At 65.5% G+C, this 41716-nt stretch carries 48 protein-coding genes; 23 read left to right on the plus strand and 25 right to left on the minus strand.

Annotated features, from left to right (window positions below; translation table 11 throughout):
- Nucleotides 1-6: 6 nt before the first annotated feature.
- Together RJT48_RS15060 and sufU are read left to right on the plus strand one after the other, a co-directional pair.
- Nucleotides 7-516: a hypothetical protein gene (locus RJT48_RS15060; RefSeq protein WP_311173165.1), complete on the plus strand. Its 510-nt coding sequence runs from the start codon at nt 7-9 to the stop codon at nt 514-516.
- A 95-nt stretch (nt 517-611) separates the two neighbouring features.
- Nucleotides 612-1034, plus strand: a complete 423-nt coding sequence (gene sufU, locus RJT48_RS15065) for a Fe-S cluster assembly sulfur transfer protein SufU (protein ID WP_311173166.1) — start codon at nt 612-614, stop codon at nt 1032-1034.
- Between the two features lie 22 nt (nt 1035-1056).
- On the opposite strand, the gene RJT48_RS15070 is transcribed toward sufU, so the two are convergent.
- The 3 genes from RJT48_RS15070 to RJT48_RS15080 all read right to left on the minus strand — a co-directional run bounded on the left by RJT48_RS15070 (nt 1057) and on the right by RJT48_RS15080 (nt 3334).
- On the minus strand, nt 1057-1302 hold the full coding sequence (locus RJT48_RS15070) for a hypothetical protein (RefSeq protein WP_311173167.1): 246 nt from the start codon (nt 1300-1302) through the stop codon (nt 1057-1059).
- A 345-nt stretch (nt 1303-1647) separates the two neighbouring features.
- Nucleotides 1648-2844 (minus strand): RNA 3'-terminal phosphate cyclase, encoded by a 1197-nt coding sequence (gene rtcA / locus RJT48_RS15075; protein WP_311173168.1) that lies wholly within the window; start codon nt 2842-2844, stop codon nt 1648-1650.
- A gap of 37 nt (nt 2845-2881) precedes the next feature.
- The gene (locus tag RJT48_RS15080) at nt 2882-3334 is read right to left on the minus strand and encodes a universal stress protein (protein ID WP_311173169.1); all 453 of its coding nucleotides are present in this window, start codon (nt 3332-3334) and stop codon (nt 2882-2884) included.
- Between the two features lie 124 nt (nt 3335-3458).
- Here RJT48_RS15080 and RJT48_RS15085 point away from each other — a divergent pair, with 124 nt between their 5' ends.
- On the plus strand, nt 3459-3698 hold the full coding sequence (locus tag RJT48_RS15085) for a PQQ-binding-like beta-propeller repeat protein (protein ID WP_311173170.1): 240 nt from the start codon (nt 3459-3461) through the stop codon (nt 3696-3698).
- Between the two features lie 56 nt (nt 3699-3754).
- Here the strand turns inward: RJT48_RS15085 and RJT48_RS15090 are convergent, their stop codons facing one another.
- Nucleotides 3755-4276, minus strand: a complete 522-nt coding sequence (locus tag RJT48_RS15090) for an archaemetzincin family Zn-dependent metalloprotease (protein ID WP_311173171.1) — start codon at nt 4274-4276, stop codon at nt 3755-3757.
- A gap of 39 nt (nt 4277-4315) precedes the next feature.
- Between RJT48_RS15090 and RJT48_RS15095 the strand changes: the two genes are divergently transcribed.
- Nucleotides 4316-4744 carry a UPF0146 family protein gene (locus RJT48_RS15095; protein ID WP_311173172.1) on the plus strand — a complete coding sequence of 143 codons (429 nt, stop codon included), beginning with the start codon at nt 4316-4318 and terminating at the stop codon, nt 4742-4744.
- 150 nt (nt 4745-4894) lie between these two features.
- Here the strand turns inward: RJT48_RS15095 and RJT48_RS15100 are convergent, their stop codons facing one another.
- From RJT48_RS15100 to RJT48_RS15115, 4 genes are all read right to left on the minus strand, one after another.
- Nucleotides 4895-5431, minus strand: a complete 537-nt coding sequence (locus tag RJT48_RS15100) for an Hsp20/alpha crystallin family protein (protein WP_311173173.1) — start codon at nt 5429-5431, stop codon at nt 4895-4897.
- Between the two features lie 110 nt (nt 5432-5541).
- Complete coding sequence (gene pheA, locus RJT48_RS15105; protein WP_311173174.1) at nt 5542-6348, minus strand: prephenate dehydratase; 807 nt, start codon at nt 6346-6348, stop codon at nt 5542-5544.
- A gap of 68 nt (nt 6349-6416) precedes the next feature.
- Nucleotides 6417-6983: a metal-dependent hydrolase gene (locus RJT48_RS15110; protein WP_311173175.1), complete on the minus strand. Its 567-nt coding sequence runs from the start codon at nt 6981-6983 to the stop codon at nt 6417-6419.
- Between the two features lie 73 nt (nt 6984-7056).
- Complete coding sequence (locus tag RJT48_RS15115) at nt 7057-7575, minus strand: CinA family protein (protein WP_311173176.1); 519 nt, start codon at nt 7573-7575, stop codon at nt 7057-7059.
- 209 nt (nt 7576-7784) lie between these two features.
- Here RJT48_RS15115 and RJT48_RS15120 point away from each other — a divergent pair, with 209 nt between their 5' ends.
- Both RJT48_RS15120 and RJT48_RS15125 read left to right on the plus strand, forming a co-directional pair.
- A complete protein-coding gene (locus tag RJT48_RS15120) occupies nt 7785-8948 on the plus strand; it encodes a pyridoxal phosphate-dependent aminotransferase (protein ID WP_311173177.1) in 1164 nt (387 codons plus the stop codon).
- 81 nt (nt 8949-9029) lie between these two features.
- The gene (locus RJT48_RS15125; protein ID WP_311173178.1) at nt 9030-10343 is read left to right on the plus strand and encodes an ArsA family ATPase; all 1314 of its coding nucleotides are present in this window, start codon (nt 9030-9032) and stop codon (nt 10341-10343) included.
- A 44-nt stretch (nt 10344-10387) separates the two neighbouring features.
- Here RJT48_RS15125 and RJT48_RS15130 read toward each other — a convergent pair whose 3' ends face one another.
- Nucleotides 10388-11287: an SDR family oxidoreductase gene (locus RJT48_RS15130; protein ID WP_311173179.1), complete on the minus strand. Its 900-nt coding sequence runs from the start codon at nt 11285-11287 to the stop codon at nt 10388-10390.
- A 155-nt stretch (nt 11288-11442) separates the two neighbouring features.
- Between RJT48_RS15130 and malQ the strand changes: the two genes are divergently transcribed.
- The 4 genes from malQ to RJT48_RS15150 all read left to right on the plus strand — a co-directional run bounded on the left by malQ (nt 11443) and on the right by RJT48_RS15150 (nt 15133).
- Entirely contained in the window at nt 11443-12957 is a 1515-nt protein-coding gene (malQ, locus tag RJT48_RS15135) for a 4-alpha-glucanotransferase (protein ID WP_311173180.1), read from the plus strand.
- Between the two features lie 100 nt (nt 12958-13057).
- Nucleotides 13058-14008, plus strand: coding sequence for a DNA-3-methyladenine glycosylase family protein (locus RJT48_RS15140; RefSeq protein WP_311173181.1), 951 nt, complete (start codon nt 13058-13060; stop codon nt 14006-14008).
- A 108-nt stretch (nt 14009-14116) separates the two neighbouring features.
- Nucleotides 14117-14611 (plus strand): DUF555 domain-containing protein, encoded by a 495-nt coding sequence (locus RJT48_RS15145; RefSeq protein WP_311173182.1) that lies wholly within the window; start codon nt 14117-14119, stop codon nt 14609-14611.
- A gap of 150 nt (nt 14612-14761) precedes the next feature.
- Entirely contained in the window at nt 14762-15133 is a 372-nt protein-coding gene (locus tag RJT48_RS15150) for a truncated hemoglobin (protein ID WP_311173183.1), read from the plus strand.
- A 232-nt stretch (nt 15134-15365) separates the two neighbouring features.
- Here RJT48_RS15150 and RJT48_RS15155 read toward each other — a convergent pair whose 3' ends face one another.
- Nucleotides 15366-15602, minus strand: coding sequence for a UPF0058 family protein (locus RJT48_RS15155; protein WP_311173184.1), 237 nt, complete (start codon nt 15600-15602; stop codon nt 15366-15368).
- Nucleotides 15603-15859: 257 nt separating this feature from the next.
- On the opposite strand from RJT48_RS15155, the gene RJT48_RS15160 reads away from it, so the two are divergent.
- Nucleotides 15860-16267, plus strand: coding sequence for a translation initiation factor IF-2 subunit beta (locus tag RJT48_RS15160; protein ID WP_311173185.1), 408 nt, complete (start codon nt 15860-15862; stop codon nt 16265-16267).
- Nucleotides 16268-16366: 99 nt separating this feature from the next.
- On the opposite strand, the gene RJT48_RS15165 is transcribed toward RJT48_RS15160, so the two are convergent.
- The 12 genes from RJT48_RS15165 to RJT48_RS15220 all read right to left on the minus strand — a co-directional run bounded on the left by RJT48_RS15165 (nt 16367) and on the right by RJT48_RS15220 (nt 25299).
- Nucleotides 16367-16546, minus strand: coding sequence for a DUF7836 family putative zinc-binding protein (locus RJT48_RS15165; protein WP_311173186.1), 180 nt, complete (start codon nt 16544-16546; stop codon nt 16367-16369).
- An 82-nt stretch (nt 16547-16628) separates the two neighbouring features.
- Nucleotides 16629-17633 carry a transcription initiation factor IIB gene (locus tag RJT48_RS15170; RefSeq protein WP_311173187.1) on the minus strand — a complete coding sequence of 335 codons (1005 nt, stop codon included), beginning with the start codon at nt 17631-17633 and terminating at the stop codon, nt 16629-16631.
- Nucleotides 17634-17870: 237 nt separating this feature from the next.
- On the minus strand, nt 17871-18869 hold the full coding sequence (gene corA / locus RJT48_RS15175; protein ID WP_425604721.1) for a magnesium/cobalt transporter CorA: 999 nt from the start codon (nt 18867-18869) through the stop codon (nt 17871-17873).
- On the minus strand, nt 18866-19030 hold the full coding sequence (locus RJT48_RS15180; RefSeq protein WP_311173188.1) for a hypothetical protein: 165 nt from the start codon (nt 19028-19030) through the stop codon (nt 18866-18868). Before RJT48_RS15180 ends, corA begins: the two co-directional genes overlap by 4 nt.
- A gap of 184 nt (nt 19031-19214) precedes the next feature.
- On the minus strand, nt 19215-19862 hold the full coding sequence (locus RJT48_RS15185; protein ID WP_311173189.1) for a DUF6517 family protein: 648 nt from the start codon (nt 19860-19862) through the stop codon (nt 19215-19217).
- Between the two features lie 193 nt (nt 19863-20055).
- Entirely contained in the window at nt 20056-20640 is a 585-nt protein-coding gene (locus tag RJT48_RS15190) for a DUF8009 family protein (RefSeq protein ID WP_311173190.1), read from the minus strand.
- Nucleotide 20641: 1 nt separating this feature from the next.
- Nucleotides 20642-20794 (minus strand): hypothetical protein, encoded by a 153-nt coding sequence (locus RJT48_RS15195; protein ID WP_311173192.1) that lies wholly within the window; start codon nt 20792-20794, stop codon nt 20642-20644.
- A gap of 91 nt (nt 20795-20885) precedes the next feature.
- A complete protein-coding gene (locus RJT48_RS15200) occupies nt 20886-22625 on the minus strand; it encodes a methyl-accepting chemotaxis protein (RefSeq protein ID WP_311173193.1) in 1740 nt (579 codons plus the stop codon).
- Nucleotides 22626-22772: 147 nt separating this feature from the next.
- On the minus strand, nt 22773-23531 hold the full coding sequence (locus RJT48_RS15205) for a DICT sensory domain-containing protein (RefSeq protein ID WP_311173194.1): 759 nt from the start codon (nt 23529-23531) through the stop codon (nt 22773-22775).
- Nucleotides 23532-23601: 70 nt separating this feature from the next.
- On the minus strand, nt 23602-23889 hold the full coding sequence (locus RJT48_RS15210; RefSeq protein ID WP_311173195.1) for a DUF8152 family protein: 288 nt from the start codon (nt 23887-23889) through the stop codon (nt 23602-23604).
- Between the two features lie 108 nt (nt 23890-23997).
- Entirely contained in the window at nt 23998-24603 is a 606-nt protein-coding gene (locus tag RJT48_RS15215) for a class I SAM-dependent methyltransferase (protein ID WP_311173196.1), read from the minus strand.
- 42 nt (nt 24604-24645) lie between these two features.
- On the minus strand, nt 24646-25299 hold the full coding sequence (locus RJT48_RS15220) for a potassium channel family protein (RefSeq protein ID WP_311173197.1): 654 nt from the start codon (nt 25297-25299) through the stop codon (nt 24646-24648).
- Between the two features lie 201 nt (nt 25300-25500).
- On the opposite strand from RJT48_RS15220, the gene RJT48_RS15225 reads away from it, so the two are divergent.
- Entirely contained in the window at nt 25501-26955 is a 1455-nt protein-coding gene (locus RJT48_RS15225; RefSeq protein ID WP_311173198.1) for an APC family permease, read from the plus strand.
- Between the two features lie 4 nt (nt 26956-26959).
- Entirely contained in the window at nt 26960-27613 is a 654-nt protein-coding gene (locus tag RJT48_RS15230) for an NAD-binding protein (RefSeq protein ID WP_311173199.1), read from the plus strand.
- 84 nt (nt 27614-27697) lie between these two features.
- On the opposite strand, the gene RJT48_RS15235 is transcribed toward RJT48_RS15230, so the two are convergent.
- Complete coding sequence (locus RJT48_RS15235; protein WP_311173200.1) at nt 27698-29938, minus strand: amino acid permease; 2241 nt, start codon at nt 29936-29938, stop codon at nt 27698-27700.
- A 61-nt stretch (nt 29939-29999) separates the two neighbouring features.
- On the minus strand, nt 30000-30440 hold the full coding sequence (locus tag RJT48_RS15240; protein WP_311173201.1) for a universal stress protein: 441 nt from the start codon (nt 30438-30440) through the stop codon (nt 30000-30002).
- A gap of 482 nt (nt 30441-30922) precedes the next feature.
- Between RJT48_RS15240 and RJT48_RS15245 the strand changes: the two genes are divergently transcribed.
- From RJT48_RS15245 to RJT48_RS15270, 6 genes are all read left to right on the plus strand, one after another.
- Nucleotides 30923-32608, plus strand: a complete 1686-nt coding sequence (locus tag RJT48_RS15245) for an NAD-binding protein (RefSeq protein WP_425604722.1) — start codon at nt 30923-30925, stop codon at nt 32606-32608.
- Between the two features lie 291 nt (nt 32609-32899).
- Entirely contained in the window at nt 32900-33769 is an 870-nt protein-coding gene (locus RJT48_RS15250) for an NOP5/NOP56 family protein (RefSeq protein WP_311173203.1), read from the plus strand.
- Nucleotides 33766-34428 (plus strand): fibrillarin-like rRNA/tRNA 2'-O-methyltransferase, encoded by a 663-nt coding sequence (locus RJT48_RS15255; protein ID WP_311173204.1) that lies wholly within the window; start codon nt 33766-33768, stop codon nt 34426-34428. The genes RJT48_RS15250 and RJT48_RS15255 overlap by 4 nt, the downstream gene beginning before the upstream one ends.
- Before the next feature lie 94 nt (nt 34429-34522).
- Nucleotides 34523-35599: a glutamate--cysteine ligase gene (locus RJT48_RS15260; RefSeq protein WP_311173205.1), complete on the plus strand. Its 1077-nt coding sequence runs from the start codon at nt 34523-34525 to the stop codon at nt 35597-35599.
- A gap of 53 nt (nt 35600-35652) precedes the next feature.
- Complete coding sequence (locus tag RJT48_RS15265; RefSeq protein ID WP_311173206.1) at nt 35653-36330, plus strand: winged helix-turn-helix transcriptional regulator; 678 nt, start codon at nt 35653-35655, stop codon at nt 36328-36330.
- A 150-nt stretch (nt 36331-36480) separates the two neighbouring features.
- Complete coding sequence (locus RJT48_RS15270; protein WP_311173207.1) at nt 36481-37203, plus strand: phosphoglycerol geranylgeranyltransferase; 723 nt, start codon at nt 36481-36483, stop codon at nt 37201-37203.
- A gap of 88 nt (nt 37204-37291) precedes the next feature.
- Here the strand turns inward: RJT48_RS15270 and RJT48_RS15275 are convergent, their stop codons facing one another.
- Nucleotides 37292-38263, minus strand: coding sequence for a DUF4013 domain-containing protein (locus RJT48_RS15275; protein ID WP_311173208.1), 972 nt, complete (start codon nt 38261-38263; stop codon nt 37292-37294).
- A 127-nt stretch (nt 38264-38390) separates the two neighbouring features.
- Between RJT48_RS15275 and aspS the strand changes: the two genes are divergently transcribed.
- From aspS to RJT48_RS15295, 4 genes are all read left to right on the plus strand, one after another.
- Entirely contained in the window at nt 38391-39695 is a 1305-nt protein-coding gene (aspS, locus tag RJT48_RS15280; protein WP_311173209.1) for an aspartate--tRNA(Asn) ligase, read from the plus strand.
- 202 nt (nt 39696-39897) lie between these two features.
- Nucleotides 39898-40797 carry a pantoate kinase gene (locus RJT48_RS15285; protein WP_311173210.1) on the plus strand — a complete coding sequence of 300 codons (900 nt, stop codon included), beginning with the start codon at nt 39898-39900 and terminating at the stop codon, nt 40795-40797.
- Between the two features lie 124 nt (nt 40798-40921).
- Nucleotides 40922-41170 carry an AbrB/MazE/SpoVT family DNA-binding domain-containing protein gene (locus RJT48_RS15290; RefSeq protein WP_311173212.1) on the plus strand — a complete coding sequence of 83 codons (249 nt, stop codon included), beginning with the start codon at nt 40922-40924 and terminating at the stop codon, nt 41168-41170.
- Complete coding sequence (locus RJT48_RS15295; protein WP_311173213.1) at nt 41160-41546, plus strand: PIN domain-containing protein; 387 nt, start codon at nt 41160-41162, stop codon at nt 41544-41546. The genes RJT48_RS15290 and RJT48_RS15295 overlap by 11 nt, the downstream gene beginning before the upstream one ends.
- The last annotated feature ends 170 nt before the right edge of the window (nt 41547-41716 follow it).

Below are 41716 nucleotides of genomic sequence, written 5' to 3' on the forward strand. Positions count from 1 at the left end.
AACGGTATGGAAGCCTTACGCTACAGTACTCAGTTCCGATGGTTCGGTGTCTTTCTCGCCTTCCTCGTGATCACGAGCGGCGTCGCGACCGCACAGTCCGCACAACCCGAGTGGGCAGACGAGGCGTTCGCGGAATTTGGCGGGATGGTCGCAACCTACAACGAGTCGATCACGGCGGTCGATCTGGGGGTCGCGGGCGACCAGTTGGCGAACGAGCGGGTGAACCTCGTCGTGACGGGCACCGACGGGGAAACGGCGACGTTCTCATTCCGGATGGACGGCCAGTTGCGGATGACCGAACTGGCACAGGAGTCGCGCTCGGACGCGACGCTCCGGATGTCAACGGACAGGGAGACGTTCAACGAGACGCTCACCGCCGACAACCCCGCGATCGTCTTCCGTGACGCCGTCGCGGGCGGCGACATCAGGTTCTCGGGTCTCGGGACCGGGAACGCGATAAAGTGGACCGTCATCAACTCGGCGGCGGGTATCGCGCGGATGCTCGGGCTATTCTGAGAGCCGCCACGCAGCCGTTTCCGCCTCGATTCGGGGGCTCGCTGTCGACCGTCGGCGGAACTCTTTTGCGCCAAAGCGCCGTATTCCCGCTAACAATGGGAATGGGCTCGGATATGTATCGGCAGCAGATCCTGGATCACTACAAGAACCCCCGGAACAAGGGCGAGATGGCGGATCCGGACTTCTCACACACCGGGGAGAATCCCTCCTGCGGCGACACCATCACGATGAACGTCAGCCTCGAAGACGACGGGGAGACGATCGAGTACGTGACGTTCACCGGCGACGGGTGTGCGATCAGTCAGGCCTCCGCGAGTATGCTCTCGGAGCGACTCCAGGGGACGACGCTGTCGGAACTGGACGCGATGGGGACCGACGATATCACGGAGATGCTCGGCGTCGACATCTCGCCGATGCGGATCAAATGCGCCGTGCTCGCCCGGCAGGTGGCACAGGACGGGGCTGCGATTCATACCGGGGACGTCGATCTCGACCGGACGACGACCGAAGAAGACTGACCTGCTGTGTCGCGGTCCTCGGTTACTGTTCTTCGCCGTCGAGCAGGAGTTGCTCGAGCGGCGATCGGCCGAACTGGTAGACGCGGACGTTCGAGAACAAAAGCAGCGCCCCCAGGACGACCCAGAGGCTGCCGACGGCCGCGGCCCATCCCCAGCCGGTGAACACGCCGACGAGGCCGTGCAGTGCCCAGATTCCGACGCCGAGGGCGATGAGGAGCGCGCCGGCGGGAACGCTCGTCTCAGCGTACGACGATTCGTTCGTCTGCATACCTGACAGTAGTACGAACTTATGATTAAAATCACCGCTCTAATTATCATATTTGAATTTTGAGCTATAGTAGCGTTTGCAAGTCTTCACTCACACAATCGCACGCAGTCGTGCGATCGGATGAGCAATCAGTTGCAAACGCTACTATATTAACTGAGAGAGATCTCCGCTGGGGGCAGTCGACGAAAGCGAAGTCTCCGCAGGATAGAGACAGTGGACGGGTGCCGGCGGTTCTCCCGACTGATACTGATTACTCTCACTGTTTACCACCGAGCGCCGCCAACGGGGGTGGCGCTCGGCGGGAAGAGACGAGAGTAATCAGTATGAAAACGAGTCCGAGCGGGGCTATCTGGGCGCCGAAAGCGTCGCGGGGCCGTCGCCGGAGCGATTCTCGATCGACACGTCGTACCCGAACGATCGGACGAGTGCGACGTTGGTCCGAACGTGGTCGGTGACGCGTGGGATCTTGCTTTCCCCGCCGGCGAGCGCGAGCCACACGACGAGTTGATCACCGAGATGTTCGTCGACCGGCGCGTCGGTTCGGTGCCACGCCACCGCGGCGTCGACGGCCTCCGCGGCGACGTCCTCGGCGGGCACGCCGCGCTCGCCGTGAGCAACGAAGCCTGCCCGTGGGCGCGCTCGGATCGCATCATCCTCCGCCGGCATCTCGGAGGGGCTCCCGGCATCGCCCTCGGCGACGAGTGTGATGACCGCACCGGTGGAGTCGGACTCGACGTATCTCGCTGTCGCATTCAGGGTTGCCTCGTCGAATCGCTCGCGCTCCGAAAGCAGCGACAGGGCGGCCTCGGCCATCCGGTCGGCGACGTCGCTGTCTTCGAGGTCCCGGGTGGCGACTGCCCGAGCGGAGAGCCGGGAGACTGCCGGCCGGCCGCCCACGACAGTGGCTGGTCTCTCCGGGAGCAGGATCGGCGACAGCGTCGACGGACGAATGTCGAGAGCGAGTTCGCCGCCGCCGGCGGGATAGAACCCGCGTCGGTTCACCGAGACCGTGGCCTCGAGGCCGCAGGTCCGGAGCAGCGGAAGTTTGACGTGCCGGAGGTAGTCCGTCGACGGCGACCACTTCACGTCCGTGCCGCCGCCGAGTCGGAGGCGTATCGGCGCCGCCAGCCGCCCGGCGAGCGGGAGCACCGTATCGGCGATCAGCGTGGCGCTGCCGGCGGTGCCGACGTCGACGGCGATCGGTTCCGACAGGTCGTCGTCCATCGCCGACACTGTCGGCCCCGATCGCCCGCTCTGCAGGGTCTCGCCCTCGAAGTCGCCGGTGTCCGGTTCGATCGCTTCGTCGGTGTCCGTCCCCGGATCGAAGGTCAGCGTTTCGGCACCAACCTCGGCGCCGTCGACGTCCGCGTCGGCCAGCGACGCGAGGAGTTCGACGCAGGCGAGATGCTGGCGCTTCAGTCCAGGGTTCGGTCTGTCGGCCCGGACGTTCTCCATCCGGAACGGCTGCCCGTGGACGACCGAGAGCGTCAGCGCCGTACGGACGAGCTGCCCGCCGCCGTCGGTCCCGTCGAGTTCGAGCATCAGTGCCGTCTCACGGGACGGCCGGATCGGTCGGGCGTCACTTCACTACCGTCACTGGAACGCTCGCGTGTTGGACGAGTCCCTTCGCGACGCTGCCGACCATCCCCTCGACGCGCCCCGACAGCCCGCGGTGGCCGACGAAGATCGACTCGACTGCCTCCGCTGCGGCGTAGTCGGCGACGCTGTCGACCGGGTCGCCGTAGAGGAGTGTCGTCTCGACGGCGACGTCCGCCGCCTCGACCCGTTCTCGGGCGTCCGCCAGAACCTCCTCGCCCCGCTCTTCGGCCACCTCGACGTTCTCCGTGTAGATCCGCTCTCCCACCTCGGCGTTCGTCGGCGCTTCCTCGCCCGTCCCCTCGACGAGGACGCGTGGCTCGACGGCGTACGCAACGATCAGGGACGCGCCTGTCTGTCCCGCGAGGTCGATCGCGTATGCCAACGCGTCGTCGCTCGCCTCTGATCCGTCGACGGCGACAAGATACTGGCTCATAGGTGCGCCTACGGTCGGCACTCGTTTATATTGTTGGCTGCCACCCGGTTCCGCAGTCCCTCGAATACGCACGGAAACCGCTACAATCATCGTCGTGGGGCCTGTTGTTCTCGTAACGACATCTATGACCGAACCCGGAACGCTGCGGTGGCGCTTCGAGGCCGGCGATGCCGTCTCGTCGGTGACGGTCTGCGAGGACGCGGTCTACGTCGGGGCCGGCGAGAGCGTGTACGCGCTCGATGCCGGGACGTCGTCCGACGGGGCGACCGAGACGCGAGTGTACGAGGGCTGTCCGAACTGCGGCGCGCGACCCCCCGGCGAGGACGCGGCGTACTGTCCTTCCTGCGGCGAGCGGCTCCCGTAAAACCGGGCTTCGAGCCTCGTGAAAACCAGCTTCGGACCCAGTACCCGGTACACCGATCAGTACAGCAACTGACTGCAAGTGCCGCAGAGGTTCTCCTCTTTGACGTCGACTTCGCGAACCGTCGGCGAGAAAGACATCACACACTTGCTGTTGTCGCAGTGCTCCAAGCCGAGGGTGTGGCCGATTTCGTGGACGACTTCCTTCCGGACGCGGTCGGCGAACACCTCCGATTGGGGCTTCGTGGTGATCCCGCCGTCGGAGGAGGTCTGTAGGCGGTGTGTGGAGATGACGGAGCCGTTGCCGTTCAGGTAGGCGAGCCCGAAGACGTAGTTCCGGCGGCGATAGAAGAGATCCTGCGCCGTGATGCCGATGTTCTTCTCACCCGAGCCGACCCGGCTCGCCAGTTCGATGAACTGCTCGGCGCGGTACTGGTTGCGGCCCCGGTCGAACGCGCCGTCGGGGACCGACTGCTCCTCGTGGACCGTGACGTCGCAGTCGTAGACCCCCCGGAGTGCGGCCGACGCTTCGCGTTTGACCTGCCCGGGGAGATCCCCGATCGGCACGATGTCGACGAGCATAGCAGGGCTTAAGCAGGGTGGATTGATAAATATCCCGCCGTGAGGACTGCTCGCGAAGCCGCTCTCGTCTCCCGGTTTTCGGCGTACGGCGCTGCCGTCGAGATCGGGATCGGTCGCCGCCCGACGGTCGCCGCAGCGTTGGCCGACGCCGGCGTGACGGTCACCGCGACGGACGTCGTCGACCGCCGGGAGAGCGACGGCGTCGAGATCCCGTCGTCGGTGTCGTTCGTCTGCGATGACGTCGTGGCGGCGAGCGAGCGTGCCGACCCCGGCGCAGCCTACCACGCGGATCTCGTGTACGGGCTGAACCTTCCCCCAGAACTGCACCGGCCGACGCTCCGGGTGGCACGGGCCGTCGACGCCGACTTCCTGTTCACCACGCTCGGCTACGACGCGCCGACGGTGCCGTGTGCCAGCGAGTCGATCGCTGGCGGAGAGACGCTCTACGCGGCGCGGGAGCGGTCTTGATACTGATTACTCTCGTCTCTTCCCGCCGAGCGCGGTAAAGGGGGATCGCTCGGCGGTAACAAGTGAGAGTAATCAGTCTGAGCCTTCGTTCGGGGTTGCCGCCCTTCCGATACGAAAAAACCGTTTCCCGTCTCCACCCTGGACGGATGTCTACTCCACGTCGATGCGCTGTGCGTCGTCGGCGTCGGCGGCCAGTTTGGGGAGCGTCACGGTGAGCACGCCGTTTCTGTAGGTCGCGCTCGCGTCGTCGGCCCGGACGTCCCCGGGGAGGCGTACCGAGCGCCGGATCGAGTCGGTGTGGCGCTCGCGGCGGACGTAGTGGCCCACTTCGTCGTCATCGCCCGCTGTCTCCGCGATGTCGTCCCCGCTCGTTGTCTCCGCGATGTCGTCCCCGCTCGTTGTCTCCGCGATGTCGTCCCCGCTCGTTGTCTCCGCGATGTCGTCCCGGCTTGCCTCGATGGTCAGCACGCGATCCGCCACCGCGAGTTCGATATCGGACTTCTCGAAGCCCGGGACGTCGACGGCGACGACGAACGCCTCCGGCTCCTCGCGGAGGTCGATGGCCGTTCCGCGGCCGAACATCCGCGCGCCGTCGATACTGTGGCTCATCTCCTCGAGCTGTCGGGTCATTCGCGCAAACAGGTCTTCGAACTCGAACTCGTCGAAATCAGGGGTGCGTCGCATCATTACGAGTACATAAACGCTGTCTGAGGAGATAAAGCCGCCAGGAACCGTGATCGCAGATCGCACGCTTCTACTCCTCAAAACGGGATATTCGGTCAGTACGGCACGTGCCGTCAGTACAGCACGTGCCGTCTGTCGTATGAGCCGAGGCGCTTCACCCAGCCGTCCTCGGCGATCTCCTCGATGTCGTCGAGGGCTGCCTGTGCGCGTTCCTCGTAGAGCCCCGCGTCGAAGTCGATGTGGAAGAGGTAGTCGCCGAGGCGGTTCCCGCTCGGGCGGGATTCGATCCGCGAGAGGTTGATATCGCGCTCGGCGAAGGCTTCGAGCAGTTCGAGCAGGAGCCCCGGGTAGTTGGCGTTCGGGTAGACGACGATCGTGGACTTGCCGCCGCCAACCGAGCGCTCGTCGGCCGGTGCGACGACGAAAAAGCGCGTCGCGTTCGAGGAGCGATCCTGGATGTCTTCGGCGACGACAGTGAGATCGTCGCCGGCGTTGTCCGGGTGGCCGATCCCCGCGACGGTGGCGTCCTCGCGGGCGTACTCGACCCCGGCGGCGGTGCTCGCGACGGCTTCCAGTTCGGCGTCCGGGTACTCGCGTTCGAGGTACGACCGACACTGCGCGAGCGCCTGTGAGTGCGAGGCGACGGTGTCGAAGTTCGGCGACTGCGCGATGAGCGCGTGGCGGATCGGCGTGACGAGCTCTTCGACGACCGCGATCTCGGCGTCCGCGATGGCGTCGAGCGTCTCAGTGACGCTCCCCTCGATGCTGTTCTCGATGGGAACGACGCCGCGATCGAACTCCCCGCGGTCGACCGCGGCGACGATCGCCGAGACCGACTCCCGGAACGCGACGTTGTCGTCGACCGCGCGTGCGGCCCGATGTGAGTACGTCCCCGCGGGACCCAGCGTGACTACCTGCATAGCGCCGTGTACTGGGGGGGTTCACAAAAGCCCGTCGGGGACGGCAGCGGGGCGCCCCCCGTCGCCTTTTAGACTCCGATCACGGTTCGGAACATCCCCGCGGCCTGCGTCAGCGAGGTGTCGAGCGCGAAGACGTAGTTGTGCACGGCAGCGAGCACGGCGAGTTCCAGCATCGTCACCAGGACGGTCACTCTGGTCGCCCACTCGCTCGAGGTCGCCACGCCAGTCGGCACCTGGTACTCGGCCGACGAGAGCGGGTAAAACAGCGCGATCCCGCGCTTGGAGCCGACCATATCGAGCAGATAGTGGGTCGCGACCCCGATCCAGACGAACTGGAGGTTTCCGAACAGGTAGGGGAAAGCGATGAAGATTCCCAGCATCGGGAGGTTATGCAGCGTCTTCCGGTGGCGGCCGAACGCGGTGTCGATATCAGGGGCCAGTGCCCCGAGAGTCACCGGCACCGACAGTTCGACGATCATCAGCGCGACTCCGGTGACGACTGGCAGGACCGTGCTGACGGTGACGTTGCCGTCCGGCCCGGCGAACACTGGGCCCGCCATCGGATCGATCGCGAGGATGACGCCCAGGCCGATCGCCAGGAGCGCCCCGTTGAGAATGTGCCCGTCTTTGTTCATCGAGTGGGACTCTGCAAGCCGCCCCTACAAACGTTGTGCTCGGGCGCTCGTGTTCGTCCTTCGCTTTCTCTCTTCACTCCCGCGCTTCGACCGCTTCGAGCAGCGTCTCCAGTGCCTGCCGGGCGATCTGCTCTTTGATCTGCGTCCGGGTCCCGTCGAACTCGTGGCGCTCGACCCGGGTGTAGGAGTCGCCCGTCCCCCACTCGCCGCGGTACGCGAGCCCGATGTAGACCGTGCCCACCGGCTTTTCGGGCGTCCCGCCCTCCGGTCCGGCGATTCCGGTCGTCGCGACGCCCCAGTCGGTCCCGGCCGTATCGCGGACGCCAGCGGCCATCTGCCCCGCGACCGACTCCGAGACCGCGCCGTGGTCGTCCAGCGCCTCCCGTGAGACCCCCAGCGCGGTCAGTTTCGCCGCGTAGGAGTACGTGACCACGGAGCGATCGAAGTACGCCGACGAGCCCGGGACGTCCGTGAGCAGCGAGCCGATCAGCCCGCCCGTACAGGATTCGGCGACAGCGACGGTCGCATCTACTTCCCGGAGTGCGTCGCCGACGCGCTCTTCGACCGGCGGCGCCGATTGGAACTCTCGCATAGGCCGAAAGATACGGGCCGCCGACAAAAGACCGTCTCCCGCGTCTCGCCCGACCGTGTGGTCGGCACTGTCCGTGTCGGAAGACCAGGGCCGTGCGCGTCGAAAGACCGGTGCCGCCCACGTCGAAAGACCGGTGCCGCCCACGTCGAAAGACCGGGGGCGCCCACGTCGAAAGACACACTTCCCCGGCGGCCGTCGCCGGGCACGAGATGAGCGACAGCGGCGACAGCCGGCGCGGCACCGGGGACGACACTGGAGAGCCAGACGACGCCTACGACGAACCGCTCTTCCAGCGCGTCATCGGCTACGCCGCTGCCGCCGACCGCGACGTCGTCGATATGGTCTCCGGGCACCCGGACTGGGAACCGCCGGCCGCGCTCCGGGAGGGGCTCCGAGACTACGCCGACAGCGACCCGCCGGAGTTCCAGTACCAGCCGAGCGAGGGCCTTTCAGAGCTTCGGGAGTCGATCACGGCACGTCGGGGCGTCGACGAATCGCGACTCATCGTCACCAACGGCGCGGGCGAGGCCAACTACCTCGCGATGGCCCGAGCGATGGAGCGCGACGCCGGCGCGGAGTTCGTCGTGACCGACCCAGTCTACCCGTACTACCCGGCGCGGGCGCGGATGTTGGACGGAACGACGACTCGCGTGTCCGTCCGCGAGGACGGCCACCTCGACGTCCCGGCGATACGGGCGGCCGTCTCAGCCGACACCGCGGCGGTCGTGCTCAACAACCCGAACAACCCGACCGGGGCCGTCTACGACCCCGCGGCCGTCGAGGAGATTGCCGAGGTCACGGCGACCCACGACGCCCTGCTGATCGTCGACGAGGTGTACGACCACTTCGATTTCACCGGGCGCTTCGAGAGCGCGCTCACCCTCGACCGCGACCACGTCGTCGTCACCGCGTCGTTCTCGAAGTCGCTGGGGATCACGGGCTTCCGCGTCGGCTACGCGGTCTTCCCGGAGGATCTCGTCGAGGAGGCGGGGACGCGTCATATGCTCGTGAACCTCACAGGGAGCCGGCCCGCACAGGAGGCCGTCGCGAAGGCGCTGCAGGAGACGCCGCCATCGTACTACGAATCGATCCGCGACACGCTCCGCGAACGGATCGACGACTTCACGACCGCGCTCGACGCCGCCGGCGCCGACTACACGACGCCAGAGGGCGCGTTCTACGTGTTGGCTCGCTTCGAGGGGTTCCCCGGGACGCTTTCGAACGTCGAGCGACTGATCGACGAGGCCGGCGTGGCGGGAATGCCCGGCGAGGCGTTCGGCAGCGCCTACGACGAGTGGATCCGCTTTACGCTCTGTACCGACCGGGCGGCCGAGGCGGCCGATCGGCTCGCGGCCTACTTCGCGGACCGGTGAGTCGATCCGCCGCCGACCGAAACCGCCCGCGACGGCCGCGACACCGAGAAGTACACAAGTCCCCACCTCGTCGTCCCGCGTATGTCGAACACCGACGCCGACGCCGTCGACGAAGAGCAGACCGTGGAGGGCGATCCGCCGGACGAGGAGAGCGAGGCGGACCACGACCACACGATCGACGTCGAGGTCGTCGAGGACGCGGGGGGCGGCGATAGAGCGACTGGCGAGGAGCCGGTCGAGCGCGTCGACGACGCGACGTCGCTCCCCGAGACGGTCGACGCGCCGGAGTACGTCCTCTACGGCGGCAAGGGCGGCGTCGGCAAGACCACGATGGCGGCCGCGACGGCGCTGGCATCGGCGTCGGCCGGCACGGCCACGCTCGTCGTCTCGACGGATCCCGCACACTCGCTGTCGGATACGCTCGACGTGGACATCCCGGCCGAGCCGACGAGGATCCGCGAGAATATGCCGCTGTACGCCGCCGAAATCGATCCGGAGGCGGCAGTCGGCCCGTTCGCAGGCGACGCCGGCTCCGGCAGCGACAGTGGCGCCGGCGGCGCTGGCGGATTCGGTCCTGGCGGAGGCGACAGCGGCTTCGATCCCGAGGCCGACGGAGACGAGAACCCCTTCGAGACTGGTGGCGGAGCCGGTAACGGTGCTGGTGGGCCCGGCGGCGCGGGCAGGTCGCCGTTCGGCGACCTCGGCGGGATGGAGGAACTCCTCGGCGGCGGGATGGACCCTGGTTCGATGCCCGGTGCCGACGAGGCGGCGGCGATGCAGCAACTGCTCGAATACCTCGACGACCCGCGGTTCGACCGCGTCGTCGTCGACACCGCGCCGACGGGTCACACCCTCCGCCTGCTCGAACTCCCGGAGCTGATGGACTCGATGCTCGGGAAAATCGCCAAACTCCGCCAGCAGTTCTCCGGGATGATGGCGGGCGTCAAGGGGATGTTCGGGATGGGCGGCGACGACGACGCCGCGCCCGACCTCGATGAACTCCGCGAGCGAATCGAGCGACTCCGGCGGGTCCTCCGTGACCCCGCGAAGACCGACTTCCGCGTGGTGATGGTACCCGAGGAGATGAGCGTCGTCGAGACCGAGCGGCTCGTCGACCGCCTCGACGGCTACGGGATCCCCGTCGAGACCCTCGTCGTCAACCGCGTGATGGAGAACCTGGTCGACGTGACGAGCGCCGACGTCGACGACCGGTGGGTGGTCTCGCCGGATCTGGAGGGCTGTGAGTTCTGTCAGCGGCGCTGGGAGGTCCAGCAGGAGGCGATCCAGCGAGCGACGGACCTGTTCCGCGGCCGCGACGTCAAGCGCGTGCCGCTCTTGGCCGAGGAGGTCCGCGGCGAGGCGGCGCTGCGTGTCGTCGCCGCCTGTCTGGAGTAGTCAGCCCTCGTCAGCGGACGTCCGGTCGGCAGAAATCCGGTCGATCAGAGTTTCCTGAGGTATCGGTAGGCGGTGTCGAGCCACCGCGAGGGTAGGTGTCGCGCCAGCACCGTAACCCGCGCGGCCGTCCCCGGCTGGTAGCGCGCCCGCGGCTTCGTCGAAGAGGCAGCGTCGACGATGTCCTCCGCGACGCGTTCCGGCGAGATGGCGCCGAGGCCGCCGCCGCCGATCAACTGCGTCTCCGAGAAGAGTTCGTAGAAAGACTCGTAGGCGCCAGAGCGCTCGACGCCGGGAATCTCGTCGCTGTCGTCGTCGGTCCTGTCGCTCCTGTCGCCCGATGCGCCGCCGTCGCTTTCGGCACCGTCGCCGTGGACCTCCCGCTGGACACGGTCGGTGAAGTTCGACTCCACGGGACCGGGCTCGATGATAGCGACGTCGATGCCGTACTCGTCGACCTCGTTTCTGAGCGCGTCGCTCATCGCCTCTAAGGCGAACTTCGAGCCCGCGTAGACGCCGCCGCCCGGGAACGAGAGCCGCCCGGCGGCGCTCGAGACGTTGACGATCGTCCCGTCGCCCTGCTCCCGCATATGCGGCAGCACTGCCCGGATCAGTCGATGGGGGCCGTAGACGTTCACGTCGAACTGTCGGTGGACCTTCGCCGTGGGGACGTCTTCGAGCGGCCCCATCTGCCCGAATCCGGCGTTGTTGACGAGACAGGAGATGTGTCCCTCCTCGTCGACGATGCGGTCGACCACCCGCTCTACGTCGTCGCCGTCGGTGACGTCGAGCGTCGCGATGCGGCAGCCGCGTTCGCCGAGCGTCTCGATGTCGGCGGGGTTGCGGGCGGTCGCGTAGACGCACCAGTCCTCCTCGAGGAAGGCGAGGGCCGTGGCGCGACCGATGCCGGACGAACAGCCGGTGATGAGGACCGTCTTCGGATGCACGGCTGTCGAGAGGGGCCGCGCGGTGTTAATTGTAGGCGGTTCGTCGCGGCGATGGTCGTCTCTCGCGGCGAGGGCGTCTCTTGCGGCGGCGGCCCGCTCTCGCGACGGGCCGGCCCGACCGCATCCTTAACGTAGCTCCCGCGGGAGGTGCGAGTATGCGATTCGATCGACGCAGTGGCGTCTTCCTCCACCTCACCTCCCTGCCCGGCCCCCACGGTATCGGCGACCTCGGCGACGGCGCCCGGGCGTTCGTCGACTGGCTCGCGGCCGCAGAGCAGTCCTACTGGCAGTTCTGTCCGCTGGGCCCGACGGCCTCGGTCCACGGCGACTCGCCGTACCAGTCGTACTCCGCGTTCGCGGGGAACCCCCTGCTCGTGAGTCTGGACCGACTCGTCGACGCCGGCTATCTCGACGCGTCGGCGGTCGACACGGCGCCGGGATCGGGGACCGATTCGACACCCGAGTTCTCCCCGCACCACGTCGACTACGACCACGTCCGCGAGTACAAGCTCCCGCGGCTCCGTGACGCGGCCGAGCGCTTCCACGCCGACGCCGACGCTACCGACCGCGAGGCCTTCGAGGACTTCTGCGAGCGCGAGTCAGAGTGGCTCGACGACTACGCGCTGTTTATGGCGTTGCGGACGCGCCACGACGGTTCGTGGACGTCGTGGCCGGCGCCGATCCGTCGCCGCGACCCCGACGCGCTCGCGGCGGCCCGGGAGGACCTGGCCGACGAAGTTGCCTACCGGAAGTTCGTCCAGTTCACCTTCGACCGCCAGTGGCGCGACCTCCGGGCGTACGCCGACGAGCGCGGCGTCGACCTCGTCGGCGACCTCCCGATCTACGTCGCGCTCGACAGCGCCGACGTGTGGGCCAACCCCGAGGTCTTCGATCTGACCGACGATCTCGACCCCGCCGCAGTCGCCGGCGTCCCGCCGAACCCCGGCGACGACGGGCAGCGCTGGGGAAACCCCGTCTACGACTGGGAGACCCTGCGGGGCGAGGGCTACGAGTGGTGGCTCGCCCGGATCGAGCGCCTGCTCGAACTGGTCGACGTCACCCGCATCGACCACTTCAAGGGATTCGACGAGTACTGGGCGATCCCCGCCGACGCCGATTCCCCGGCCGCGGGGGAGTGGCGCGACGCGCCCGGCCACGACTTCTTCGAGACCGTCGAAGCGCAGGTCGGCGAACTGCCGTTCGTCGTCGAGGATCTCGGGTTCGTCGACCAGAGCCTGGTCGACCTCCGCGACCGGTTCGGCTTTCCCGCGACGTGCGTCCCGCATTACGCCGACTGGTGCCGCGAGGGCGACCGCTACCAGCCGATGCACTACCCCGAGAACAGCGTCGGCTACACGTCGACGCACGACACGAACACGATGGTCGGTTACTACGAGTCGCTCCCGCCACAGCAGCGGGACTGCCTGGCGTACAACATCGGCGCCGACGCCTCGGAGATCCACTGGTCGATGATCGAGGCCGTCTGGCGCTCCGATGCCGTCCTCGCGTTCACGACGGTGCAGGACGTCCTCGGCCTCGGGGAAGACGCGCGGTTCAACACGCCCGGCACCGCGACGGGGAACTGGACCTGGCGCTGCACCGCGGCGGCGTTCGAAGACGACCTCGCGGAGCGACTCGCCCGCCTCACGGACGAGCACATCCGGAACTGACGGGGTCGACGGCGTCGCGGTCCGTCTCCCGTTCCCCCTTGCGTGCAACTGCTGTCACGCATCGAAATCGCCATCCCTCTCGCGTCCCTCCGGTGTGACGATGACTGCCGACCCCGACCCGGCCGTCGGTTCTCCCCTCGAATCCGGCGCGATCGATCTGTCCCAAATCGCCGGCCCGTTCGACCTGCAGGCGACCGTCGAGAGCGGGCAGTCGTACCTGTGGGACCGCGCCGACGGGCGGATGTACGAGTCGATGGACGTCCACAGCGGCGACGCGTGGTACCGGACGGTCGTCCCGCCGATCGACGGCGTCACCGACGAGCACGTCGCCGTCCGGATCCGGCAGCGCGACGGTCGGCTGGAGTGGGAAGCGACTGCAGATCCCGTCCCGCTTCTGACGCACCTGCTGCGCCTCGACGACGACCTCGATGCCATCTACGACGCCGCCCCCGACGACGACCTGATCGAGCGAGCGTTCGACGCCTACCGCGGGATGCGGCTCGTCCGCGACCCGCCGTTTCCGTGTCTGATCTCGTTCATCTGTTCGGCGCAGATGCGCGTCGCGCGGATCCACGGAATGCAGACCGCACTCGCCCGGGAGTTCGGCGGGGAGTACCGGCTGGGGTCGGAGACACTCGACGCGTTCCCCGAGCCTGCACAGCTGGCCGCGCGGAGCGAGGCGGAACTCCGCGACCTCAAACTCGGCTATCGCGCGCCCTACGTCCAGCGGACGGCCGAGATGGTGGCCGACGGTGAGGCCCACCCCGCCGAGGCGGCCGGTCGCTCCTACGAGGCGGCCCGGGAGTACCTGACGCAGTTCGTCGGCGTCGGCGAGAAGGTCGCCGACTGCGTCCTGCTTTTCTCGTTGGACTACCTCGAAGCGGTCCCGCTGGACACCTGGATCCGGACGGCCATCGCCGAGCACTTTCCGGACTGCGATCGCGGGAACTACGCCGAGACGTCGCGGGCGATACGGGCGCGTCTCGGCGGCGAGTACGCCGGGTACGTCCAGACGTATCTGTTCTACTACCTCCGGGCGCGCGCAGAGTGACTGCCGCTGGGGGCACAGTTCGAGCGTGCGAGGCGTGGCCAGGTGGGGTGGCGTCGGCTCCCACCAACGGGCGAATCTTTGATGCCGCAGGCCGTTGTACGTACAGGTATGGACTGCAGAGTCGTCGTTGAGGCCGCCATCCCGGTGTACGACGTGACGACGCCCGACGAGGCGATTCGCATCGCTATCTCGAAGACGGGCGAGATGCTCAATCCGGACCTGAGCTACGTCGAGATCTCGATGGGGTCGCGGACCTCGCCCGAGGGCGAGGAACTCCCCCCGGCGTTCATCGCGGCCGACGAGGCCCTCGTCGCTCTCGAACTCGAGATGACCGTGTTCAACGTCGAACGGGAGCAACACGCCTCCCGGATCGCGCGCAAGGAGATCGGCCAGCGGCTCGAGAACGTCCCGCTGAAAGTTTTGATTGTCGAGGTGATCGACGGCGAAGGGGACGAAGATGAGGACGATACGGGGAACGAAGACGAGGACGGCGATGGGGACGAAGACGAAACGACCGCCGACTCAGCCGAGGGATCGACGGGCGATGCGGACGACGACGAGGACCTCATCCCCGAGTTCGACGAACTCGTCGACGACGGGTGAAGCGGCCCCGCGTGACGATTCCGGTGGTCGCGGCTTCCTCTCGCTCTCGCACCGGCGACGACGGCGGTTCTCCCGAGCGGATCCGGACGTCCGTCCAGGTTTCGGACGTCGACCGATAGTATCGTGTACTTCGAGCAGTCAGTGACACCTATGACGAAGGAGACGCTTTACGAGCGGCTGGGCGGCCGCGACGGAATCAGTGCTGTTGTCGACGAATTCTACGATCGGCTCGTCGAAGACGAGTCGCTGGGCCCGTTCTTCGAGGACGCCGATCTCGAACGGCTCAGGCGCACCCAGACCGATTTCCTCTGTGAGGCTGCAGGCGGCCCGGAAACGTACGATGCCGAACCGGTCCGCGAGGCGCATCTCCACGTCCCGTTCACCGAAGCCCACATCGCGCGGGCGGTCGAGATTCTCTCCGAGACGCTCGACGAATACGAGGTGCCGGACGAGGATGCCGAGAAGGTCGTCCAGGCGATCGCACAGTATCAGGACGAGTTGCTGGCGCGCCCCGACGACTGATACTGATTACTCTCGTCGATTCCCGCCGAACGCCGCAATGGGGGTGGCACTCGGCGGTAAACAGTGAGAGTAATCGGTATGAGCCTCCCGCGCCGGCTGAATCTATCAGTGTCCGAGGGAGAGGCGTACCCTGATCGGAAACGAGAACGGCGGGAGAAAGACGGGGGTCATCCCCAGGTCGGCGCTGGCGCTGGTCGGTGTAGCACAGGGAGGATGCGGCGAGATGTCGCGTTCAGTCGGCAGTCGCTGCGACGGGGTCCTGCTCCGCCTCGTCGAGCGATCCGGTGATTCCTTTGATCAGTTTAAATACGGCGGCTTTGTGATCCGTCTTCGATTTGTGGATCGATGTCGGTCGGACGCCGAGTTCGTTGTATGCTTCCAGCGGCACTTCCTCGTTCTCCCACGATTCGACCTGGGTGTGTACCTCCGCAAGCAGGCCGTGAAGGTGGATGAGCTCCTGCTTTTTCATAAGCAACCAAAGGTTGAGACTGGAAGAATATATTATTATCCTGAGTATCGTTAACAAACGCCTGGCGAATATTGGGGCGAAACGGCCCGATTCGGCGGATTTACTGTGTTCGATAATGAACGATTCCCGTCACTGTGGAGTAAGTGATCGCGGTTTCTCTCCCCGGAAGGCGTAACTATATAAGTACTGACGGCGCGCGGCTCGGGACGCGCCTGGACATATGAACGTTTTACATCGCGCGTCTCCTACCGCGCCGTATGGATTACGAGGACCAGCTCGATCGAGCGCTCGAACAGTCCCCGGAGATCGCAAGCGGCGGCGACCGGTTCGAGGTTCCGGACCCGAAGGTCCGCCCGGAGGGGAACGTCACCGTCTGGGAGAACTTCGAGGCGGTCCACGATCGGCTCGCCCGCGACCCCGATCACCTGATGCGCTTCCTGCAGTCGGAACTCGGCACGAGCGCGCAGATCGACGACCGGGGACGCGCCCGGTTCACCGGAGACTTCAAACAGCAACGGGTCGCAGACGCCTTAGAGGCCTACGTCGAGGGCTTCGTCACGTGCAGCGAGTGCGGCTCGCCGGACACGCGTCTCGTCGACGAGCGGGGGACGACGGTGCTGAAGTGTGACGCCTGCGGGGCGCTCTCCTCGGTGCCGGATATCTGAGACTGACTTCTCTCCCTGTTACCGCCGAGCGCCCCACCGTTGACGGCGCTCGACGGGAAGAGACGAGAGTACTCAGTATGACGAGAGCCGCAGGAACCGCTACTCGAACTGTTTTACTGCGTCGAGGTCGCGTTCGGTCCGCATAAACTCCGCGAGTCGGCGCGTCGCACCGCAGGACGAACAGGTGAAGTTCTCGCGGTGATTCGGCAGCGACGTCGGCTCCGCTTGCCAATCTTTCCCACATTCGGGACACAGGAGTCTCACAAACGCTTCGACCATAGTCGGACCGAATCCCGGTACGTCAATAAAGGTTGGTGCGTCGGCCAGTGGTCACGGAGACTGTCTGACTGCGAGGTCCCGATCAGGCAACGATGCCCGCGTCGCCGGCTTCCAGCAGTTCCTTGTAGCGGTTGCGGATCGTGACCTCGGAGACGTTGGCAACGTCGCTGACCTGGCTCTGGGTTACTTTGTCGTTCGTCAGCAGAGCGGCGGCGTAGACTGCAGCAGCCGCGAGGCCGACCGGCGACTTCCCCGAGTGGATCGCGGCGCGCTTCGCGTTCCGGAGGAGCTCCCGGGCCGTCCGCTCGGCCTCGTCGGAGAGGCCCAGTTCCGAGGCGAACCGGGGGACGTACTGCTCGGGGTCGGCGGGTTCGACCTGGAGCGAGAGTTCCCGGACCACGTAGCGGTAGGTCCGCGTCAGTTCCATCTTGTCGACGCGGGAGACGCGCTCGATCTCGTCGAGCGACCGGGGGGTGCCGGCCTGGCGGGCCGCAGCGTAGAGTGCCGCGGTGGCGACGCCCTCGATCGACCGGCCGGGGAGCAGGTCCTCGTCGAGCGCGCGGCGGTAGATGACCGACGCCGTTTCCCGGACGTTCTCGGGGAGGCCCAGCGCCGAGGCCATCCGGTCGATCTCGCCGAGGGCCTGCTTGAGGTTCCGCTCTTTGGAGTCGCGGGTGCGGAACCGCTCGTTCCAGGTTCGCAGCCGCTGCATCTGCTCGCGCTGCCGCGACGACAGGGAGTTGCCGTAGGCGTCTTTGTTCTGCCAGCCGATGTTCGTCGACAGCCCCTTGTCGTGCATCAGGTTCGTCGTCGGCGCACCGACGCGGGATTTCTGATCGCGCTCGGCGCTATCGAACGCACGCCATTCGGGCCCGCGGTCGATCGAATCCTCGTCGACCACGAGTCCACAGTCCGTACAGACGGTCTCGCCGTGTGCCTCGTCGGCGACGAGCGTGCCACCACACTCCGGACAGACCTGCGTCTCCTCCTGCTCTGTCTCCTCGCTCGTCTGTTCGGTCGATCGGTCCTTCTCGCTGGCCTGCGGTGTGCGGCTCTCGACGTACTCTCGGGTTTCTGTGTTGCTCATAGTGGGGGAGTGTTCGTTCGCGGTCGGGAAAGAGTGAGAGAGACGTCCCGCCGGAACTGAACTTACTATCTGTAAGTCTCTCAAGTATATAAACCTTCCTAAAGCTGTTTCGGACCGAGAGCCTCGAAAACGGGGCGGAAAGTGCATTTTAGCATTTCTGTCGGCACTATCGAAGATTCCTCACGATTATATATACGTTTCGCAGGAGTTGCAGTTGGATCGGTTGCCGCGACGACGTCAGATCCACCCTTCGGTCCGGAAGTGCAAAAGCAGGATTCCGGTCACGAGGGCCATCCCCACGACCACGGCCGGATAGGCGTACGCCCACGTCAGTTCCGGAAGGTTCGACGCGTGGCCCTCGAAATTCATCCCGTAGACACCGACGACGAAGGTCAGCGGGATGAAGATCGTCGCGACGACGGTGAGCCGTTTCATCACCTCGTTCGTCGACTGTGAGACGACATTGAGGTAGATGTCGCGCGTCCCGCGGGTGAGTTCGCGGTAGGTCTCGGTGAGGTCGACGATCTCGACGAGGTGATCGTAGACGTCCCGATAGTACTTCTCGGTGATCGGCTCGACTCCCTCGACGTCTCCGCGTGCGAGCACGCCGATCGCCTCCCGCATCGGCCAGACCACCTTCCGGAACGACAGGAGGTCGCGGCGGACGTCGTTGAGGCTCTCGATGAGCGTCTCGTCGGGGGTCGAGAGGATCGCCTCCTCGATATCCTCGATGGTGTCGCCGACGCTGTCCAGCAGACCGAAGTAGTCGTCGACGGTCCCATCGATCACGCGGTAGGCCGCGAAGTCCGGGCCCTGCTTCAGCGTCCGCCCCTGCTGGTTCTCGACGGACTGCCAGACGTCGGAGACGACGGGGACGCGCTCCGCCTCCATCGTCACCGACACGAGCCAGTCGTCGCCGAGAAACAGGCCGATCGGCTGGGTTCGGATCTCCTCGTCGAACGTGGTCTCGCCCCGTTCGAGCGCGACAGTCTTCACCAGGACGAACGTGTGCTCCTCGAACTCCTCTGTCTTCGGACGGACGTCACTCCGGACGTCCTCCAGTTCCAGCGGGTGGAGCCCGAACGCTTCCTCGACGGCACTGAGCTCCTCTGCTGTGGGCGAATTCACCCGGACCCACGTGGTTCCGGGGGCCTGCCGCGCCGCTTCGAGGTCCGGTTCGTTCGTGATCGTGTGGTGGTCGACGGTTCCGACGTCGTAGACGATCGCTGAGATCACTGCGATCCACCCCCATCTGAGCCGATCGCGTAGAGCGTCACGCCGACCATCACACCCACGATGCTGGCCGCCCGGCCCGGATACGGCGCTGCAACGCCGATCGCGTAGCCGAGGACGGCAAGCGCCGTGAGGCCGATGCCGAGGGTCCGCGTTCGTGGCATACCCCAAACTCGCGGAGAAGGGACAAAAGCGTTGTTCGGAGGCAACGTTCGGAGTGTCGGCACCACCGCGACGTTCCCATCGGGTCCTCCCGACGGCTATGGCGGATCGGCCTGACGGCTATGGCGGATCGGCCTGACGGCTATGGCGGATCGGCCTGACGACTATGGCGGATCGGCCCGACGACTATGCCGGGTGTTCGATCGCGCGCATCATCGAGAGGATGTTCTCCTCCTCGCCGTCGAGCTGCTGGGGGTAGACCCCGATCGCGAGGATGAAGTCGTCGCCGTCGCGGTACTTCGTCACGTGGACGAAGACGTCGATCTCCTGGCCTTCGAAAGTCGCCGTCGCGGCGAACTTCGTCACCGTCGTTTCGGTGCCCTGGGCAGTGATGTTCTGCTCGCTCACCTGTTCGATGTCGCTCAGTCCGGAGTACTGCTCTTGGACTAACTCGACCAGCCGCGCGTTGGAGTAGCTCCCGATCGGGTTGAGTGTCTGTCCGGCGACCTCGACGGCGGGCGTCGAGACCACCGTGAAGACACCGAGGTCGACCTCACCCAGCGGCTGGAGTTCCATACTCTTCTTGTAGTCGGTGATCTGGTTCGAGGCGATGACCCGCCGTTCCTGGCCGGCGACCTCGATCGTCCGGTCGATCTCGACGGTCCGCGTGTCGTTCAGCTCGTAGCCCGTCTCCGCGACCGTCCCGTCAGCGACGGAGGCCGGCTCGGCGGAGAACCGCAGGGGCTCGTCCCCGGTGAGAAAGCCGATACACCCGCTCGTCGTCAGGAGGAGTGCGATGGCGACTGCGGCCAGCACACGACGATTCGATAGCACGGGCGGAGATACTCGCCCGATCGGATTTAAACCCGCGGGTCAGTCTTCTCGGGTTCGTCCGAATCACGCCGGATGAACGCCGGTTTGCGGGCCTGTGTACCGCTCTCGGCTGTCTGTCAACCTCGTTCCCGGCGTCGACGTGGCCCACGAGGGTTGTTTCGGTGCGGTGCGCGCTCCCCCGGTTGAGGACCTCCTAGCCGAGATACGAGACTGCCACGGTGTGTGGACCCCCATCGGTCTCCAGAGTGACCTCCTCGACGAACCGCTCGCGGACTGCCGTGCGCCACGCGTCGACGGCGCGCTGGTGTCGCTTCCGGTGCCGTTCCGGTGTGTACGGCGTCTCCGAGTCCCGGAGCGCGTCCTCGGTGTCGTCGACTGTCGGATACGACGGCGGTTCCGACAGAAACCGCTCGGGCGGGAGGTGGATCGGGGCTGTCTCGGCGGTGTCGTCCCCCGTTCCATCGCCCGCGTCGCCGGTTTCGGCTGCCGATCCGTCGCCCGCGTCGCCGGTTTCGGCTGCCGATTTATCGCCCGCGTCCCGACCGCCTTCGGCGGTCGCTCCCGAGTGGGCCGCCGACTCGACGACGTCGACCGCGTGGAGACGGGCCCGCATCCGGCCGGAAAACGGCGGCGTCACCCGGAGCACCAGCTCGCGGCCGCCGCGGACTGACGCCTCGAAGGCGTCGACGACGTCCTCGGTCGTCACTGCCAGCGCCCGGATCCGCCGCGGGTCCGTCGGCGGATACGACTCCCGATCGTCGGGGTCGCGCGCCGGCATCTCAGTCGGCTTCTCCCCGCGTGGCGTCGTCGCGTCGGGCGGTGTCGTCGAGAATGCCCAGTTCTCCCTCACAATCGGGACATCTGGCGCGGAACGACCCCGGAGAGACGCGAGCACCACACTCCCGGCAGATGAACGACCGTCGACCACTCATCACTCACGCCGGTAGGGCGCCGAGTGTGTTAACTCTTGTCGTGATGAGGGGTGACGGCGGCAGGCGACCGAGATTTCGGTCGACCCCGATCTCATCGGGTTTGCGCCTCCGAACTCAGGTCTGCACTCTCGTCTTCCGCGACCCTGAATGCGTCTACTCGGTCGTACAGTTCGTCGCTCATCGCGCTGATCTGTTGGGCGTTCGCCGAAATCTCCTCCATCGCGTCGGACTGTTCGTCGACACCGCTCGAAATCTGTGTGATCGATGCGGTGATCTCTTGACTCATCCCCGCGGTGTCCTGGATGACACTGCTGACCGCCTCGGCGTTCTGGGCCTGTGACTCGACCGCATCGGAGATCTCCTCGAGTCCGTTGCTGGTCTGGTTCGCCCGCTGATCGATCGTTTCGAGCCGTTCGACGAGGGCTTCGACCTCGTCGGCACCGTCCTCGACCTCCCCGGTGGCCTCGGTGATGCTCCCGACGAGGTCGGCCGTCTGCGCTTGGACGTTTTCGACGATCGAAGCGATGTTGTCGGCCGATTCCTGGGACTCTTCGGCCAGGCTTTTGACCTCCGCTGCCACCACGGCGAATCCGTCTCCTGCCTCCCCTGCACGGGCGGCTTCGATGTTTGCGTTCAGCGCGAGGAGGTTCGTCTGATCCGCGATGTCGGCGATGATGTCGATGATCTGCCCGACTTCTTCCATACTTTCTTCGAGGGAGTCAATCCGATCTGCGACGGTCGTCGTCGCGTCCGTAGCGTTTCGGATCTGTTCGACAGCTGCGGTCGCGTCATCGACACTAGCGGAGGCGATGTCCGCGACTTCCTCGGACTGTGCGTCGATCTGCTGGACGGACGCCGTGATCTCCTCGATGGACGCCGAGAGGTCGTCGACGTTCTCGCTGGCCCGCTGGGTGTCCTCGGCGAGGTCGTCGGCGCCGTCGGCCAGTTCGGTCGACGAGGCGTCGATCTGCTGGATGGACGCGGTCACCTCCTCGCTGTTGGCGCCGAGTGACTGCCCCGCCGTCTGCAGGTCGTCTGCGCTCTCAGTCACTGCGTCCACGACCGCCTGAATGTTATCGACGGCCGCGGTGAGGTGCTCGTTGAGTCGGGTGAACTCCTCGTAGACGTCCGTCGCCTCGGCGTAGTCCCGTTCCGGGCGTGGTACGGTCGGATCGATCGTGAGGTCGCCACCGGCAAGTCGGGCGAGCTTGTCCTGGAGGTCGTCGAGGACTTCCTGTTGATACTGTTCGAGGTACTGCTTTTTCTCGCGCTCTCTGGTCCGTTCGCTCACGTCTTTTTCGACGAGCATCGCCCCGACGAACGCGCCGCTTTCGTCGTACAGTAACGTCACCGTCCGTTCGAGCGGCGTCCCGTCGCCGTTGATCCGTAGCGTCTCCTCGCGGCCCTGGATGTCGGTTTCACGGTGGAACGCCTCCGCGACGATCTCGCTGCCCTCACTCCCTTGGTCCTGCAGGGCGTGCGGCGCGAGGCCGACGGCTTCCGACTCGCTACGGTCGTACAGTTCGAGCGCCTGCGCGTTGATATGCGTGATCCGTCCGTCCGTATCGACGACGACCGTCGGCTCCTGTAGCCCGTCGAGGATACTCCGCACGAGCGCCTGCGCTTCGTCGGATCGGGCAGTCTCGGAGTTGCCTCGACCGCCACCGTCGGGCGATCCGGTCGTATCACCCGCTCGCGCCGACTCGGATCCGTTCCCGAGTCCGCCGAGGAATCTGCCGAACAGTCCATCCGACGTCTCGGAGACGTCTTCCCACTCGACTGTCCCGTTTTCATCTCCGGACTGTTGCGTTCGCCCCGTCTGTTTGCTCATATTTGGCCGGTTTCGATGGACTGGTATACTCTTTTGCACCCGAATATCAAAAACAATATTTAAGGTGGAGTATATAAACAACTTGCCGATTATGTTCGGTTTCAGGCTTGATACGGGACGAGTGGAACACACTCGTGTTTTTTCGTATCAATTCTCGGACTGTTTTCGATCCCCGTCCGGGGGACGGTACGTCCGTCGGAGATGATCGAGTGCGCCGTCGACGATGTTCGGGTCGTACGTCCAGACGCCGTAAAAGTCACCCTCGGCGCGCTCTTCGGCAAGCAGGGCGCTCTTTTGTTCCGCGTCGCCGCCGCCGTCGAAGACGACAAACCACGTCCGCGCAAGCTCTCCGGTTTCGGCCGCGTGGACCTGTCCGCCGCCGAGGTCAGGCGGCGGGACGTCCGGGGCGCCGTACGCGTGGACGTCGAGGCCGCGACTCGCGAGATCTGCGTAGACCGCCCGCTGCTGGGCCATCACCGAACACCGCTGGAACCCCGCGTGGATGCTTCCCGCCCCGACGCGCCGGGCCCGATCCTCGATTTCGCGGGAGGCATACAGCATCTGCTCGGTGTCGTACGACGTGAACGTCGTCTCCTTGAGATGCTTGAGGATCGCCTCGTGTTCGCTGTCGGCGATGCCGGTTTCAGCGGAGTCCGCTGGTGGTGCGCCGGCGACGAGGTTCCGAAGGGTTTCGACAGCGAGCACTGCCAGGACCGATTGTTCCCGACTGAGGATCGCGAGATCCGTTGGCGCTCCCGAGGAGGTCTCCCGGACTGTGACCCTGAGGTTTTGGGTCTCGAAGTACGTTTCCACCTCGTCGACGATCGGATCCCCGGGATTGATATTGAAGAATGCGAGCTCTTTTTCGAGCGTTTTGACGAAAGTGAGTATCCTGCGGAGACCCATCACCGGCGATATGACCACCGGGGATAAATATCCGCCCAACGGCGGCCGATCCCGGTGACTGGGGCGGCGGCTACGTATCGACCGTCTCCAGAATCTCCGCCGCGACGGTCCGGGCGGCGTCGACGTGTTCGTCGGCGGCCGCGTCCTCGGTCGTCTCGACGTTCGCGAGGAGGTCGACGACGTGACCGACCCGCTCGGCCACGACGTCCGGATCGGCGTCCCGACCGACGAGGTCGCCGGCGATGGCTTCCGCCTCGCCGATCCACCGACTCGCGGTCCGCTCGACCGGCCGTTCGCTCGTCGCCGCGAGGTGCTCGTGGAGCGTCTGGAGGTCCGACTGGAGGGATCCGTTCGTCACGACTGTCCGGAGGGCGCGCGGCGGAAAAACGGTGTCGCCGGGACCGGTCTCGGCGGGAAGCGGTGTCGTCAGGGAAGCCAGCCCTCCGTGGCGACAGCGACCACGACGCTACCGCTCCGGCTCGGGATACGACTGCTCGCGACCTGTGGTGTTGCGGGCGATGATCCGCGCCGTTGCTGTGGTTCTGCCATCTTCTAGCTGTTCGGTCGTCGCGTCGAAGTAGAGGACGGTGAGATCGAGACAGGCGTGGAGGAGTTCGTTGGCGCCGAACCGGTACCGGTCGCCGGACGGCCCGACGTCGACGGGGTCGTTCGTCCGGAGGTGGTGCTCGACGAAGAGGACGCCGCCGTCCGCGAGGGCGTCTTTGATGTCCCCGAGGCGATCCATCGCGCGGTAGAAACTGATCGTGATGACGTCGTAGGTCGCCTCGGGGAAGGCAAAGGAGGGCACGTCGGCCTGGATCCAGTTCGTCCGTCCGGCGACGCCGTGGGTCTCGGCGTTCTCTCTGGCGATCTCCAGGCCGACGCGCGACTGGTCGATGGCCTCGACGCGATACCCCTCGCGGGCGAGGAACACGGCGTTCCGCCCCGTTCCCGTCGCGATATCGAGCGCGCGACCCTCGGGCAACGTGTCGACGTATCGTTCGAGTACCGGCGAGGGGTCGGGATCGGTCGGGTACTCCCCTTCGCGGAAGCGCTCGTCCCAGGTGGTCATACGGACACCTTGGTGCGCCCGGGTGAAACCGCCTCCGGAGTGCTAGCCCCGCATCAGATTCAGCACTTCGTCGACGACGCCGGATTCGACGGCGACAATGTACCGTTCGTTTGGCTCCAATCTCGTCTCGGGGCCGGCGAGTTCCTCCCGGTCGGCGGTCGAAAGCAGGAGACTGCCCTCCGGAAGCGCGATCTCGTCGAGCTGCCGGCCGGCGACCGGCGCCGATTCGGTCACGGTTACCTCGATGATATCGAGGTCTGCAGTCGGGTAGACGAGCGTCCGGATCCCCTCGCCCGTGAGCATATCCGCGGCGTGGTCGCCGCCGAGGTACTGTGGCATCAGGGTCGCGTCGACGACTTCGTCGTACTCGTGGTCAGTTCGCGTCTCCGCGCGCGCGAGCGTCCGGATCGACGGGGCGAGCTGTTGGGCTTCCATACAGATCGCCAGGTTCGTCCCCGTCTCGTCGGTGAGTGCGGCGATCGCGTCGGCGTCGGTCAGGTCGGCTTGCTTCAGGATCGACGGGCGCGTGGCGTCGCCGTGGATCACGGGGCCGAGGTAGGCGTCAGAAAGTTCCGCGACCCGCTCTTCGTCGGACTCGATCAACACGACCTCGTGATTCTGGCCCGCGAGGTTCTCGGCCGTCTGTAGCCCGACCCGTCCGCCACCGGCGATCACGAACCGCTTTGTTCGGGTCATCAGGGGGACTGTTCTCGGGCCTGTCACTTCACCGACTGCTCGATTCCCACGCGGCTGGAATCCCCCGTCCGGGCGCTGCCAGAATCTTAATAACCCTCGGTTCAGTTCCCCCGATAGGGGAATTTTCCGAGGTAATAATATGGCTCGAACAGTTCGTCGAGAGCGTACGATGAACAATTCTCGAACAAGGTGTCGTACCTGATGGGCGGCAGTCAAACGCGGTCTCCGGAAGCCGAACTCGGGTTGCTCGATGCGACGATGATCGGGATGGGGGCGATGATCGGCGCCGGCATCTTCGTGCTGACGGGACTGGCTGCCGAAATTGCCGGTCCGGCCGCAATTCTCGTCTTCGCACTGAACGGTGCCGTCACCGCATTCACCGGCCTCTCGTACGCCGAACTCGCCGCGTCGATCCCGAAGAGCGGCGGCGGCTACGCGTTCGTCCGGGAGATCTTCGACGACCTCTCGTCGTTCATTATGGGCTGGATGCTCTGGTTCGCCTATATGATCGCGGGCGGGCTGTACGCGCTCGGCTTCGCGCCGAACTTCCTCGAACTGTTGCACGTCTACGGGATCGTCCCGCCACCCGACCAGGTGGGTGCCATCGCCCTGCCGGTCGTCGATGCGGCGGTGCCGCTCGCGTTCCTCCTGGCGTTCGTCGCCGTGCTGGGGCTGGTCGCGCTCAACGCCGTCTCGACGGCTGCAAGCGGGAGCGCCGAGACGATTTTCACGATCATCAAGGTGAGCATCCTTGTCGTGTTCGTCGGCTTCGGTCTCTCGTCGCCGATGTTCTCGGGGGCCGAGTTCCAGCCGCTGTTCCCCGAGGGAGCCGGTGCGACCGCAGTACTGCCGGCGATGGGGCTGACGTTCATCGCGTTCGAGGGCTACGACCTCATCACCACCGTCACCGAGGAAGTCGAGAACCCCCGTGAGAACATCCCGAAGGCGATCTTCGTGAGTCTGATCGCGACCGTCATCGTCTATCTGGCGGTCGTCACCGTCGCCGTCGGCACCCTCGGGGCAGACGGACTCGCCGACGCCGGCGAGGCAGGCATCGCCGCGGCGGCGACGTCGTTTATGCCGACCGGACTGCCGATCATCCAGAACGGCGGCGCGCTCATCGTCTTCGGGGCGGTGTTCTCGACGTTGACTGCGCTGAACGCGGTCGTGATCGCCTCCTCGCGGGTGGCGTTCTCGATGGGTCGTGAGGGTCAGCTCCTGCCCTCGTTCGGGCAGATCCACCACCGCTACGGGACGCCGTTCGTCGCGATCCTCACGAGCGCGATCGTGATGCTCGGGTCAGTCGCGCTCCCGACACAGAGTGCCGGGAATATGGCGAGTCTGTTCTTCCTGCTTTCCTTTATCATCGTCAACGTCGCCGTGATCAGACTCCGCCGGGAGCGCCCGAATATGAACCGCCCCTACAAGATGCCGTACTACCCCGCGCCGCCGCTGATAGGTGTCGCGCTCAATCTCCTCTTGACCGGGGTGCTTGTGGAGTACCTGCTCCGGACGGATCCGCTCGCGCTGGGGCTCAGCGTCGCGTGGATCCTGCTGGGGGGGCTGATGTACGTCGCGCTCAACCGCGTGCGAGCGCAGCCGGACCGCGGCCCGAAAGGTACCGACACTGAAATGACACCGGGAACTGAAGACTGACACTATGACCAGTACTCTCGATATCATCATCGCGGGCGGCGGGCGCGTCGGCTTCCAGACGGCCGAGATCCTCGCCGACCGCGGCCACGACGTAACGATCATCGAACGCGACGAACGGATCGTCTCGGAGATCGCCGACGAGTGGATCGCGACGGTCATCCAGGGCGATGCGACCAACCCCGACATCATCGAACAGGCCGGCGTCGAACGGGCCGACGCGATCGCGGCACTCACCGGGGAGAGTGGACTGAACCTCGCCATCTGTCTGGCCGCGTCGGAGCTCACGCCGGGAATTCGGACCGTCGCGCGGATCGATCGCGCGTCCGGCGAGACCTACACGCGCTTCGTCGACGCGGTCCTCTTCCCGGAACGGGCCGGCGCGCGGGTGGCGGCCAACGAAATCCTGGGGAGCGACGTCCAGACGCTGGCGGACGTGACGGGGAGTCTCGACATTATGCTCGTCCGCGTCGCGGAAGGAGCGCCGGCCGCGGGGAAAACGCTCTCGCAGGTCCGCTTTCCGGATGGGACGCTGATCGTCTCCGATAGCGAGGGCCACCGGATCGCCGGTCCGGACACGACGCTGTCAGCCGGCGACCGCTACGTCGTCGCCGTCGAACCGGAGGTTGCCGACGAAGTGATGAATCTGATGCGCGGATAGGCCCCGTCGGCGACTCGCTCATTTCATCGGAAGGTCCCGCTGAAAGGGACGGATCGAAAGAAACGAACCCCTCTGAGCGCCTGCTCAGCGGCTCAAAAGCCGATCGAGGAGCGATCGGCCGTGGCTCTTTTCGGCCAGGATCACCGAACTGTCCACCTCTTCGACGATCTGCTGTGCGGGCGACCCTCTGAACAACCGCACGAGAAGCCCTTGTTCGGAGGCGCCGATGATCACCAGCGACGCATCCTCGGCGGCCCGAACGATTTCTTCTTTCGTGTCACCGGATTCGACCCTGATCGTCGCGTCCGACAGCCCTCTCTCTTCGGCCCACTCGGTGAGGAACTCCTCGCCCGTCGACTCCGAATCGGCGACGTGCAGGAGCGTGATCTCCGAGCCGTACTCCTCCTGCAGCACCGACGCGACGTCCGCGGCGTACGCCGAGCCGGCCCCGCCCCGGGTCGGTACCAGAACCCGCTCGGGATCGAACCCGCGGTCCTTGACGACGAGGAAGTCGGCTGGTAGCTCCGTCGTCATCTCGCCGAACGCGCTCTCGGCACGCCCCGGGGAGCCGTGCGCGTCCGGCCCCCAACCCATAACGACCGTGTCCGCTTCGTGACTCCGTGCAGCGTCGAATATCTCCTCGAATCCGCGGTGAGAGAGAATCGTGTGCGTCTCGATATCGACGCCGAGGGCTTCGGCGTGCTCGCGGGCGCCGTCCAGCAGTGCATCGTAATCCTCCTCGTGATCCCCGATGTGATCTGCTGCATACTCGAGCGACGTCTGATCGGGCACCGTCACAATGTGAACGGCGTCGACGATGCCGCCGTGGTGTTTGGCGACGGCGCTGGCGAGTGTGATGAGGTTCTCCTCGTGTTGTGGGTTGGCCAGCGGCACCATCACACGATGTCGACCGCCGTCGGGTCTGACGGATTCGGCCGTCGACACTGCGGCGTCGGGCATCGACTCCGACCGCGAGAGGATGAACTCGGAGAGTTCTCCCATCGCCTCGGTCCGGGTGCGTGCGTAGCCCAGGTACCACACGATCGCGGCAGCGACCAGGCCGCCGCAGATCAGAACCACGGTCGGATTGATGAACGCGATCAGCGCGAAGGACGTCAGCGCACCCAGGATGGGCGTGAACGGATACAGGGGGACGGTAAAGGATGGATCGTAGTCAGCGACGTTCGCCTCGCGCATCACGATCAAGGCGATGTTGAGGAGGCCGTAGATGACCAGATGGAGGACGCTCCCCAGCGTCGCCAGCAGTTCGACGTTACCGGCCACGATGAACCCCAGGATGAGCGCGCCGGTGATGGCGATCGCCCGGTACGGCGTCCCGAAGCGGGGATGGACCTCGTTGATGGTCGGCGTGAGGATCCTGTCTCGGCCCATCGCGAAGTTGATCCGCGAGGACGCCAGGATCGAGGCGTTCGCGCTGGAGGCGGTCGCCAGGAGGCCGCCGATCAGGAGCGCGATCGCGCCCGCCGGACCGAGGATGAGTCGCCCGACCTCGACGACGGCGATGTTGCCGGCGACCTGCTGTTCGGCGATGAAGCCCTGTTCGACCGCCGCGGCCATCACGATCAGGACCAGGGCGTAGATGACCGAGACGAGCAGGACGCTCCCGATGACGGCGCGCGGGAGGTTCTTCCCCGGTTCCTGGATCTCCTCTGCGACGCTCGTGATCTGGACGAAGCCGAGATAGGAGACGAAGATCAGCCCCGTCGTCGTCATCATCGGTCCGAAGCCCTTGCTCGGCGGGAGGTTGGCCGGATCGGCCCGGAGCGCGCCGACGACGGTGAACACCGCCAGAATCGCGACCAGGAGGATGACGATGATGTTCTGTAGCCGTCCGGTCTCCTTCGCGCCGATGTAGTTGACCGCGACGAACAGCGCCCCGCCGAGGAACGCGATCGTCTTGACGGCGGGGAGCGCGATCGGACCGACCATCAGCGGCCCGGTGAGCCCGAATATCACTCGAATGTACTCGCCGAACCCTACCATATAGAAGGCGCTCGCGAACGCCAGTCCGAGCCAGTTTGCCCATCCCGCGATCGACCCGAAGAGCGGCCCGAGCGCGCGGTTGACGTAGAAGTACGCGCCGCCGGATCGCGGCATCGCCGTTCCGAGTTCGCTGGCCGAAAGCGCCGTCAGCAGCGCGATGCCGCCGCCGAGCAGGAACGAAACGACGGCGAACCAACCGGCCTGCTCGATGGCGTTGCCCGGGAGCACGAAGATCCCGGCACCGATCATCGTCCCGACGCCGATGGTCAGCGCGGCGAGCGGACCGAGGTCCTTCGCCAGTTCCTCGTCACCCGTGCTCATAGATCCCCTCCGGACGGGACTGTTGTCGCGAGGGTCTTTGCCGTGGCGGATTCGCTCTCGTTCATTCGGCATCACCGTCCCGGGGCAGCGCTATGACGGGTCGGTCCGCGTTCGTGATCAGTTTCAGCGACAGGTCGCCGGACAGGTACTGCATCAGTCGATTCCCACCACGGGTGCGGTAGGCGATGGCGCTTGCGTCCACCTCGTCGGCGGCCTCGAAGATCTTGCTCACCACGTCGCGGCCGTAGGCGGTGTGCTCGTCGGCGTCGGGGAAGACGCGACGGACCGCCGCGTAGGATTCCGCCGCCAGTTCCTCGGACTGCTCGACGGGCGTCTTGTCCGGGACGCCGCCTCCCTTCTCTACCACGTGCAGTGCCGTGACGTGCGCGGGCTCGTATGGTTCGAGTTGCATCGCCGTCGCCAGCGCGTCGTCCTCGTGTGCGACCGGAAGGAGTACGTGCGCGAGCAGATCTTTCGTCTCGGTTCCGGAAGCGTCGGTCATACGTGGGCGAAACTACGTCGAGGATGATGAAACTGTGCCATTCCGACACCGCTGACTCCTCTGGATCGTTCCCTTCACTCCCGTGCAGTGCTCGCTCTGTGCGTGGCGTCGCTGATTTCGAGAATACATATACCAGTCCGCACTCAATGACGCCTCTGAGCGGCCACAGTCCCGAGAACGCGGGCTGGTTCACCGTCAACGAATCTACAGATCAGGTATATAATTCGACCGACCTTCGATGAGTGGAAACGCCCGTAGATCGTCTTCTGTAGTTCACTTCAGGTTGGAAGACGGTGGTCTGACTATTTGCCAGATGTGCATATCAACCGCAGAAATTTGTACCAGACTCGTTCGGTTTCTTCGAGTTGCGTTACAGATGACGTGTACCTCGGACTGACCACTGGCAGAATCAGTACTTCAGGTGCTACAACGACGGAAGAATCCTTTTTAAATCGTCGTAAGGAAGATGGTAGCACTCCACGATGGTTGACCTGCCGAAACGACTCTCTGATGTCCAACTTTCTCGGCGAGACCGCCTTGTCTTCTATTACCTCACCGGGTTAGCTGCGCTGGTCCTTGTGTACACGGTCACGTACAATCTTGCACTGGCACGGTTAGAGGGAGTCAACCAATCGATATTCGCCTCGTTCGAATTTATCGTCCAGACGATGACCACAACAGGCTACGGCCAGGACTCCGATCTCTGGACCCACCCGGTAATGTTCTTGTTCGTTGCTGCAACGCAGATCTCCGGCATCGCGCTCGGCTTTTTCACGCTCCGCCTCATCATCATCCCGCTATTTACTGGGGCCGAGGTCAACCTCGACAACCGACTCACCCCAAAGACCGACCACGTCATCATCTGTGAATACCGGCGTGACTCCGCCGTTCTCCTTGATGAACTCGGAGAGCTCGGTATCGAATACGTCTTGATTTCGTCGTCTGAAGAGAATGCCAAGGAACTTTCTGATGACGGGTATTCTGTTATTTATGGCTCCCCACAGGATGCGACGGCATTCGAACGAGCCAGCATCGAGACAGCACGAGCAGTCATTACAGATGCCGGCGATGCGAATGTCAACACCATCCTGACTGTCCGGTCACTCGATTCGGATATCGACATCATTACGCTGACCGACGACAGTGATATGCGAGATATCTTGTTGGAGACGGGCGCGGATACCGTGGTGTCCCCACACGGGGTTCTCGGGCACCGGCTCGCCGAGAAAGCAGTCTCTTCGATCAGGTCTGATCTGACAGACACGATCGAACTCGGGGGAGAGTTAGAGGTTACAGAGGTTCCGATCCAACAGGGGAACCGACTGATCGGAACACGAATCCGTAACTCGAAAATCAGGGAAGAAACGGGCGCGAATATTATCGGCGCGTGGATCGACGGGGAACTCCAGCTCCCTCCTGACCCGGATTCGATTATCCGCTCGAATACGGTGCTGCTCCTTACAGGAGCACACGATGCTTTGGAGGCGTTTAGTGACTTTACGCAACCGTCCCGCACGCTCCGGAAACACGAGCGCATCATCATCGCCGGGCAGGGTGAAGTTGGCCAAGCTGCACGGGAGCTCGTATCCGAGGAAGGACTTGATGTCGTGACTATCGATATCGAAGATCGCGATGGCGTGGATGTCGTGGGCGACGCCGGATCGGAAGAAATCTTAGAAGAAGCAGGGATCGAGACGGCCGGTGCTATCATTATCGGTCTTCCGGACGATTCCGCTTCACTACTGACAACCGTGTTAGCGCGGTCGCTAAATCCGAAAATCGAGATACTGACACGAGTGGATGACACTGATTCGACGCAGAAGGCACTGAGTGCAGGAGCGGATTACGTGCTGTCGGTTCCGCGGGTGAGCGCTCGGATGGTGGCCAGGGAACTCCGCGGCGAGGACGTCCTCGCACCAGCGAGTCAGATTCGGCTGCTCCGTGTCCCCACAACACCGCTGGCAGGGTCGACACTGGCCGAGTCGGGCATCTACGAAAAAACGGGGTGTCGCGTCATCGCCATCGAAGACGAGTCTGGACTCACCAGCGCGGTCGATCCACAAAGGAAGTTCACGGGAACTGAGCACATCATCCTTGTTGGCTCTGACGAGGCAGTCCAGCAGTTCAGAAAGCGGTTCGATGTCTCACCGATAGAGCCCGAGAACTGATCTGTTGGAGTTGATATTGATTCTATTATCGTACTGATCGGGGGCTGATTGATCCGGACTCGGCCAGTAGCCAAGGAGGACGGCCTTCTTCAATGGGATCGCCTTGATGAGCGTCCCCCTAATGAAGGTGACTCCGACACAGCAACCGGAATCAGTACGCGGCCGAGTAAACTACCCCGCCCTACTCACTCGCCTTTCGGCTCGCTCCTTGAGGGCGGGGCCTCCGCCTCGAAGGACTGTGAAGCCTTCGGTTTCGCGAATACCTATACGAGTCCGAATTCAAGACAACTTATGAGCGGCTCAAATCCCGAAAATACGGGATGGTTCACGGACCTCGATCCCGGAGACCTCGAAGCGGCAGCAATCACAATCTCCGACGGCACGGCCGACCGCCCCAGGAAGTGGCCGGAACAAGCCATCCAGTCGGGGTTCGCGACCGACGAAAACGACTACTACGAAGCTTTACACCAAGCAACAGTCCACGCCACGCGGCGGGCCGTCAGCGCGCGGGAGACGGCCGGAGACCAGCAGTTACAGCATGCTGTGCGGGCGATGGACGACGCCGAACGCACCGCGAACGAACTCGCAGAGCGCCTCGCCGAGTGGGCGGGCTCCCTGGCGGACGCGCCCGGCCGCGACGCCGACGTCTCCGGCGGCGTCGACGGCGCACGCGAGGTCGCGTCGTGGACGCCCGAGACCCCGGCCGAGGAACGCGTCGTCTCCCTCGCCGAACGCGTCGTCGCGCTCGACGACGAGCGCGCGGACCTGCGGGCGTTCGTCGAGACACAGGCCCCAGAGGTCGCGCCGAACCTCGCGGCGATGGCCGGACCGGTCCTCGCGGCCCGGTTGCTCTCTCTGGCCGGCGGCCTGGAGTCGCTGGCGAAGAAACCCGCCGGCACGGTGCAGGTCCTCGGCGCGGAGGACGCCCTCTTTGCACACCTGCGGGGCCGGGGTCCGTCACCGAAGCACGGGATAATTTTCACCCACGAGTACGTCCGCGGCACGCATCCGGAAAATCGCGGCTCCGCGGCGCGGGCGCTGGCCGGCAAACTCGCGATCGCGGCGCGGATCGATCACTACTCGGGCGAGTACAAGCAGTCCGTCCACGACGACCTCGACGAGCGGATGGCGGCGATCCGCGAGCGGGAGGTGGGCGAGTGAGCCCCGACCTCCCCGCGGGCGTCGAACGGCGGCGCTTCGACGGGCGCGAGCGACTCGCCACCCGCGGCGAACCGGTGTACGGCGAACCGCAGGACGACGACGGCTGGCGGGCGTGGGACGCCGGGCGGTCGAAGCTCGGCGCGATGCTCGAACTCGGGATGGACGTCGGCCTCGACGGCGGCGACGGCGTTCTCTACCTCGGCGCCGCGTCGGGGACGACCGTCTCGCACGTCGCGGACTTTGCGGGCCCGACGTACGCCGTCGAGTTCGCCCCGCGACCGACGCGGGACCTCCTCGCTGTCGCCGCGTCCCGGCCGAACCTCTTCCCGTTTTTGAAGGACGCGCGCCGACCCGAGACGTACGCCCACGTCGTCGAGTCCGGCCTCGACTGCCTGGTGCAGGACGTCGCGACGCGCGGGCAGGCGACCGTCGCGCTGCGAAACCGCCAGTTCCTCGCTCCCGACGGGCGGCTGCTCGCCGCAGTCAAGGCCCGAAGCGAAGACGTGCTCGACGAACCCGAAGCAGTCTTCGAGGACGTCCTCGACGAACTCCGCGAGGGTTACGTGATCCGCGAGACCCGCCGCCTGGACCGCTTCCACGACGACCACCTCGCGGTCGTCGCCGAACCGCGGACGGATGGCTCGGAAACGGAGCAATGACTGACTCTCTGCTCCCCTCGGCCGCGGCGCGGATGGGCGAAGCGTTCGCCGCGGCCCGCGACATATTTAATCGGCCGCCGCAAACCACGGGGCGATGGAGTTAGGGTCGGCCGACGCCTTCGACCGGATGGGCACCCTCGGCGTCGAAGAGGAGTTCTACATCGTCGACGACCGGGGCCGTCCGACTGCCGGGACCGACGATCTCGTCTACGATCACCCGCCCGGGGGCATCCTCGAAGATCGCATCGATCACGAACTGTTCAAGTGCACGATCGAAACGCAGACCCCGCTGATCGAGGACGTCGACGCAGCGGGCGAGACGATCCGCGCGGTTCGCGAAGCGCTCGTCGAGCACGCCGAGACGCACGGCTACGGGATTGCCGCTGCCGGGCTGCACCCGGAGGCGAAGTGGCGTGAACTCGCCCACGCCACGAAGCCCCGCTACCAGTCCCAACTGGATCGCATCCAGTACCCTCAGCACCGAAACACGACGGCCGGGCTCCACGTCCACGTCGGGGTCGACGACCCCGACAAGGCGACGTGGATCGCGAACGAACTCCGGTGGTATCTCCCGCCGATCCTCGCGCTGTCGGCGAACTCGCCGTTCTGGTACGGCTTCGACACCGGCCTGGCCTCCGCCCGCGCGAAGATCTTCGAGGCGCTCCCGAACACCGGGATGCCGACGCGGTTTGACGACTTCGAGACGTACCGCCGGTTCGAACGTCAAATGGTCGAACTCGATTCGATCGAAGACCGCGGCGAACTTTGGTACGATGTCCGCCCCCACACCGGCCACGGGACCGTCGAGGTCCGGACGCCCGACGCACAGACGGACCCGGCCCGGACTGTCGCGTACATCCGGTACGTGCACGCCCTCGTCGAGGACCTCGCCGCGCGTTACGAGGACGGGGAGTCGGGGACGGACGTCCGCAGAGAGATCCTCGATGCCAACAAGTGGCACGCGATGCGGTACGGGCGGGACGCCGAGTTCATCACCCGCGACGCCGCCGAGACGGTTTCTCTCCCGGAGTTCGTCGAGGCGGAGTCCGATCGCCTCGGGACCGACAGCCTGCGACAGGTGTTCGACGCCGAGAGCGGGGCAGTGCGGCAGCGACGGATTCGCCGCGAGGACGGTGTCGATGCGCTCTGCGAGCGGCTTCGTCTCGACTGACCCCCCGAGAAAGGCTTTTGCGTCGCGAGTTCTGACCTTGGAGGTAGAACACGATGTCTTCCGACGAACCCACCGAAGAGTCTGACGAGCAGGGTGCCGAGGAATCGACACACGAGGAAAGCGAGACGGTCGTCGGCGACGACGAAGTATCTGTCGAGGTCGGCGACGACGAAGTATCTGTCGAGGTCGGCGGCGAGGAGGTACCCGTCGAGGTCGGCGACGACGGCGAGGCCGGGGCGCGGGAGCGACTCGAAGCCGAGGCGGACCGGGCGGTCTCGGAGTTCGACGAGGGCGTCGTCGATCTGCTCGCGTGGCTCCTCGATACGGAGACGCGCGCGCGGATCTACGTCTATCTGCGGCAAAACCCCCACTCGACGAGCGAGGAGGTCGCCGACGGGACGGGGCTGTACCCGAGTACGGTCCGGGAGGCGCTCGCGGAACTCCACGAGGAGGAGACGGTCTCCCGGCGCAAGCGGGAGAACTCCGGTGCGGGCAACAACCCCTACGAGTACACCGCTATCGCACCCAGCGACCTGGTCAAAGGCGTCGTCGAGCAGGTTCAATCGGAGTTGAACACCGTCTTCAACCTGGACGACCGCCTGGGCGGCTCCGACGACGGCGGTGACGCCGGGCCCGTAAGCATCACCGTCGACGAAGAGCGGAACGATGCCGGCGATACCGCAGATTCCGGTGACGAAACGGACACCGACGGCGACGACGAAGCGGCGTAAGCTATCGTAGCGGTTGCAAGTCATCGCTCGGCCGATCACACGCAGTGGTGCGATCGGCAGAGCAATCAGTTGCAACCGCTATTATTCTAGAGCCCGACGATACCCGCGCTTTCGCGTGATTTTTAACGTTCCCCGGGAGACGTACCTCCAATGACCGGGCCTTGGACGGAGTGGGACCACGTGCTGAAAGTGGATCCCGACAAAGACCTCGTTGACGGGGAGACGTTCGCCGACGTCTGTCAGACGGGGACCGACGCGATCGAGATCGGGGGAACCCTGGACATCACTACCGACAAGATGCAGCGCGTCGTCGACGCGTGCGCACGCTACGACGTTCCGCTGTATCAGGAGCCGTCGAACCCTGGCGTCGTGATCGAGAGCGACGCGCTCGACGGCTACCTCGTCCCGACGGTGTTCAACGCCGAATCGTCCTTCTGGGTGACCGGCGCGCACAAGGAGTGGGTCCGGATCGACGGGCCGCTCGACTGGGACCGGACGACGACCGAGGCGTACATCGTGCTGAACCCCGAGGCGTCCGTCGCGGAGGTGACGGAGGCCGACACCGATCAGACTGCGGACGACGTCGCCTCCTTCGCGGCGGTCGCCGAGAAGATGTTCGGCCAGGAGATCGTCTACATCGAGTACTCCGGCACCTTTGGTGACCCCGACAAGGTCGGCGCCGCGCGCGACATCCTCGACGAGGCGACGCTGTTCTACGGCGGCGGCATCGGCGACTACGAGTCGGCCTACGAGATGGGCCAACACGCCGACACCATCGTCGTCGGCGACCTGCTCCACGACGAGGGCGTCGACGCCGTCCGCGAGACCGTCGAGGGCGTCAAGGACGCCCACGCCGAGGCACCCGCGGAGTAGCGTCGCCACTCCACCACCGGTGTCACCCGGATCCGCCTGTTTTCGTCGTCTCCGTCGCCGTCGATCCCGGCCGGAATTGGTTCTGCCCTCACACCTCCCGTTCGGCCGTTCTCTCGCCTTGATCCAGTGGCAGCGATGCTTCCCGGAGATCTACCGTCGTTCCGCTACTTCCGCCGACCTCGTGGCTTCCCGTCGCGTTCGTCGGCCTCGGCTCTCTCGCCGCCTTCGGCTCTCTCGCCGCCTTCGGCTCTCTCGTCGCCAGCCGATCCGCCTGCTTCGCGTGCACAGCGATACGGTTCCTCAGAAGTTCGGCGGCGACCGCGACGCCGAAGAACGTCGCGGCGGCGGCGAGCAGCGGCCCGACTACCGGGAGCGCACCGAGGCCGAACCCGACGACGGCAACGCCGACGGCGAGACCGCCGAGGGCGACCGATAGCCGACGTCCCGGATGTGAGCGGGCGATCCGAATACCGGCGACGAGCGGCGAGTCGGCACCGCTGTCGGTCCGCGCGACCACGAGAAGTCCGGCGACCGCAAAGTGCCACGCGAGGGCCGCGAGTCCTCCAGCAACGACAAGTGCCCAGATGTCGGGATCCCTGTTGGGAACGATGCCTGCGGCTGTGTGTTCCACTATCCCGATCGCTGTGAGTAACGAGAGCACCGGGAGCAAAACGGTCGCGAGCAGCGCGGTGGCTCGGATTCCCGTGAGCGCGAGGCGGCGCCAGTCGTCGAACTCCGTGCCGGCGCTCGTCTCCGCGCGTGCCGCTCTGACGACGTAGCCGACGACCAAGAGCCACAGGAGCGGAAGGCGCCCGGCTGCTAACACGAGTAGCGTTCCGACGACGAAGGTGTCGAAGACCCCGCGCCCCTCGGCGGTGGGCCCTTCGACTCCCGTATCCGAGTCTCGATCGCCACCGTGGCCTCCCCCGCCGACTCGCTCGTCGCCCCTGGCTGTCACGCCGTTGCTTCCGGTGGCCGCTTCGTGGACCGACGACGAAACTGCCCTCGTCACTGTCGTGCCCGCGTCGACGAGGATGTCGACTGCGGTCTCTCCGTGCATCGCCCCGGAATGGGTCTCTTCCGGTATTTGAACTCTCGGCCGGCGGTCGCACAAGCGAACTCCGGCGGCGACGTCCCGCGAACCCGAATCGACCGTTTTTAAGGCCGGGCGGTCGGAATGACGGTATATGCAAGGGAGAACCTTCACGGCAGACGCCGAGCCGGGTGACGACGTCACCGTCGCCGGCTGGGTCCACGAGATCCGCGATCTCGGCGGGATCGCCTTCCTCATCCTCCGGGACCGGACGGGCAAGATCCAGATCAAATTCGAGAAAGACGAGATGGACGAGGCGCTGGTCGAAACGGGGCTCAACGTTCCCCGCGAGAGCGTCATCACGGTCTCCGGCGCCGTCGAGGAGGAACCGCGGGCGCCGACGGACGTCGAGATCGTCCCCGACGAGGTCGACGTCCTGGCTGAGTCCGACACCGAACTGCCGCTCGATCCCTCCGGAAAGGTCGACGCCGAGCTCTCCACGCGGCTCGACAACCGAACTCTCGACCTCCGAAAGGAGGAAGTGAAGGCGATCTTCGAGATCCGCGCGGAGATCCTCCGCTCGGTCCGGGATGCCTTCCGCAGTCTCGGCTGCACGGAGATCAACACGCCGAAGATCGTCGCCACCGGCACCGAGGGCGGCACGGAGCTGTTCCCGATCACGTACTTCGGCGAGGAGGCGTTCATGAACCAGTCGCCGCAGCTCTTCAAGCAGCTGATGGTCGGTTCCGGCCTCGAGCGCGTCTTCGAGATCGGCCCGATCTTCCGCGCCGAGGAGCACAACACCCCGCGACACCTCAACGAGGCGACGTCGATCGACTTCGAGTCGGCGTTCGTCGACCACACCGAGGCGATGGACGCCTGCGAGCACGTCGTCAAGAGCGCCTACGAGGGCGTCGCCGAGAACTGCGCGGCGCAGCTCGAAACCCTGGGTCTCGCCGAGGACTTCGCGCTTCCCGAAGGGGACTTCCCCCGGCTCACCTACGAGGAGGCCATCGAGCGGATCAACGCCACCGGCGAACTCGACGAGCAGCTCGTCTGGGGCGACGACCTCCCGACAGAGGGCGAGCGCGCGCTCGGCGACGACGTCGGCTCTCACTACTTCATCACCGACTGGCCCGCCGAGATCAAGCCGTTCTACATCAAGGACCACGACGACGACGAGCAGCTCTCGACCGGCTTCGATATGATGCACCCGCGGATGGAACTCGTCTCCGGCGGTCAGCGTGAACACCGCTACGACCACCTCGTGGAAGGGTTCGAGCAGCAGGGACTCGACCCCGACCAGTTCGAGTACTATACGAAGATGTTCAAATACGGGATGCCCCCGCACGCCGGCTGGGGTCTCGGCGGCGAGCGACTCGTGATGACGATGCTCGGGCTGGACAACATCCGGGAAGCCGTGTTGTTCCCGCGCGACCGGCAGCGTCTGTCGCCGTAGGGCGATCCCCGAACCGGTCTACGAGGCTTTGACCACCCGTACCCTGTTAGCTGTCGAAATCTTCACCGCCTGATTCGAAAGCCACGGCTCACGCCCGAAAACCGCGCCCGATTTAACGGGGGCCGCGCAACCGATTACCAATGAGTGATACTGATTACTCTCGTCTCTTCCCGCCGAGTGCCGCCAACGGGGGTGGCGCTCGGTGGTGAACAGTGAGAGTAATCAGTATGACGAGGCGGCGGCGTTCGTCCCCGGGCACGTGACGGGCTTCTTCAGCGCGCACCCAGACGAGAACCCCGCAGCCGCGGGCTCCCGCGGCGCGGGGATCACGCTGTCACACGGCGTCGACGTGCGCGTCGAGCGCGGAGGGCACGGCGGTACTCCGGACGACGCCTCGCGCCAGGTCAGGCTGAACGGCGAGGCGATCGAGATCGACGCCGCCGCCCGCGTCCTCGACGCCCTCGAGGCGACCGACGCGGGGGTCGTCGCCGAGACGCCGCTGCCGGTCGGGGCCGGGTTCGGCGTCTCGGGGGCGATCGCGCTCGGCACCGCCTACGCGGTCAACGCGGCCTACGACAGCGAGCGGAGCGAAAACGACCTCGTGAGGATCGCCCACTGCGCCGAGGTCGAGGCGGGCTCCGGCCTCGGCGACGTGGTCGCACAGGCCCGTGGCGGCCTCCCGATCCGGCTCGAACCGGGCGCCCCCGACCACGGGCAACTGGACGGCATCCCGGCCAGGCCGCGGGTCGAGTACATCTCCTTCGGCCGGGTTTCGACCGAGGAGATCCTCTCCGGGGACACGACTGCTCTGACGGCGGCCGGCGAACGCGCGCTCTCGGACCTCGACGAGGCGCCGACACCCGAACGACTCGTCTCGCTGTCCCGCCGATTCGCCCGCGAGGCCGACCTCCTCACCGACCACGTCGCCGACACGATCGCCGCCGTCCGCGCGGAAGACGGCGACGCCGCGATGGCGATGCTCGGCGACACCGTCTTCGCGTTCGGCCGCAGTCTTTCCGCGGCCGGCTACGACCCCGCGGTCTGTTCGATCGATCCGGCGGGGGCGACGCTTCTCGCGGACGACGGCGGGGACGACGACTGATTGCCCTTCGGTCATCTGTCACCGCCGCCTGTGGTGCTCAATTCGTCCTATCTCCAGACTGCCACCCATCTTAGAAGCGAGAGTGGGAACAAAGACTAAATATTCCCACGTCATCGGTTCGAATATGAGTGGAGAAGTGCGAACAGACCAACGTGGCCGTGTGACGATTCCGAAGGAGGTACGCGACCGATACGGTGAGCGGTTCCGCCTCGTCGAGTTGGATACCGGTATCAAACTGGTACCGATCCCCGACGATCCACTGGAAGAACTACGAGCGGCGGCTTCGGATGAGCTTCGTGAGGCGGTACTTGAGGATCTCGAAGAGGCGGCACGTGAGGAGGCACGCGAACAGACTGGCGAGTATGTACGCTGATCTCGACTTCTGGCTGGCGTTACTGAAAGACGACGACTGGTTGGCTGACCGTGCTGAGTCACTTCTGGCTGAATACGAGGGTGAACTCGAAGTCTCACTGACGACGTTCATCGAACTGTTCCTCGTCGAAGAGCGGTTCGCGTTCGATCGGGAACGTGCTGTGACGGCGATACTCGAACTAGCTGCGTACGAGGGCGATCCGAACGTTGTGTATCAGGCCTCGGAGCATATCGAGGACGGCCTGAATACGTTCGACGCGTTCCACGCGGCACTCTCTGGTGGCACTATTATTTCCAGTGACCAGGCATACGACGATCTTCGCAGTGTGGATCGGATTCAACTCGACCCCGACAAGAACGAGGATTCTGCGGCCTGAGCGCGACAGCACCCCACGGGGTCATCGGGTGACCATCACCTGAAATACAATTCGCTCAGTTCAGCCCACCTTTTTGCTGCGTCGGGTCGCGCTGCGCGCGACCACTCCTTGCAAAAATCTGGACCAAAAAGTGACCGACTCCGCCGCCTTCGGCGGCTTCGTCGGTGAAC

The sequence above is a fragment of the Halobellus ordinarius genome, from assembly GCF_031823395.1.
GTDB classification, from domain to species: Archaea; Halobacteriota; Halobacteria; order Halobacteriales; family Haloferacaceae; genus Haloquadratum; species Haloquadratum ordinarius.

Coding starts and splice junctions, on each gene's coding strand:
- RJT48_RS15215 (WP_311173196.1), bottom strand. CDS start 24,603: ATGACCACCTGGGACGAGCGCTTCCGCGAAGGGGAGTACCCGACCGAT.
- RJT48_RS15205 (WP_311173194.1), bottom strand. CDS start 23,531: ATGGGTCTCCGCAGGATACTCACTTTCGTCAAAACGCTCGAAAAAGAG.
- RJT48_RS15155 (WP_311173184.1), bottom strand. CDS start 15,602: ATGAAAAAGCAGGAGCTCATCCACCTTCACGGCCTGCTTGCGGAGGTA.
- RJT48_RS15100 (WP_311173173.1), bottom strand. CDS start 5,431: ATGATGCGACGCACCCCTGATTTCGACGAGTTCGAGTTCGAAGACCTG.
- aspS (WP_311173209.1), top strand. CDS start 38,391: ATGCAAGGGAGAACCTTCACGGCAGACGCCGAGCCGGGTGACGACGTC.
- RJT48_RS15270 (WP_311173207.1), top strand. CDS start 36,481: ATGACCGGGCCTTGGACGGAGTGGGACCACGTGCTGAAAGTGGATCCC.
- RJT48_RS15115 (WP_311173176.1), bottom strand. CDS start 7,575: ATGCGAGAGTTCCAATCGGCGCCGCCGGTCGAAGAGCGCGTCGGCGAC.
- RJT48_RS15150 (WP_311173183.1), top strand. CDS start 14,762: ATGACGAAGGAGACGCTTTACGAGCGGCTGGGCGGCCGCGACGGAATC.
- RJT48_RS15180 (WP_311173188.1), bottom strand. CDS start 19,030: ATGCCACGAACGCGGACCCTCGGCATCGGCCTCACGGCGCTTGCCGTC.
- RJT48_RS15245 (WP_425604722.1), top strand. CDS start 30,923: ATGGTTGACCTGCCGAAACGACTCTCTGATGTCCAACTTTCTCGGCGA.
- malQ (WP_311173180.1), top strand. CDS start 11,443: ATGCGATTCGATCGACGCAGTGGCGTCTTCCTCCACCTCACCTCCCTG.
- RJT48_RS15250 (WP_311173203.1), top strand. CDS start 32,900: ATGAGCGGCTCAAATCCCGAAAATACGGGATGGTTCACGGACCTCGAT.
- rtcA (WP_311173168.1), bottom strand. CDS start 2,844: ATGCTCGAACTCGACGGGACCGACGGCGGCGGGCAGCTCGTCCGTACG.
- RJT48_RS15085 (WP_311173170.1), top strand. CDS start 3,459: ATGACCGAACCCGGAACGCTGCGGTGGCGCTTCGAGGCCGGCGATGCC.
- RJT48_RS15290 (WP_311173212.1), top strand. CDS start 40,922: ATGAGTGGAGAAGTGCGAACAGACCAACGTGGCCGTGTGACGATTCCG.
- RJT48_RS15265 (WP_311173206.1), top strand. CDS start 35,653: ATGTCTTCCGACGAACCCACCGAAGAGTCTGACGAGCAGGGTGCCGAG.
- RJT48_RS15240 (WP_311173201.1), bottom strand. CDS start 30,440: ATGACCGACGCTTCCGGAACCGAGACGAAAGATCTGCTCGCGCACGTA.
- RJT48_RS15220 (WP_311173197.1), bottom strand. CDS start 25,299: ATGACCCGAACAAAGCGGTTCGTGATCGCCGGTGGCGGACGGGTCGGG.
- RJT48_RS15060 (WP_311173165.1), top strand. CDS start 7: ATGGAAGCCTTACGCTACAGTACTCAGTTCCGATGGTTCGGTGTCTTT.
- RJT48_RS15195 (WP_311173192.1), bottom strand. CDS start 20,794: ATGAGTGGTCGACGGTCGTTCATCTGCCGGGAGTGTGGTGCTCGCGTC.
- RJT48_RS15145 (WP_311173182.1), top strand. CDS start 14,117: ATGGACTGCAGAGTCGTCGTTGAGGCCGCCATCCCGGTGTACGACGTG.
- RJT48_RS15110 (WP_311173175.1), bottom strand. CDS start 6,983: ATGAACAAAGACGGGCACATTCTCAACGGGGCGCTCCTGGCGATCGGC.
- RJT48_RS15200 (WP_311173193.1), bottom strand. CDS start 22,625: ATGAGCAAACAGACGGGGCGAACGCAACAGTCCGGAGATGAAAACGGG.
- RJT48_RS15165 (WP_311173186.1), bottom strand. CDS start 16,546: ATGGTCGAAGCGTTTGTGAGACTCCTGTGTCCCGAATGTGGGAAAGAT.
- RJT48_RS15090 (WP_311173171.1), bottom strand. CDS start 4,276: ATGCTCGTCGACATCGTGCCGATCGGGGATCTCCCCGGGCAGGTCAAA.
- RJT48_RS15235 (WP_311173200.1), bottom strand. CDS start 29,938: ATGAGCACGGGTGACGAGGAACTGGCGAAGGACCTCGGTCCGCTCGCC.
- pheA (WP_311173174.1), bottom strand. CDS start 6,348: ATGCAGGTAGTCACGCTGGGTCCCGCGGGGACGTACTCACATCGGGCC.
- RJT48_RS15125 (WP_311173178.1), top strand. CDS start 9,030: ATGTCGAACACCGACGCCGACGCCGTCGACGAAGAGCAGACCGTGGAG.
- RJT48_RS15190 (WP_311173190.1), bottom strand. CDS start 20,640: ATGCCGGCGCGCGACCCCGACGATCGGGAGTCGTATCCGCCGACGGAC.
- RJT48_RS15080 (WP_311173169.1), bottom strand. CDS start 3,334: ATGAGCCAGTATCTTGTCGCCGTCGACGGATCAGAGGCGAGCGACGAC.
- sufU (WP_311173166.1), top strand. CDS start 612: ATGGGAATGGGCTCGGATATGTATCGGCAGCAGATCCTGGATCACTAC.
- RJT48_RS15120 (WP_311173177.1), top strand. CDS start 7,785: ATGAGCGACAGCGGCGACAGCCGGCGCGGCACCGGGGACGACACTGGA.
- RJT48_RS15160 (WP_311173185.1), top strand. CDS start 15,860: ATGGATTACGAGGACCAGCTCGATCGAGCGCTCGAACAGTCCCCGGAG.
- RJT48_RS15295 (WP_311173213.1), top strand. CDS start 41,160: ATGTACGCTGATCTCGACTTCTGGCTGGCGTTACTGAAAGACGACGAC.
- RJT48_RS15260 (WP_311173205.1), top strand. CDS start 34,523: ATGGAGTTAGGGTCGGCCGACGCCTTCGACCGGATGGGCACCCTCGGC.
- RJT48_RS15275 (WP_311173208.1), bottom strand. CDS start 38,263: ATGCACGGAGAGACCGCAGTCGACATCCTCGTCGACGCGGGCACGACA.
- RJT48_RS15230 (WP_311173199.1), top strand. CDS start 26,960: ATGACCAGTACTCTCGATATCATCATCGCGGGCGGCGGGCGCGTCGGC.
- RJT48_RS15070 (WP_311173167.1), bottom strand. CDS start 1,302: ATGCAGACGAACGAATCGTCGTACGCTGAGACGAGCGTTCCCGCCGGC.
- RJT48_RS15170 (WP_311173187.1), bottom strand. CDS start 17,633: ATGAGCAACACAGAAACCCGAGAGTACGTCGAGAGCCGCACACCGCAG.
- RJT48_RS15225 (WP_311173198.1), top strand. CDS start 25,501: ATGGGCGGCAGTCAAACGCGGTCTCCGGAAGCCGAACTCGGGTTGCTC.
- RJT48_RS15140 (WP_311173181.1), top strand. CDS start 13,058: ATGACTGCCGACCCCGACCCGGCCGTCGGTTCTCCCCTCGAATCCGGC.